Below are 57,671 nucleotides of genomic sequence, written 5' to 3' on the forward strand. Positions count from 1 at the left end.
ACACTGGCGGCGGTGAGCGCTTCCATCTCCACGCCAGTCTGGCCGCTGAGTTTGCAGCGCGCGAGGATATGCACAGCATCCACACCGTCGGCGCGCAGTTCGACCTTGACGCCGGTCAGCATCAGCGGATGGCACAACGGGATCAGGTCGCTGGTTTTTTTCGCCGCCTGGATCCCGGCGATGCGAGCCACGGCAAACACGTCGCCCTTGGGGTGGGCGCCGTCGACAATCATTTTCAGGGTTTCGGGCAGCATGCGCACCCGCGCTTCGGCCACGGCTTCACGGAACGTCACGGCTTTGTCAGTGACGTCGACCATGTGGGCGCGACCTTGGGAATCGAGATGAGTCAGCACAGGGATACTCCTGATCAGGAGCGGCAATTGTAAACCTGTGAGTCAATTTTGCGCAGGGCTGTTTGGCCTTTAAAAAGAACACCGCAACCGTGGCGAGGGAGCTTGCTCCCGCTGGGCTGCGAAGCGGCCCTTGCTCTTTGCTTCAAGAGCATGGGACTGCTTCGCAGTCCAACGGGAGCAAGCTCCCTCGCCACAGGGTATCGGCCGTTAGAACCGGAAAGTAAACCCGGCGTTGATCCCGTTGTTGTTACCCCGGTTGGACAGCAAACCGCTGTAGTTCAACGACACCAGCGTGTCCTTGGTCAGGGCCATTTCCGCACTGGCCTTGATCACCGCGCCATCGCGGGCCACCGGCACACTATTGACCGCAAACGCGTTGTCGCTGCCGGCAAACTTCAGCGAGGCGTCGCGATCGGTATCGCCAAACTGATGCTCCCAGCCCAACTCACCGCGCAACGTCACCGCCGAGGTGGAACTGACCGGCAGTTGGGTATGTGCGCGCAGGCCCAGGGTGGAAAGCGTGGCGTCCTGGCTTTGCTTGCTGGCATGCAAGGCTGCGGCGCCGCCTTTTTCCTTGAACGAATCGCTCTGGTAGTTCAGGTAGGTCAGGTTGGCGAAGGGTTCGAACTGGTTCCATTGGGTGTAACCGATCTCGGCAAACACTTGGTCGGTGCGCGCGTTGTAGTCAGCTTTGTCGTAGTCCGACTGGTTGGCGTACGCCACGCGGCGCGAGCTGTCGATACGATGCCAGGTGGTGGCACCGCCCATGCGCAGGGCGATGGTGTCGAAGCGTTTACCGCCGTAGACCGACAGGTGATAGTTGTCACTGTCCGCCGATGCCGACTCGCCATTGAGATGGCTTTGGGTGTAGCCGGTGGCGGCGCCCACACGCCAGCCGTCGCCGACCTCGGTGTCCAGGCCCAGCAGCACGCCACTGGTAGACGAGGAGTAGCCGCTGGCGTTGTTGTCACCGCTGACGTTATTGCGCCCGCCCAGCAGCTGAACCCAGCCGCCGTTGTCGTGAGTGTCGATCTGCGCGCTGGAGTCCAGCGCCTGAGCCTGTTGCAGACGGCCGTTGACCGCTTCACGAATGTAACGGCTGTCCGCCATTTGCGCTGCGGCCACGTCCGAGTGCAGTTGCCCCGAGAGTTGCTTGAATGCAGCCTGCGCCTGCGCCGCCGAGTCTGAGGCCAGCAGGCTTTCATACACCGGGCTGCCCGCGCCCAAGGCTTCGGCCGCCGTCGCTACGGCGCGTTCGTTGCGGGTTTGCGCGATGCTGGCAAACGTCGTCTGGTTACGCGCCACGGCCAGGCTCAGTTGGTTCGGCTGATAGCTCAACTGCGTGCCGATAAACAGGTAGTTGGGCGTGATCGCTGCAAACTGGCCGTTGATGCCCTGGCTGGCCGTCAGGATGTTGAACTGCTGGCCCTCCAGGCTACGGGCCTCAGTGGCAGACAGCAGGTTCGGGCTGTTTTCCAGGGATACGGTCACCACACCTCCGTTAAGGGTGGCGACGCCGCTGCTTTGGATTTGATCACTTTGCCCGTTCGGGCCGACCTCCACGGCATACACCGAACCAGGGTTGAAGGTCACGTCGCCGGTGTGCAGCGTGCCGATCGAGTGGCCCGGCGCCACGCGCCCGCCTGTGTTCACGGTCAAGGCACCCACCGTGCCGTTACCGGCCAGTGTGCCGCCCAACGTGGTCATCACGCCGTTATCCGCATTGCGGGTGCCCACCGCGCTGCCATCCACGGTCACCGCGGAGGTCAACGAGCCGTCTACCGACAGCTTGCCGCCGCGTACCCAGGTGCTGCCCGAATAGGTGTTCTGGCCCTCGAGCACCAGTTCGCCGTCGCCGGACTTGGCCAGGCTGCCGACGTAGGTCGTGCCGGTGAGCAAATCCTTGCCGCGTGCCAGCGTCGCCTGTTCCCGGGCGTGGCCGATTTCATATTCAAACTGGTCATCGTCAGAGGCATTGGCGGGCAAGCCGTTGACCCAGCCCTTCTGTTGCTTGGTGGCGGCCCAGGTGGCTTGTTCGGCGGTGTCTTCTACACGGCGGGCGCGGATTGCCTCATCGGAAATCGGGTTGGCCCAGATATCGCGCGTACCACCCGGCAAGGCCACCGCCACCGAGCCGAGGAACTGCCCCGGCCCTTGCATGGCTTTTTGCAGGTTGGGCAAGCCCCAACCGCTGACCACGCCCGGCACTTGCGGCGTGCCTGGCGCGGCGTCGTGCACCGGTTGCAGGTTGTCGTAGGTGCGGCCACCGGTCAGGTCGCCCACCGGCGTATCGGGACCGTCCGGCGCTTGCAGGCTGGAGGTAGTCAGCAACACATCCCGCGCCTGGCTGGCGGTCATGTAAGGGAAGCGTTGAATCACCAGCGCAAGCGCCCCGGAGACGCTCGGCGCAGCCGCAGAGGTGCCGTTGGCGTTGGGGATAATTTCCCCTTCGGGTCCGGTGGACGGGATGCCTGAAACGCCCATCACGCACCACCACTTCGACGTGCCGCAGCGGTTGTAGACCTGGGCGCTGGTCTCGTCGTAGCCGGTGATCGAGAGGAATTTGCTCTCGATATCGGGCTTGAAAAACGGCAGGTTGGCGTTGGTGTCCGGGTTGGCACCGTGGCTGTCGTTGCCGGCCGAGATAATCTGGATGAAAGTGTTTTGCCGCGCGGCGTCGGCCATCGCGTCCATCCAGGTTTTTTGCCCGGCGTGGGCCTTGTCCCAGAACGGGCGATAGGCGGCGGTCATGTCGCGCAAATTATCGGCCGCGCTGTCGCCTACGTTGCCGAAGTGGTTTTCCACATCATTGCGTGAATTCTGGCCCCAGCTCTGGTTGACGATCGAGACGTTCTTCGCCGCCAGCGCGTTGTAGCTGGCCATGAACGCGTTGTAGTCCAGGTCATTGGAGCCCTGGAAACGGTTGTCATCGGTGCCGCCGGTATTGGCGACAAAAATATTCGCGTCAAACGCAATGCCATGCATGCCGGTGCCGTTGCGGCTGGCGCCCAGTACGCCGGACATCTCCGTGCCGTGACCGTCATTGATCTTCGGGTCGTACTCGCCGGAAATACTGAAGTGCTCGCCTTTTTGGAACTGGCCGTCCGGCGTGTCATGAATATAACGCGGGTGAGTGGCGTAGTACTCGCCGGTGGAGGTCACTGCCTGCACGCGGTCCTGGCCCTGGGCATTCTTGCCCTGGAACTCAAAGTGTTCAGTGAGGATGCCTGAGTCGAGCACGCCGACGTTCACGCCCTTGCCGGTCATGCCCAGGGCGTAGGCGTAATACGCGTTGGTGCGGTCCAGGCCGGAGTTGACCTGGGCTTCGGGGGTTTTCCAGGTTTGCGCGTTGGCGCTCCAGTCACGGGTGGCGCCCGCCCAGGATTGGCCGGCATTCAGTTGCGCGTTGAGGTTGCTGCTCACGCCAGGCTCTACGTAGGTGTAGGGCTTGGCCGCCGGCAGGTTGGCGATAATGGCCTTGGAGAAGTCGAGAATATTGGTGGTATAGCGCCCGCTGTTGCTGAACAGCCGGCTGCGGTAGTAATCCAGGCGCGAGGCGTAGTCCAGCGGACGCTTGGTATCGCCGAGCATGGCGCCGATGGTGAGGTTTTCCGGTTGCAGTTCGTAGTTTTGCTTGAGGGCCGAATCGAACTTGCCGGACTGTGCTGCAAAGTCCTTGGCGGCCAGGTCGACGATATCGGCGTAGGCGAACCGCAGGTTTTTATACACGTCGGTGTTGGGCCCAAATGAAGCAACGGCTTTCCTGAAGGCCGACTCCAGCACTGGCGACGTGTAGGGGTTGGCGTCATCGGCCCAGGCCATGGAGCCCTGGCCCAGCCATAAGGCCAAGCCGAGTGCGATGGGTGTAAGGGGTATCGATTTGGAGCCTGTAGCGCGCTTGCGTTTTTGCGACAAAGTGAAGCCATTACCTGCTGCGTCCATTTTCCTTTCCCTTTGGATATGTGCTTCGTCAATGAGCGATGTATCGGGCTTTTTGTAATAGGCAGGATCACGCGCAAGACCAACGCCGGGTCTTGAATAAATCGTCGAATCAAAGCGATCGCGTTTCGACGGGGTTACGCTGTTTTCTTATAGTTTTCGGCGATAAAAAATGTAACAAAATAATTACAAAGCCTACAAGCACCCAGGACGCATTAACGAAGACAAATGTCGCCCATAACAAAAACCCCGAACTTCGCGAGAAATTCGGGGTGTTTTGTGGCATTTAGCCACTAACTACAGCATGGGCGATTACAGATGGGATTCGGCGTACTCGGCCAGGATCGAACGAGGTACCCCTTGCAGCGCGATATGCACGCCGTTCGGGAAGTCTTTAAAGCGTTCCGTCAGGTAGGTCAGCCCGGAGCTGGTCGCGGACAGGTAAGGGGTGTCGATCTGTGCCAGGTTGCCCAGGCACACCACTTTGGAACCGGCGCCAGCACGGGTGATGATGGTTTTCATCTGGTGCGGCGTGAGGTTCTGGCATTCATCGATCAAAATCAGGCTCTGCTGGAAGCTGCGACCTCGGATGTAATTGAGGGATTTGAACTGCAACGGCACTTTGCTGAGGATGTAGTCGACGCTGCCATGGGTGTTTTCGTCATCCATGTGCAAGGCTTCGAGGTTGTCGGTGATCGCCCCCAGCCACGGCTCCATTTTTTCCGCTTCGGTGCCGGGCAGAAAGCCGATCTCCTGGTCCAGGCCCTGCACGCTGCGGGTGGCGATGATGCGGCGATAACGCTTGGTCACCATGGTTTGCTCAATGGCGGCCGCCAGGGCGAGGATGGTTTTCCCCGAGCCTGCAGCGCCGGTCAGGTTGACCAGGTGAATGTCCGGGTCGAGCAGCGCATAGAGCGCCAGGCTCTGGTAGATGTCACGCGGTTTCAGGCCCCAGGCTTCCTGATGCAACAGGGGTTCCTGATGCAGGTCGAGGATCAGCAGTTTGTCGACCTGGATCTCTTTGATCCAGCCCACAAAACCCTGTTCGTCGATGATGAATTCATTGATGTGCACGGCCGGCAGGTTGTCGATCAACTGCACCTGGTGCCAGGTACGGCCATGGTCCTGACGGGTTTCGACCTTGCTGACAAGATCCCAGAAAGAGCCGGTCACGGTGTGATAACCCCGCGACAGCATCGACACGTCGTCGACGAGTTGGTCGGTACTGTAGTCCTCGGCAGCGATCCCACACGCTCGTGCCTTGAGGCGCATATTGATGTCTTTGGTCACCAGCACCAGGCGCAGGTCCTTGTCGCGCGCGTGCAGGTCGATCAATTGGTTGATGATTTTGTTGTCGTTGAGGTTTTCCGGCAGCAGGCTGTTGGGCTCGCTGCGCTTGCTCATCAGAATCGACAGCAAGCCCTTCGGCCCGCTTTTGCCGCGCTGGATCGGCACGCCGACTTCAACGTCCTCGGGTGAGGCTTCGCCCAGGGTCTTGTCGATCAGGCGGATCGCCTGGCGGCATTCGGCAGCCACGCTGTGGTGCCCGCTTTTGAGTTTGTCGAGTTCCTCAAGCACGATCATCGGGATGGCGACGTGGTGTTCTTCGAAGTTAAGCAGTGCGTTTGGATCGTGGATCAATACGTTGGTATCAAGCACATAAAGGATTGGCTGGTCGGAAGAAGGGTTACGTCCATGATCATCCATACTCGGTCACCTTTGTGGGAGCCATTCGACGCAATACCTGGGCGGTGCTGCGCCTCGATTCGACCACCGACTGCACCTGAGTGACGTCAAGTGCAGTGCCCACATGAGGAGTCTTGGAAGACGCCACCTGTGTTGCAGGGTTCGGCGATCTGACTTCGTAATACCGCAAAACCCATGACAGGAAAAAGCACTTTGACGCTTTTTTGAAGTTTATTTTTCAGGATGACGAATAGCACTAGCCGAGTGCCAGTGACCCCGTTAAAGTCGGAAGTCCGCCTGCATCGAAATGTCGCACAAAATCACCCCTGAATTCCCCCATCCCTAACAGGGCCGGGCACTTCAGCGAAATGCCTCCCGGCAGTCCTGCCAACCCAAGCCACTTTGCGCCGTTGCCTGCAATAACATCGGCAAAGCCACCCGCGCCTTGTCCTGGGTGTCGTGAAACACAATCACGCCTTTGCGCCACAGCAGCATCAACGTCAGCACCCGTTGCGCCGACTCATCGGCCTTGAGTTTGCCCGGTTCGTCCTGGGAGTCGATGTCCCACAACGCCACCTGCAAACCCTGGGATTGGAAGAAACCCTGGCTGTCGGCACGGCGCTGGCCATAGGGCGGGCGAAACAGCGGAACGTAGTTTTCCGGCATCAGGTTCTGCACCAGCGCAGCGCTGCGCGTAATCGAGCTTTGCCACTCGACCCAATGGCTGTGGGAGCGGTATTGCCAACCCTGGGTGCCCACGCACTGGCCTTGGTACAAGGCCTGCACGTCACTGCTGGAACTGCGCTCCACACGGGTTTGCAAACTGCTGCCAAGGGCAAAGAACATGGCGTTCATCTTCTGCTTGCGCAGGTAGTCGGTGAGCCAGTCGGTATTGCCGCTGACCGGCGCCGGGCCGCCGTCGAAGGTCAGCAGGAACAGACGGTCGTTGAACTCGTCGCCATTGCGTTCGTGGTCACCAAAGCGCAGCACTTCGCTGCTGATCTGCGGGAACAGCGCGGCTTTGCGCAACAGCTCCTCCAGGTAGCGTTCATGGAAGTTATGGCTAGGCCCGGCCCAGCCTATATAGAAGGAGTTATCGCTGACCTGGAACTTGCCGGCCTGCTCGCGCAGATCGTCCATGTTTTCCACCAGGTAGCAGAACGAGGCGTCCTCTTCGCAGCTCTGCTGGGCCGCCGTGTAGTTTTCCAGCAGGCGCTGCCAGAGCTGGCGACGCAGGTCGTCGATGGCGGCGAGGTTGATGTTTTTCAGACCAAGACGCTGCTTGAGGGCGGCCTCATCCTGGTTTTCGCTGGCCAGCAGGCTATGGGCGAACATCAGGATTTCAGCGCGCGAAGCGACATCGAACAGCGCCGGGCTGCTGAGCTTTTCGGGCCAGATGCCACGGTCCAGGCTGGCGACATCCACCGGCGCGGCGCTGGCGTTCAGGCACAGTAAGCAGGCTGACAATAATAGTGCTAGGCGCACGCAGGGTCTCCCTCTCCAGAGTTACCGCCCATCATAGCGGATCGTGCCTATCGCCATCATAGGTGGAGTCAAACCACTCAACCCCCTAGAATCCCTGCCACGATTACAGGAGCCAACTTCATGCTGATGGTGATTTCCCCCGCCAAAACCCTCGACTTCGAGTCAAAGCCGGCAACCCCACGCTTCACTCAACCGCAATACCTCGACCACTCCCAGGAACTGATCGAACAATTGCGCGAATTGAGCCCGGCGCAAATCAGCGAGTTGATGCACGTCTCCGACAAAATCGGCGGCCTCAATGCCGCCCGTTTCGGCAGCTGGACCCCGGCCTTCACACCGGCCAATGCCAAGCAGGCGCTGCTGGCGTTCAAGGGCGACGTCTACACCGGCCTGAATGCCGAAACCTTCAGCGATGCCGACTTCAGCTACGCCCAGGACCACCTGCGCATGCTCTCGGGCCTCTACGGCCTGCTGCGCCCGCTGGACCTGATGATGCCGTACCGCCTGGAGATGGGCACCAAACTGCCCAACGCCCGCGGCAAAGACCTCTACGCATTCTGGGGCACGCGCATCAGCGAATGGCTCAATGAAGCGCTGGCCGAACAAGGCGACGACGTGCTGCTCAACCTGGCCTCCAACGAGTACTTCTCGGCGGTCAAGCGCACGGCTCTGAACGCACGGATCATCAACACCGAGTTCAAGGACCTGAAGAACGGCCAGTACAAGATCATCAGCTTCTACGCCAAAAAGGCGCGGGGCATGATGAGCCGTTTTGTGATTGAAGAACGCATCAATGATCCTGCCAAACTGAAGCAGTTTGATGTGCAGGGTTATCGCTTCAATGCGGAGCAGTCCAAGCCGGATAATTTGGTGTTCCTGCGCGATCACGCACCGGAATAGCGCCCGCTCTCACGCTGTAGTTCAACTGTGGGAGCTGGCTTGCCTGCGATAGCTGTGGGTCAGTCAGTATTTCTTTACCTGACACTCCGCTATCGCAGGCAAGCCAGCTCCCACATTTTTGTCTGCATTCCACGTCGAAAAAGTCATTTGTTTGACGTCAAAAAAACCTCAAGCAGATTCCTAACGAATCTTTCACTCGACATTCGTCATTTTTTTTCGTAGTGGCACCACTTTTTTCAAACACTAGTGGCACAAAACTATCCCCTCTCTTCAACTCCCCATATCCACTCGCCCAAATAGCAAGTGCTATCAATATAGTACCAGTGCCATCTTTTCTAATATTTCAAGAAATTTCCGGAAACAGGATGAGCGGCCAGGAACTTCACCCTCAAGCACCGCTCATACCACCGGTAACGAAATTCTCTGTTGCTGTAAGAGATGACTTACATGACCAACCCACGGAAGTAGCAAAGTTGTCATATTTCAACTTTGACTCAGGAGTCATATTGCCAATTGATTAGTTGATAGCGGCGACAAGGATGAATTGCCACGCACTATAAGACCAAGGCCAAGCTTCCCCTAATGGGTCAGTGATACAACCCAAGGCATTGATATTTAAAGGCTATCAGCCTCTATCAAGGCCCTGAGGCACTGACGCCAGGCCCTTCTCCCAGGAAGGCCGGCTGCATTTCAGGGCAAGCTCCAATAACAAGGCCACGTTGCGCACACCTTGGGTGCACTTATTAGTCACTCGTCATTAAACATGCCTGCACGCGGTAAGTCGGCGTCTATTCGCCCAACTTTCGCGGCATCAGTGACGCTTGCAAACATGAACTCCAGCCATCTAATGGCCTGTATTAAACAAAGAGGTAATTGCGATGCGCATCAGCATATTTGGTTTGGGTTACGTTGGCGCAGTCTGTGCCGGTTGCCTGTCTGCCCGTGGCCATGAAGTGGTCGGCGTAGACATCTCCAAGGATAAGATCGACCTGATCAACGCGGGTAAATCGCCGATCGTTGAACCGGGTCTGGGCGAACTGTTGAGCCAAGGCATCGCAAACGGTCGACTGCGCGGCACTACCAACTTCGCCGACGCCATCCGCGATACCGACCTGTCGATGATTTGCGTGGGCACGCCGAGCAAGAAAAACGGCGACCTGGAACTCAACTACATCGAAGCGGTATGCCGCGAGATCGGTTTTGTCCTGCGTGACAAAACCACCCGTCACACCATCGTGGTGCGCAGCACCGTATTGCCAGGCACCGTAGCCAATGTGGTGATCCCGATTCTGGAAGACTGCTCCGGCAAAAAAGCCGGTGTCGACTTCGGCGTGGCGGTGAACCCTGAGTTCCTGCGTGAATCCACTGCCATCGCCGACTACGACTTGCCGCCGATGACCGTCATCGGCGAATTCGACAAAGCCTCCGGCGATGTCCTGCAGTCGCTGTACGAAGAACTCGATGCACCGATCATCCGCAAGGACATCGCCGTCGCCGAGATGATCAAGTACACCTGCAACGTGTGGCACGCCACCAAGGTCACCTTCGCCAACGAGATCGGCAACATTGCCAAGGCCGTCGGCGTCGATGGTCGCGAAGTGATGGAAGTGGTGTGCCAGGACAAGACGCTCAACCTGTCCCAGTACTACATGCGCCCAGGCTTCGCGTTCGGCGGCTCGTGCCTGCCCAAAGACGTGCGCGCCCTCACCTACCGCGCAGGCTCGCTGGATGTGGAAGCGCCGCTGCTCAACTCGCTGATGCGCAGCAACGAGTCCCAGGTACAGAACGCCTTCGACATCGTCGCCGGCCATGACAAACGCAAAGTCGCCCTGCTGGGCCTGAGCTTCAAGGCCGGCACCGACGACCTGCGCGAAAGCCCGCTGGTGGAACTGGCGGAAATGCTGATCGGCAAGGGTTTTGACCTGAGCATCTACGACAGCAACGTCGAATACGCCCGTGTCCACGGCGCGAACAAGGACTACATCGAAGGCAAGATCCCGCATGTGTCGTCCCTGCTCAATTCCGACTTCGACGACGTGATCAACAACTCCGACGTGATCATCCTCGGCAACCGTGACGAGAAATTCCGTGCCCTGGCGCACAACGCACCTCACGGCAAACAGGTGATCGACTTGGTGGGCTTCATGTCCCAGGCCACCAGTGTCAGCAGCCGTACCGAAGGCATTTGCTGGTAACAGCGACGGCAAGTTTCGGGTTGCACGTGTCTTTATCCCCAGCGCGTGCAGCCTGAAGCCTCCTTCCCTTCCGGATGACGCTTATGTCCAAGTTAAAACATGTATTACTGCAATCGGCCGGCTGGTTGTTCTTCCTCAGCCTGCTGATGGGTCTCGCCCTGCTGTTGCCGGCGAGTACGTTCGACTCGCAGTCGAAGAATTTTATTTTCCTGATTGGCGCCGTCGGCATCTGGCGCTACTCGATGGGTGCTACGCATTTCTTTCGCGGCATGCTGTTCCTGTACGTGGTCTACCCGCACTTGCGCCGCAAGGTGCGCAAGCTGGGCAAGGCGGCCGACCCGTCCCACGTATTCCTGATGGTCACCAGTTTCCGTATCGACGCGCTGACCACCGCGCAGGTCTACAGCTCGGTGATTCGCGAAGCCATCGAGTGCGGCTTCCCAACCACCGTGGTGTGCTCGCTGGTGGAGATGTCCGATGAGCTGCTGGTGAAAAGCCTGTGGGAACGCATGAACCCGCCGGAGCGCGTAAAGCTCGACTTCGTGCGCATCGCCGGCACCGGCAAACGCGACGGCCTGGCCTTCGGTTTCCGCGCTATCTCGCGCCACCTGCCGGATGACCGCGCCGTGGTGGCGGTGATCGATGGCGACACCGTGCTCGCCGAAGGTGTAGTGCGCAAGACCGTGCCGTGGTTCCAGCTGTTCGGCAATGTCGGTGGCCTGACCACCAACGAATTCTGCGAAGTACACGGCGGCTACATCATGAGCGAATGGCACAAGCTGCGCTTCGCCCAGCGCCACATCAACATGTGCTCCATGGCCCTGTCCAAGCGCGTACTGACCATGACCGGTCGTATGTCGGTGTTCCGCGCCAACGTGGTGACCGACCCCGGCTTTATCGCCGACGTGGAAAGCGACTCGTTGCAACACTGGCGCCTGGGCCGCTTCAAGTTTTTGACCGGTGACGACAAGTCGAGCTGGTTCAGCCTGATGCGCCTGGGCTACGACACCTTCTACGTGCCGGACGCCGCGATCCACACCGTGGAACACCCGCCGGAAAAGAGCTTTATCAAGGCCAGCCGCAAGCTGATGTTCCGCTGGTACGGCAACAACCTGCGCCAGAACTCCCGCGCTCTGGGCCTGGGTATGCGTCGGTTGGGCCTGTTCACCAGCATCGTGTTGTTCGACCAGCGCGTATCGATGTGGACCTCCCTGCTCGGCCTGACCGTGGCGATCATCGCCACCTTCAAATACGGCGGCGCGTTCATCCTCGCGTACCTGCTGTGGATCGGTATCACCCGCCTGATCCTGACCCTGCTGCTGTCGTGCTCCGGCCACAAGATCGGCCCGGCCTACCCGGTGATTCTCTATTACAACCAGATCATGGGCGCGCTGGTGAAGATCTACGTGTTCTTCCGCCTTGATCAACAGTCCTGGACCCGCCAGGACACCAAACTGACCCGCGATTTGGCCAGCTTTCAACGTTGGTTCAACACCTGGTCGTCTCGGACCATGACCTTCTCCGCCGGCAGCATTTTCGTCGCCGTGTTGCTGATGATGGTCTGACCCAGCCAAGCCTGAATTAACTAGGAAATCGAACATATGAACAGCCCAGTAAACGCCAACGTTGTCCACGAATCCGAAGCCCAGCGCCAACATGCCCGGGTCAAAATCCCGGCCAAGCTGCGCTTCTTCAACACCGACCGTACCCAGACCGAAGCACGGGTGATCGACCTGTCCGCCGGTGGCCTGGCGTTCACCGCCACCCAGCCGCTGACCGTCGGTGAAGTGCACAAGGGCCGCCTGCAGTTCGTGATCGATAACCTCGGTTTGGCGATGGATGTAGAGCTGCAGATTCGCTCCTACGACCGCCAGAGCGGCCGCACCGGTTGCCAGTTCCAGAACCTCGACGCCCAGGATATTTCCACCCTGCGCCACCTGATCACTTCGCACCTGTCCGGCGACATCGTGACCATGGGCGACGTGCTGGCCACCCTGCAACGCGACAACTTCACCAAGGCGCGCAAGGTCAAGGACGGCGGCAGCGGCATGACCGCGTTCGGCCGCCTGCGCGCGGTGGTGTTCAGCGCCGGGATCTTCATTGTCGGCCTCGCCGCGTTCGGTTTTGTGTTCAAGTCGGTGTACGGCATGTACTTCGTCAGCCACGCCCAGGCCGGCCTCGTCAGCGTGCCCGGCATGAACGTGACCATGCCGCGCGACGGCACCGTGCAGAGCCTGCTCAAAGGCGACGCGGTTGCAGCCAAAGGTGCGCCACTGGCAACGTTCAGCACCAGCATGCTCGATGTGCTCAAGGGCCATCTGGACGAAGACCAGCTGCAACCGGCCAAGGTTGAAGAGCTGTTCGGCAAGCAAATGACCGGCACCCTGACCTCGCCGTGCGATTGCGTGGTCGCCCAGCAATTGGTCGCCGACGGCCAGTACGCCAGCAAGGGCGATGTGATCTTCCAATTGGTGCCACGCGGCAGCCAGGCCAATGTGGAAGCGCGCTTTACCTATCGCCAGTTCGCTGACGTGCGCCCAGGTACACAGGTGAACTTCCAGGTCGCCGACGAAGAACAGATCCGTACCGGCACCATCGTCAGCAGCACCAGCCTGAACAGCGCCGACTTGTCTTCCGACATTCGCGTGCAGATCAAGCCGGACGCGCCGCTGGACAGCACCTATGCCGGGCGCCCAGTGGAAGTCACCAGCGACCGCGGCCCTTCGCTGAACTGGCTGATCGATAAAGCCATGGCTCACGGTCTGTAAGCGGAGGACATGCCTGTGAACCCTATTTCAAGCACAACACAGAGCACTGTGGGAGTCGGGCTTGCCCGCGATGGGATCGACTCGGTGCACCTGAAAGACCGAGTTGCCCGCATCGCAGGCAAGCCAGCTCCCACACAGAGCGGGTCGCACTTCGCCTCTGCATTCTGCACATTGGCACTGGCGGTCAGCCTCGCCGGTTGCGCCGGCCTGCCCGACCAGCGCCTGGCCAACGAAGCCCTCAAACGTGGCGACACGGTCACCGCCCAACAGAACTACCAGCAGTTGGCAGACCTGGGCTACAGCGAAGCCCAAGTCGGCCTCGCTGACATCCAGGTCACCACCCGCGATCCCGAGCAAATCCGCCAGGCCGAGGCCACTTACCGCGCGGCCGCCGATACGTCGCCGCGTGCCCAGGCACGTCTGGGCCGCCTGCTGGTGGCCAAACCCGGCGCTACCGAAGCCGAACAGCACGAAGCCGAAGGCCTGCTGAAAAAAGCCTTTGCCAATGGCGAAGGCAACACCCTGATCCCGCTGGCGATGCTGTACCTGCAATACCCGCACAGCTTCCCCAACGTGAACGCCCAACAGCAAATCAGCAAATGGCAGGCGGCGGGTTACCCGGAAGCAGGTTTGGCCCAGGTGCTGCTGTATCGCACCCAGGGCACCTACGACCAGCACCTGGATGATGTGGAGCGCATCTGCAAGGCGGCGCTGAACACCACCGATATCTGCTACGTCGAGCTGGCCACGGTTTATCAGAAGAAAGCCGAGCCGGAAAAACAGGCCGAACTGCTCAAGCAGCTCGAAGCCGGCTACGCCCGTGGCACCGTCACCGCCCAGCGCGTCGACAGCGTAGCCCGCGTATTGGGTGATGCGACACTCGGCCAGCCGGATGAAAAAACCGCCCAGGCGCTGCTGGAAAAAATCGCCCCTGGCTATCCGGCCTCCTGGGTCAGCCTGGCGCAACTGCTCTACGACTTCCCCGAACTGGGCGACGTCGACCAGATGATGAAGTACCTGGACAACGGCCGCGCCGCCGACCAGCCGCGCGCCGAGCTGTTGCTGGGCAAGCTCTACTACGAAGGCAAATGGGTACCGGCAGACGCCAAGGCTGCCGAAGCGCATTTCGAGAAAGCCGTGGGCCGTGAAGTCGCCGCCGATTACTACCTCGGCCAGATCTACCGCCGTGGCTACCTGGGCAAGGTCTACTCGCAAAAAGCCCTCGACCACCTGCTGACCGCTGCACGCAACGGCCAGAACAGCGCCGACTTCGCCATCGCGCAATTGTTCTCCCAGGGCAAGGGCACCAAGCCCGACCCATTGAACGCCTATGTCTTCAGCCAATTGGCCAAAGCCCAGGACACGCCAGAGGCCAATGACCTGGCCACGCAGCTCGAAGCCCCGCTCACGCCTGAGCAACGCGCCGAAGGCCAACGCCTGGTGCAACAGGAACTGGCCACGCGCGGCACCCTGGCCCAGAGCACGCTGCAACTGCACGCCCTGCAAGAAGAAGACGGCGAGGAATCCCTATGAAGCTCAACCCATTCGTCAAGGCCGGTATCGGCCTGACCTTCGCCCTGCTGTGGTCGTGCCCGACCCTGGCCGCGCTGACCGAAGCCAAGAACTTCGGCCTGGAAGTCAAAGCCACCGCACAATCCGAAGATGACCGCGACCTCGGTACGCAAAAAGGCGGCGACGTCAACGGCATCGGCCTCGACCTGCGCCCGTGGGTCTACGGCGAAAGCGGCGCGTGGAGCGCCTACGCCATGGGCCAGGCGGTCGTGTCGAGTGACATCATCGAGACCGACCCCCTGCAACAATCGGCCGATGACGAAAATCAGCAAACCACCAACAACGACCGCAAGTCCAAGAAAAACTACCTGGCCATGCGCGAGTTCTGGGTCGGCTACAGCGGTTTCACGCCTTACCCGGGCGAGCTGCTCAAGCTGGGTCGCCAACGCCTGCGCAATGACGACGGCCAATGGCGCGACACCAATATCGAAGCGCTGAACTGGACCTTCGATACCACCCTGCTCAAGGCCAATGTCGGCGTTGCCGAACGCTTCAGCGAATACCGCACCGACCTCAAGGAGCTGTCGCCCAAGGACAAGGACCGCCAGCACCTCTACGCCGACGCCGCCTACCAGTGGACCCCAGGCCAGTGGATCGGCTTGCGCGCCCACCACACCCATGACAACGGTAAGCTCGACTACCCGGAACCGGGCGTGGCGACCGACTCGTTGGACAAGCGCGAAAACGGCGACCTGACCTGGCTCGGCATCGAAGCCAACAGCGACGCCTACAACTGGCGCAACACCAACACCGTCAACTACTGGGCCAGCGTCACCGGCATGAAAGGCAACCGCGACACGGTCAATGCCCTCAACGCCGACGGCACCCGCCCAACCCAGGCCAAACGCAGCGACGACGTGAATGGCTGGGCCACTGACATCGGCGTGCGCCTGCGCCTCGACCCGCAGTGGCAAGTCGGTGCGGCTTATTCCCGTGCCAGCGCCGAGTACGAGCAGAACGGCCTGCAAAGCAACCGTTCGAACTGGACCGGCACCCAGTCCCGCGTGCATCGCTTTGGCGAAGCGTTTCGCGGCGAGATGAACAACATGCAGTCCATGAGCCTGTTCGGTTCCTGGCAGCTGCGCGAGGACTACGACGCCAGCCTGGTCTATCACAAGTTCTGGCGCGTCGACGGCAACAAGCCGGTGGGCAGCAACGGCATCGATGCGGTGCAGAACAACACCGACGACGTGACCGGCGCGATCCTGTCCAGCACCTCGTTACCGCTGGAAGACGGCAAAAAAGATCTGGGTCAGGAGATGGACCTGGTGGTCACCAAGTACTTCAAAAAGGGCCTGTTGCCGGCCGCCCTCAGCCAGTCGATCGACGAGCCGTCGGCACTGGTGCGCTTTCGTGCAGGCGTGTTCAAGCCGGGCGATGCCTATGGCAGCCAGGTCGACTCGTACATGCACCGCGCGTTTGTCGACGTGATCTGGAAATTCTGATGGGAGCCTGCGCAATGAATGCTCAAAGCCTACTCGTCGCGGCAATGCTGATGGCCAGCGCCACAGCGTTTGCCGATACGGCGGCCAAGGCGCCGACCATCGCCAAGGAACTGCAACAGGCCAAGACCTACACCATTTCCAGCCCGCCCACCGCGCCGCTGGAACTGCCCAAGCCTGCGCTGCCCGACCTGACTGGCTACACCGCAGCGGCGATGGAAAAGAAGATCGTGCGCAGCAAACCGGGCAAAGTCAGCATCCGCCGCATGATGCAGGAAGACGCGCTCAAGGACTTTATCGGCGGCGATAACAAGATGGCCGAATGGGTGGTACGCCAGCACGGCATTCCCCAGGCAATCTTTGTCGACGACGGCTACCTGAACCTCAAGGACCTGCTCGGTAAAGTGCCCAAGCAGTACCTCAGTGAAACCTCGCCGGGCGTGTTTCTGGCCAAGCTGCCGATTGTGGTCGGGCGCAAAGGCATCCTCGACATCGACAAGAAGACCCAGGAGCTGCGCCTGTCCCAGCAAGCCGGTTCGTTCCTGATCAACGACGGCCAGCTGTTTGTGCGTGACACCAAAATCACCGGCTGGGACGAAAAGACCAACGGCCCGGCGCTGTTCAAGTCGCCCAAGGAGTTCCGCCCGTTCCTGCTGGCCTGGGGCGGCACCGAAACCTACATCTCCAAGACCAAGATGGCCAGCTTTGGCTACGCCAACAGTAAGTCTTACGGCGTGAGTATTTCCCAGTACACGCCGAACATGGCCAAGGTGCTCAAGCGTGCGGAACCGACCGGCTGGATCATCGATTCCGAGTTCTCCGACATGTGGTACGGCTTCTATTGCTACGAGACCACCGGCTTTGTGATCAAGGGCAACACCTACAAAGACAACATCGTCTACGGCATCGACCCGCACGACCGTTCCCACGGCCTGATCATTGCTGACAACACCGTCTACGGCACCAAGAAGAAGCACGGGATCATCATTTCCCGTGAGGTCAACGACAGCTTCATCTTCAACAACCGCAGCTACGACAACAAGCTCTCGGGCCTGGTGATCGACCGTAACAGCGTCAACAACCTGATCGCCGACAACGAGATCTACCGCAACCACACCGACGGCATCACCCTCTATGAGAGCGGCGACAACCTGTTGTGGGGCAACAAGGTCATCGCCAACCGTCGCCACGGCATCCGCGTGCGTAACAGCGTGAACATTCGCCTGTACGAGAACTCCGCCATGGCCAACGGGCTGACCGGCGTGTACGGGCACATCAAGGATTTGACCGACACCGACCGCGACATCGCCCTCGACCCGTTTGACGCGAAAGTCTCGCTGATCGTGGTCGGCGGCGAGCTGGCCGGCAACGGCAGCGGGCCGCTGTCGATTGATTCGCCGTTGAGCATCGAGCTGTACCGCGTGTCGATGCTGGCGCCGACCAAATCCAGCGGCATCAGCTTTGCCGGCGTGCTGGGCGATCGCCAGGAAGAGATTCTCGACCTGCTGGTGCGCCAGCAGAAAGCCGTGCTGATCGACCCTGTCGAACGCCAGACCCAAATGCAGGACTGAGGATGACCCTTATGCACCCACACATGATCAAACTGCTGAGCCTCTCGGGTCTGACCCTCGGCCTGCTGGCGGCCAGCCAGGGCGTGCGCGCCGATGAAATCAAGGCACCGACCTTCACCGCCGAGCCGTGCTGCAGCCTGTGCCCGGCCGCCCATGACGCGAAGAACTACACCACGCGCTACCAGCAGAACTTCACCACCCTGGTGCAAGCCCAGGGCGACTGGCTGTTCCGTACCCAGGAAGATTTGCGCACCGAATTCGACACCAGCCCCGCCGGCTACAAACGCATGCAGCAGCTGCACGATGCGTTCAAGGCCAAGGGCGTGGAACTGGTGGTGGTGTACCAGCCGACCCGTGGCCTGGTGAATCGCAACAAGCTCAACCCTGAGGAAAAAGCCGCGTTCAATTTTGACAAGGCGCTGGGCAACTACAAAAGCATGCTCGGCCGTTTCGCCAAGATGGGTTATGTGGTGCCGGACCTGTCGCCGTTGACCAACGAGCAACTGCCGGATGAACTGCCGGCCCACGACTTCTACTTCCGTGGTGACCAGCACTGGACGCCATACGGCGCCCAACGCACGGCAAAAATCGTCGGCGCCAAAGTGCGGGCCATGCCCGAGTTTGCCGATATTCCCAAGCGCGAATTCGAAACCAAACGCTCCGGGCGCATGGGCAAGACCGGCACCCTGCACAACATGGCCGGGCAACTGTGCGGCACCAGCTACGCGATCCAGTACATGGACCAATTCACCACCGAGCCCAAAGGCGAAGCCGGTGATGGCGACCTGTTCGGCGATTCGGGCAACCCGCAGATCACCCTGGTGGGCACCAGCCACAGTGGCAAGAACTACAACTTTGCCGGCTTCCTGGAACAGGAAATCGGTGCCGACATCCTTAACGTCGCCTTCCCCGGCGGCGGCCTGGAAGGTTCGATGATCCAGTACCTGGGCAGCGACGAGTTCCAGAAGACCCCGCCGAAAATCCTTATCTGGGAGTTCTCGCCGCTGTACCGCCTCGACCAGGAAACCATCTACCGCCAGATGATGGCTCTGCTCGACAACGGCTGCGAAGGCAAGCCTGCGCAAATGAGCGCCAGCACCACGCTCAAACCCGGCAAGAACGAGTTGATGGTCAACAGCTCGAACAAAGACCTGCGCAACGCCAACCATCAGGTCGATATCCGCTTCGCCGACCCGTCGGTGAAAACCCTGCAAGCCACCCTCTGGTACATGAACGGGCGCCACGAGGACATCAAGATCGAGAAACCCGAAACATCCGATACAGACGGGCGTTTCGCCTTTGAACTGCGCACCGATGAAGACTGGGCCTCGCAGAACTTGCTGGCCGTGGAAGTGCAAGGCCCCGAAGCGGGCACTGCCGCGCAGAAAGTCGAAGCGAAAATTTGCACACGCAACGTGTTCCCGGCGGGTGGTCAACAGACCGCCCAGCTTGGGAAGTGAGGTTACTTATGCAGAAATTATTGATTCCAACGCTGCTGGGCCTGGCGATGTTCGCAGGTGTAGTCAACGCCGCCGCGCCACTGCGTCCACCTCAAGGCTATTTCGCCCCGGTGGAAGCGTTCAAGACCGGCGACTTCAAGAATGACTGCGACGCCATGCCGGCGCCGTACACCGGCTCGCTGCAATTTCGCAGCAAGTACGAAGGCTCGGACAAGGCCCGCGCCACCCTGAATGTGCAATCGGAAAAAGCCTTTCGCGACAGCACCGCCGACATCACCAAGCTGGAAAAAGACACCAGCAAGCGCGTGATGCAGTTCATGCGCGACGGCCGCCCGGAGCAGTTGGAGTGCACCCTCAACTGGCTTACGAGCTGGGCCAAGGCCGATGCCTTGATGTCCAAGGACTTCAACCACACCGGCAAGTCCATGCGCAAATGGGCGTTGGGCAGCATGGCCTCGGCCTATGTACGCCTGAAGTTCTCCGACTCGCACCCGCTGGCTAATCATCAGCAGGAATCGCAATTGATCGAGGCCTGGTTCAACAAACTCGCCGATCAAGTGGTCAGCGACTGGGACAACCTGCCCCTGGATAAAACCAACAACCACTCCTACTGGGCCGCTTGGTCGGTGATGGCCACGTCCATCGCCACCAACCGTCGCGACCTGTTTGATTGGGCGGTGAAGGAATACAAGGTCGGCGCCAATCAGGTGGACGCCCAAGGGTTCTTGCCCAACGAACTGAAGCGCCAGCAACGCGCCTTGGCGTACCACAACTACGCGCTGCCGCCGCTGTCGATGATCGCCAGCTTTGCGCTGGTCAACGGTGTAGACCTGCGCCAGGAAAATAACGGCGCGCTCAAACGCCTGGGCGACAAGGTGCTGGCCGGGGTTAAAGACCCGGACATCTTCGAGCAGAAGAACGGCAAAGAGCAGGACATGAAGGACCTCAAGGAGGACATGAAATTTGCCTGGCTTGAACCCTTCTGCACCCTCTACACCTGCGCGCCGGAGGTGATCGAGCGCAAGCACGGCATGCAGCCGTTCAAGACTTTCCGCCTCGGCGGTGACCTGACCAAGGTCTACGACCCGACGCACGAAAAAGGCAACAAAGGCAGCTGATACACAGCTCCCACACCTGGACTCGGTCCAAATGTGGGAGCTGGCTTGCCTGCGATGACGGTATGACATTCAGCATTGATGTCGACTGACACACCGTCATCGCAGGCAAGCCAGCTCCCACACTGAACGCGTACACCCTCCCAGATTCGTGGGGGGTTTGGGGGGGCCGTTGGCCCTTGACTGTTGGTTAAACATGGAGAGATCGGGATGGTTTTCTCGTCCAATGTGTTCCTGTTTCTGTTCTTGCCGATCTTTCTCGGCTTGTACTACTTGAGCGGGCAACGCTATCGCAATCTGCTGCTGCTGATTGCCAGCTACGTGTTCTACGCCTGGTGGCGAGTGGACTTCCTGGCGCTGTTCGCCGCCGTGACGCTGTGGAATTACTGGATCGGCCTCAAGGTCGGTGCCGCCGGCGTGCGCACCAAACCAGCGCAGCGCTGGCTGTTGCTCGGCGTGGCTGTCGACCTGTGCATCCTCGGCTACTTCAAGTACGCCAACTTCGGCGTCGACAGCATCAATGTGATGATGAAGTCGGCGGGCCTGGAGCCGTTTATCCTCACCCACGTGCTGTTGCCGATTGGCATCTCGTTCTACATCTTCGAGTCCATCAGCTACATCATCGACGTGTACCGTGGCGATACCCCGGCAACCCGCAACCTGATCGACTTCGCGGCGTTCGTGGCGATCTTCCCGCACCTGATTGCAGGTCCCGTGTTGCGCTTCCGTGACCTGGCCGACCAGTTCAACAACCGCACCCACACCCTCGACAAGTTCTCCGAGGGCTGCACGCGGTTCATGCAAGGTTTCATCAAGAAAGTCTTCATCGCCGACACCCTGGCGGTGGTGGCCGACCATTGCTTCGCCCTGCAAAACCCGACCACGGGCGATGCCTGGCTCGGCGCGCTGGCTTACACCGCGCAGCTGTACTTCGACTTCTCCGGCTACAGCGACATGGCCATCGGCCTGGGCTTGATGATGGGTTTCCGCTTCATGGAAAACTTCAAGCAGCCGTACATCAGCCAGTCGATCACCGAGTTCTGGCGGCGCTGGCACATCAGCCTGTCCACTTGGCTGCGTGACTACCTGTACATCACCCTGGGCGGCAACCGTAAAGGCACGCTGATCACCTATCGCAACCTGTTCCTGACCATGCTGCTCGGTGGCCTGTGGCATGGCGCAAACATCACCTACATCGTGTGGGGCGCGTGGCACGGTATGTGGTTGGCGATTGAAAAAGCCATCGGCCTGAATACCGCGCCACGCAGTTTCAATCTGCTGCGCTGGGCCTTCACCTTCCTGCTGGTGGTGATGGGCTGGGTGATCTTCCGCGCCGAAAACCTGCACGTCGCCGGGCGTATGTACGGCGCGATGTTCAGCTTTGGTGAGTGGTCGTTGTCAGAACTCAACCGCGCCAGCCTCACTGGCCTGCAAGTGGCAACCCTGGTGGTGGCCTACGCAACACTGGCGTTCTTTGGCCTGCGCGATTTCTACAACAATCGCCCTGCCGAAAAAGCCAAACCCGCCGACCCGAGCCTGATCAAGGCAGTACCGGGCGACAACCCAGGCAGCATCCACCAGCCCGGTTTCAGCGTGGGCCAGGACGCCGCCGTGCAACCGGCCTACTGGACCGCTGACTGGCCACGCTACGCCATGCGCGCCACCGTACTGCTGCTGTTCGTGGCCTCGATTCTGAAACTGTCGGCGCAGAGTTTCTCGCCGTTCCTTTACTTCCAATTTTGAGGGAGCCGACCATGACCCGTTCATTTCGCGTCCTCTATATCACGCTGTTCCTGCTGGTGCTGCTGGCCCTGGGCGCCTGGTCGCTGCGCAGCTTCTTCGGCTTCAGCACCAACGCCGACGCCACCGTGCTCAACGGCCGCTGGACCAAGGCCGTCGAGACCCACTACGACGATGAGTTCCCGATCAAGCGCCTGGGCACCAACCTCTGGGCGGCGCTGGACTACAAGCTGTTCAATGAAGGCCGCCCCGGCGTGGTGCTGGGCCGCGACCACTGGTTGTACAGCGACGAGGAATTCAACCCCATCGTCAACGAAGACCAGAACCTGCAAGGCAACTACGCGCTGGTCGAAGGCGTGCGCCAAAAACTCAAGGCCCAGGGCATCCAACTGGTGATGGCGATCGTGCCGGCCAAGGTGCGCTTGTACCCGGAACACCTGGGTAAAGTGAAACCGGCGAGCATCCACGCCAACCTGTACGAGGACTTCCACGCCCGTGTCGCGGCCGACAAGATCATTGCCCCTGACCTGCTTGGCCCGCTGCAACAGGCCAAGCTGGGCGGCACGCAAGTGTTCCTGCGCACCGATACCCACTGGACCCCGGACGGTGCGGAAATCGCTGCCAAACAGTTGGCCAAGACCATTGCCGACAAGACGCCGCTGAGCGGTGAGCCACAGCGCTTTGTCACCGAAGCCGAAAAAACCGAACCGCACAAAGGTGACCTGCGCCTGTTCCTGCCGCTGGACCCGCTGTTCGAAAACCTGATGCCGCCTAAAGAGCCGCTGCAAAAACGCGTCACGCACCTGGCGGAAAACAAAGGCGACGACGCCCTGTTTGCCGACAGTGAAACGCCGGTAGCACTGGTGGGCACCAGCTACAGTGCCAACCCCAACTGGAACTTCGTCGGCGCGCTCAAGCAAGCCTTGCACAGCGACGTCATCAACTACTCCGAAGACGGCCACGGCCCGATCCTGCCGATGCTCAGCTACCTGAAAAGCGATGACTTCAAGAACAGCCCGCCCCAAGTGCTGATCTGGGAGTTTCCGGAACGTTATCTGCCCGTCAACAACGAAATCGGTGATGCCGACCCGCAGTGGGTTGCGCAGCTTAAACAAGCCGGTTCGCGCCAACAGAACATGGCTTTGAACACTCAAAAATCCGAGACGCCCGACCGGGCGCAAAACTGAAAGAGAGGTAACTCACATGACTTTCACTACTACTCCGCGTCGTCTCGCCAAGACCCTGGCCATCGCTGCCGGCTTGAGCTTCGTATCGATGTCCGCCTTCGCCGGGGGCGACGCCGCGCTCTACGGCCCGACTGCACCGAAAGGCTCAAGCTTTGTGCGGATCTACAACGCATCGAACCAGGAAGTCAGCGCTACCGTCGGCGCGACCAATTTGAGCGATGTGGCGCCGCTGGCCAGCAGTGACTTCAGCTTCATGCCCGGCGGCGACTACAGCGCCAAGGTCGGCAGCCAGACCGTGCCGGTCAAACTTGCCGCTGACCACTACTACACCCTGGTTAACAGCGGCAGCGGCCAGCCACAGCTGATCGAAGAGCCGCCGTTCAAGAACAAGCAGAAATCCCTGGTGCGTGTGCAGAACCTCAGCGACAAGGCCCTGACCCTGAAAACCGCCGACGGCAAGACCGACGTGGTCAAGTCGGTGGCCGCCAAGGGCCGTGGCGAGCGCGAGATAAACCCGGTGAAAGTCAGCCTGGCGTTGTATGACGGTGACAAGAAAGTCGGCGATGTGAAGCCGGTGGCTTTGGAACGCGGTGAAGCGGCGGTGCTGTATGTGACCGGCTCGGGTTCGAGCATTTCGCCAGTGTGGGTCAAGCGCCCCGTGTCGACCCGCTGATGATTTCCCTGAGTTGACACGCCCCTTGTGGGAGCTGGCTTGCCTGCGATGGCAGTCTTGAAGGCGCCATCGCAGGCAAGCCAGCTCCCACACTGTGCGCGTTTCGACTCAGGACCGAGACAAAAACAAGAGTGAAACGACAAACCTTCGTAGCTCTGACCCAAATCGATTCAAGGAGAAACACCCATGATCCCAGTAATCCTTTCCGGTGGTAGCGGCTCACGTCTTTGGCCGCTTTCCCGCAAACAGTTCCCCAAGCAATTCCTGGCCTTGACCGGCGAACACACACTGTTCCAGCAAACCCTGGAGCGCCTGATGTTCGAAGGCATGGACGCCCCGATCGTGGTCTGCAACAAGGACCACCGCTTCATCGTCAACGAGCAACTGAGCACGCGTAAGCTCGAATGCCAACGCATCCTGATGGAGCCGTTCGGCCGCAACACCGCGCCGGCCGTGGCCCTGACTGCGATGATGCTGGTCAACGAAGGCCGCGACGAACTGATGCTGGTGCTGCCCGCCGACCACGTGATCGACGACCAGAAAGCCCTGCAACGCGCCCTGGCCCTGGCCACCGTGGCGGCCGAGCGTGGCGAGATGGTGCTGTTCGGCGTCCCGGCAACCCGCCCGGAAACCGGTTACGGTTACATCAAGTCCAGCAACGATTCGCTGCTGCCCGAAGGCGTCAGCCGCGTGCAACAGTTCGTGGAAAAACCCGATGAAAAACGCGCCGTCGAGTTCGTCAAAAGCGGTGGCTACTTCTGGAACAGCGGCATGTTCCTGTTCCGCGCCAGCCGTTTTCTTGAAGAGCTGAAAAAACACGACCCGGACATCTACGACACCTGCGTGCTGACCCTGGAGCGCAGCGAGCAGGATGCCGACACCGTGACCTTCGACGAATCTACCTTCGCCTGCTGCCCGGACAACTCCATCGACTACGCCGTGATGGAAAAAACCCAGCGCGCCTGCGTGGTGCCGTTGAGTGCCGGCTGGAGCGACGTGGGTTGCTGGGCCTCGTTGTGGGCGGTCAATGACAAAGACGTCAATGGCAACGTCAGCAAAGGCGACGTGGTGATCCAGGACAGCCGCAACTGCATGATCCACGGCAACGGCAAGCTGGTGTCGGTGATCGGCCTGGACAATATCGTGGTGGTGGAAACCAAGGACGCGATGATGATTGCCCACAAGGACAAGGTCCAGGGCGTCAAGCAGATGGTCTCCACCCTCAACGACCAGGGCCGCTGCGAAACCCAGAACCACTGCGAAGTCTACCGCCCGTGGGGTTCCTACGACTCGGTGGACATGGGTGGGCGCTTCCAGGTCAAGCACATCTCGGTCAAGCCGGGCGCGTGCCTGTCGCTGCAGATGCACCACCACCGCGCCGAACACTGGATCGTGGTCAGCGGCACGGCCGAAGTCACCTGTGACGACAACGTGTTCCTGCTCTGCGAGAACCAGTCCACCTACATCCCGATCGCCTCGGTGCACCGCCTGCGTAACCCGGGCAAGATCCCGTTGGAGATCATCGAAGTGCAATCGGGCAGCTACCTGGGCGAAGACGATATCGAGCGCTTTGAAGATATCTACGGTCGCTCGACGCCGGTTGAACGTGGCGTTTCGGTGAAAACTATCGCGCAGTAACACGGTCGTACAAGAAGCCCTCATCCAGCCCGTTGCGTCCCCTATCCGCAGTGGGCTGGGTGGGGGCTTTTTCTTGGGTTTTGCATTGACCGTAAGGGCCTCATCGCAGGCAAGCCAGCTCCCACAGTTGGACCGGGTATGCCCTTGGAATGCAGTCGAATGTGGGAGCTGGCTTGCCTGCGATGGCGTCCGAAAGCATCCCGCCAGCATTGACCCTTGGCTCCATCCTGCCTATCCTCGCGCCTGTCACGACTCATTCGTGATGAGGTTTGACGGCCTCGCGAACTCATAGGATCCCATTTTCATCAGGAGATCCACCATGTCCAAACAAACCACCCGCCCCACCCCCTTCGGCCCCAGCGACCGCAGTGAAGAACCTCTTTTTTGCGTACAACCCGGCATTCCCATCGAACATGCACTGGAACATGCCAGCTATGTTTTAGGCACCGCGCGCGTGCTCACCTTGGCAGCTCAAGACTTGTGCACCGAACACCAGAGCTACCTGAATTGGGCCAGCCTGCAGTTAGCCGAAACCGGTTTGGCATTGGTTGAGGCTTCCATCGAAGGCTTGCAGGCGGATTCTTCTGCTCAGTAAGCAATTCATCGGGAGCAAGCCCCCTCCCGCCGTTGGCCGTATTTCAAAGCAGGGACGCGGTTAAATGCGGGAGGGGCCGTAGAGGCTACGCAGTGAATGGCGTTTGCCCGTGGGTAATGATTCGACTCACCGGCTCACCATCGACTCTGTACTTCAAGGGCAGGGCGTATGTCGTCTCCACATAAAAAATATGTGGGTTATCGGTTTTCATGACCGTCAGCCCCGAGGTATTGACCTCGTAGTAATGCGTCATCTTATCCAATTGGTTGCCATGTCGCCGGCGCCCAAAAATAGTCGTGGAAATCTCTTTGGTTGCCGCATCATCAGGCGCCAGATCCGTAAAGTAATGCCTGGCTCGCCCGCCCGGTAACGGCTTGCCATCCACGTTAAGCACCGAGGACTGCAGATGCCAATCGCTGTTGATTGCGGCATGAGACTTTGCCCCGGTGTAATGGTAGAAACGGTTCTCGCCTGTGACGGGAGGGTCCATCAGCGCTTTTTCACCCGGGAAAGCTTCAGGCACCTTGGGTCGTTTAAAGGCCGGCTGACTGCCGGTTACCCCCACGCCTGCGGATGAACCAGAGCCGGCTTGCCCGGCAGGACGTTTTTGCGGCTGAGGCCTGATTCCACCTGGGCCATGCAGTGTTTCGGGCTTGACGCCTCCCAGCATGCTGTTCAGTCGCCATTCGCCGGTGCCTGTTGGCTGGAGGAACATCACCGTTTTCTGGTTGACATCAACGACCCGAACATGCCCGCCCGCGACTTTGTAGACGTCGCTGATTTCAAATACTCGGTTGACGCCGGTGCCATCGGTGTAGCGGACATAAAACTTTTTCCCGACTTGAAACGTGCCGTCGCCCCTTTTCTTAACGCCCTCAAGCAGGCTATCAGGCAGTGAGTGAGCACTGTAGTCGGGCAGTTGGCGACCGGTGCCGGCGATGTCGGATACCGTGTTCGCTACCTTCCCAGAGACGCCAACATTGACAGACTGCTCCTGCAATATTTGCTTCAGCTCCCCGAAACTACTTTTCAACACTGTCTTCCCGCCCCTTGCCAGCCCCACTGCCAGGTCTCCCAGACCGTCGGTGGGGTTCAAGCCACTGGCAACTGAGCGCAAAACCGTATCGGACACCTTGAACGCCCGTGTTCCGAGCTTTTCACTCAACTTGCCCAACGCTTTGCTCGCCTGCCCCAGCCCTTTGCCGAATGGCAGGATGAAACCAAAGATATCCAGCGCAAAGTCCTTGATGGCCGCGCCGGTATTGCCCTTGACTGCGTTTTCGATGGCATTTTTAAACGGAATCAATCCGGTCACAAAATCATGCGCGGCCTTGATGCCGGCCTCTTCCTTTTCCACCTCGGTCACGCCTTTGGCGCCTGCCTTTATGGCATCGCGATCATGTAACAGGTGGTCGGCGATCACCTTGGCGATCGTGTCGAACCGAGCATTCACGGAAACCGCGGAACTGGCGTCCTGCCCTTGCCTGGGCTCAGGCAAATAAGGCGCGTTGAGCTGCTGAGTCAACAGCCCCGTCGAAACCTTGCCGGCCTGTGGCGGGGTGCCGTTTTCATAGGCCTCATAATCGACCGGAACACTGACCCCTTTAGCCTGAGTCGTGGCGTAGGTTTGAGCGTTGGCCACTCGTGGAGGGGGGTTAGGCAGATACCGGGGCAGGTCGTCGCGACGGCGGATGACGCCTTGCAGGGGGAACACTTCGTAGTACACATGGCGCAGGTTTTTAACGTCCCGGTCACTGCCGTTTTTGTCGACTTTGGTCAGCACCCGCATCAACAGTCCGTAACGCGCCTTGGCCGCTTGTGCCTGTTCCGGGCTCTCCGTCTCCTCAGCCTGCGCAACACCGGCTTTGCGTAGAGAAAAAAACTCGACCTTACCCGACGCGATGGTGTGTCTGTCTTGCGCAGACAGCTGCAATAGTTGGTGTCTGGAGGTGGTTGTCACGCCCTCCTTCAAGTTGTTGAAGTAGCTATCGAACTGGCTGTCGAATGCCTGGTTGACATCAGGAAGCGGCTTGACCCGGGTGAAACGGTTACCTAACTGAAAATCGTACCGCTGCCCTCTTGGGATACGGTCCATCTTTCCTGACATGTAGATATCCAGTAACGAGTGGTACTGGCTTTCACTGGCATCGATGTTGGCAATGCTGATATTACGCACATCAAATGAGTGATCGGCCCCATAGGCCTCTTTCAGGTTTTCAACTGCGATGTTCTCGCGGGTGGGCATGGCGGCGCTTATCTGCTCATGGGCTTTTTTCAATGAGGAGAGTTCCTCATTGAAGGCGTCGCGTAACCCGACCACGTCTTGCGACGTATAGTCTTCATCGTCCTTACCTGCCATTTCATCCTGGGCAACGCCCCACTGAATCAACGCATTGGACTGAGCCTTGGCCTCGACAACCCCCTCGGCCTCCGAGACAGGACTGTGATTGGCCAGCCTCATGAACGTTTGAAAATCGGTGTATGTCGCAATGCCCGGCGTCCAAAACTCTTGCGCCTGCACAACCGCCGACAGCTTGGCAAAGGCCGCAGACTTAACCACCAGGTTGCTGGGCATATCTTCGGCAATGAAGGCAGGGTCAGCGCCTGCAAGCAATAAGCGCGCGGCGGCCGGTGCCAGCTCGACAGGCACCTTGCCCTGGTCCACCAGATGTTTCTCCAGGCGCGAGACGACCACCGAAGGATGGACATCTCGATTGGCTGGCTGGTAAAGGTCATACCCGGCCACGACGCCACGCTTGCTGCCGGCCTGCGGATCCAGCTCCAGCACCATTGCCGCCAACGCCCAACTTGCATCTTTGCTGGTCAGTGACGCGTCACTGTTGAGGGCCATTTCCAGCGTTTGGCCCAAGTTTCTGATCTGAGCACTGCCCAGCATGCTTTCAAGCAGCTGCGCGGCGCTCATGCCTTGAAGCGAAACCCCATGCTTCTCATAAAAAGCAGCGAAGATGCCTTTGCCAGGCGACAGCGTGGCCATTTCGGCGGCGGCCATTTCGCTTAGCCGGGTGCGCTGACCACTGTCCAATGTGGCGGGCTGGGATAACAGCCCCCAGTAATTGCCGTGCTCAACCGGCTCAGGCAACGGCTCCTTGCACACGGCGATGAGGTTGGCCAGTTGCCCAAGATCCTTGGGGACCAGCCATTGATTTTCCCGCAGGAACCACGCCAGCGGCACATCCTCGCCCGGCGCGATTTTATAGGCGCGCCCAAAAGTAGAAACGTGATGAGCGGAAAATTTCTTCACTTCGAGCAACGCTGCAACATCCAGACTCGGATCCTCGGCGATGGCCGCCTGGATCTCTTCCAACGCCACCGTCAGGCAATAATTGGTATGAATATTCCCTGCCAATTCTTGGCGCTGACTGAGCGTCAGCGCCGAAGGCTTAGAGGTGTCGCGGGCCGGAGCGTTTTCCAGTGTGGCTCTGCGCAACCGAGGCACCCTGGGCGTTTGGGGAGCCGAAGGCGCTTGCAACGGTTCATTGCCCACCGCCGCAGGAGGTGGTTCAACCGGCAATGAAGAGGGTGGCGTTATAGCCAAAAACGGTTGCTGATTGCCTGGACTGAGGGGGCGGTAAATCATCGACTCTTTCTCACATAAAAGGACTTGAAGTAGGACCTGTCGAGGCGCTCTGTTCCGACAGGCTTCGGTACTTCCTGAGTGTCGATTCGTATAAAAACCGCTAAAAAAACTTGTTTGATCATGTGTTCAATGCAGCGCACAGACCCTGTCTCTGCCCGTAGATAGTCAACCCGGCCCAGCCACAGGTACGATGGTCTATCCCTTCGCGAGGTCATCATCATGTTCTTCGGCGTTCTACTGATCATCACCTGGCTGATCCTGCTGCTGCGCTACCCCGCCAAAGCCTTGCCGGTATCGCTGGCCGCCGCCGTCGGCCTGGGTTTTGTCGCCATCTGGGTGGTGTGGCTGGACAGCCGCGAAGCCTCGCAACTGGCACGCCTGGAACTGCGCATCAGCTACGCGCCACAGGAATGCCCAGCCGACCGACCGTTGAAACTGGTGCTGATCAACGGCAACGACGTGCCGCTCACTGAATTGCGCTGGCGCCTCGCAGCGTATGCACCGGGGGACACGGTGAACCTGGCCGATAACGTTTATGCTGCGCCGCGCTACCGCGGCCCTGGCGAATTACAGGCCGGCGCCACCTGGGACGACTGTTTACCCACGCCGCCGCTGCGCCCCGGCTACCGCCCGCAAACCCTGGAATTTCGCGCCGAGCACCTGCAAGGCAGTTTCTCGGACTGACAAAGGATTGATCCATGCCCAACGTACTCATCACCGGTTGCTCCAGTGGCATTGGCCGCGCCCTCGCTGACGCATTTAAATCCGCCGGCTTCGACGTGTGGGCCAGCGCCCGCCGCGAAGCGGACGTCGCCGCCCTCGCTGCTGCCGGCTTCAATGCCGTGCTACTGGACGTCAACGACAGTGCGGCGCTGCAGCGCCTGGCCGAACAGCTCGGCGAACTGGACGTGTTGATCAACAATGCCGGCTACGGCGCCATGGGGCCGCTGCTCGACGGCGGCACCAAAGCCATGCAGCGCCAGTTCGAGACCAATGTGTTTTCCATCGTCGGCGTCACCCAGGCACTCTTTCCCGCGCTGCGGCGCAGCAAAGGGCTGGTGGTGAATATCGGCAGCGTTTCGGGTGTGCTGGTCACGCCGTTTGCCGGTGCGTACTGCGCCTCGAAAGCGGCGGTGCATGCCTTGAGCGATGCATTGCGTATGGAACTGGCGCCGTTTGGCGTGCGCGTGCTGGAAGTACAGCCGGGAGCAATCAATACAAGCTTCGCGAAAAACGCCGGCGCCCAGGCTGAGCTGCTGATCAACGAACAATCGCCCTGGTGGCCGTTGCGTGAAGGTATTCGTGCGCGCTCCCAGGCTTCGCAGGGCAACCCGACTTCGGCCGAGCAGTTTGCAGCTCAAGTGCTTAAGGCTGTGCAACACCCAACACCGCCACGGATGTTGCGTGCGGGCAATGGCAGCCGAGCGTTGCCGTTGATGGCGGCGCTGTTGCCAAAAGGGTTGCTGGAGAAAGTCCTGAAGAAGCGGTTCGGACTCTCTGGCTCACTCTAGCCCTTCATAAAATCAATAAACGCCCGCACCTTCAGCGGCAAATGCCGTGTATCCGGGTACATCGCGTAAATCCCTTGCGGCGCGAAGCGATGGTCCGCCAGTAAGCGCACCAACCGCCCCGCGTCCAGATCACCCTGCACCAGCCATTGCGGCAGCACCGCCACACCATGCCCACGCACGGCAAAAGCCTGGAGCACAGACGCACTGTCGGCCACCAGTGCCGCAGGGCCGGAACGGTATTGATGCTCGCCGCCGGCCGGGTCGGTCAGGCTCAGTTCCGTCAAACGGCCATGGCCTAACTTGGGCACGCGCTCCAACGCATCCAGGGTTTGCACCAGGGCAAACTCAGGCGCGGCGACAGCAAACACCTCAAAGGTCGACAGCTGCACCGCCCGGTGATTGGAGTCGAGCAGTCGCCCCAACCGAATCGCCACGTCAAAGCGTTCGGAGATCAAATCGGCATGGGTGGAGGATGTGGATAAGTGAATGTTCAAGTCCGGGTGCAGGCGCCGAAAAGCCTCCACCGCAGGAGCAACGACTGCCAACGCGTATTCCACCGTGGTGGTGATGCGTAAGGTGCCTTTGAGCTGGGCATGTTCAGAACGGGCTTCTTCCACCGCCAGCCGGGCTTCTTCCAGCATGCGCGTGCAACGCAGGTAAAAGCGCTCACCGGCATCTGTCAGCGCCAACTGGCGGGTGCTGCGAGTTAACAGGGTCACGCCCAGTTCTGCCTCAAGGCGCTTGAGGTTGAAGCTGACCACGGCGCGGGTCTGGCCCAGCCGATCGGCGGCGGCGGTGAGCGAGCCGGCCTCGACCACGGCCTTGAAGGTGTCGAATCGGTCCAGGCTGACCATTGGCCGCGCCCTCCTTTGTCAAAATATTTTTGACAAACTAACAGTCAAATCACCGTATCCCAAACGCTGCTTGCGACCTACCCTGCCCGCTTCACTCGCAGGATCGCGTTTATGACCTACCGCTCGAAAGTCGCCTGGATCTTTTTACTCGGCTTTGCCCTGGACCTGGTGAACATGTTTGTCGCCACCGTTGCCTACCCGGACATCGCCCGCGAACTGCACGCCTCGGTCACGCAATTGGCGTGGATCAGCAACGCCTACGTACTCGGGCTGACCGTGATCATTCCGTTGAGTGTGTGGCTGGCGGCGATCATGGGCGAACGAACGCTGATCGCGGCGAGCCTGCTGTTGTTCGCGGGCGCCTCGGTGATGGTTGGCCAGGCGGGTTCCATCGAAACGCTGATTGGCTGGCGGGCGCTGCAAGGTTTGGGCGGTGGTTTGCTGATCCCCGTGGGCCAGGCCATGGCTTACCGGCACTATCCAGCGGCAGAACGCAGCCAATTGACAGCCAGCGTGATGTCGGTGGCGCTGCTGGTACCGGCATTGTCGCCGGCTTTGGGCGGGCTGATCGTCGACAGTGTGTCATGGCGCTGGATCTTCTACGCCAACCTGCCGCTGGCGTTGCTCACGTTGCTGCTGGCACTGCTGTGGATAAAACCTGATGCACCTGTAACAGTGCGCCCGGCCCTGGATGTGGGCAGTATTTTCAAACAGATCCGCAGCCCGATGCTGCGCGTGGCGATGTTGGTCTATCTGTTCATCCCCGGCATATTTATCGGCACCAGCCTGATCGCTATTCTCTACCTGCGAGGCCTGGGCTACGACGCGACACACACCGGCGCGCTGATGTTGCCGTGGGCGCTGGCGTCGGCACTGGCGATTTTCCTGAGCAAAAAACGCTTCAACCGCTACGGCCCAAAACCCTTGCTGCTGGCGGGCATGGCCCTGCAATGCATCGGCATCCTGCTGCTGACAAAACCCGAACCGGCCGTAATTATTCTAGCCTACGCGTTGATGGGCCTGGGCGGCAGCCTGTGCAGCAGCACGGCGCAGACCTTGGCGTTTCTCGACATACCCGCCGAGCGCATGGGCCACGCCAGTGCGCTGTGGAACATCAATCGACAAGTCAGCTTCTGCCTCGGCGCTGCCGCCCTCAGTGCGTTGTTGTCGGCCTTGGATTCCTTCGTCATAACCTTCACGATAGCCGCAGCCCTGACACTGCTGCCCCTTTTTGCCGTGTTGCGCCTGGATACATCCAGAGTCCGCACGCTGCTTCACCCTGCCAGCGAGCCCAGCCATGATTGATTACAACGATTTTTTTGAAGAAGTGATCCAGACCCACGTCGAGATCGAGCAATGGTTTGCCGGGGTTGCGCCTGAAGGCACCCTGGAAACCTTGCTTGCGCGCTTTTCACCCGATTTCAGCATGGTCGCACCCGCCACCGGCACGAGAGTGAATACAGCCGGGGTTAAAGCGTTGTTCACGCGCCTGGGCGGTATGCGCCCGGGGTTGAAGATCACCTTGAGCGAAATGGCCGGGATCGACCGGCACGCGCGCGGTGCCACGGTGACTTACCGCGAACACCAGATTGATGACAGCGGCACCCAGACTGACCGCCGCGCCACCGTGGTATTCGAAAAACAGGCCAGCGGCGCGCTGCTGTGGCGCCATCTGCATGAAACCTTCATCAAGGCATAACACAGCCAAAACTGTGGGAGCTGGCTTGCCTGCGATGGCGGTGGGTCAGCTGAAAACAGGTCAACTGACAGTGCGCTATCGCAGGCAAGCCAGCTCCCACAGTTTAATGTTGCGTTGGGTTGACGATCACCGTGCAGGTGATCCCCGCCGCCAGCAGCACGCCGTCGGGCACTTCATCAATGTGTATCCGCACCGGCACCCGCTGGGCCAGGCGCACCCAGTTGAAGGTCGGGTTCACATCGGCGATCAGCTCACGGCTCTCGGGGTTGTCGCGGTCATAGATACCCCGCGAGATGCTTTCCACGTGGCCCTTGAGCGTCTCGCCGCTCATCAGTTGCATATCGGCTTTGTCGCCCACCTTCACATGGGGCAGCTTGGTCTCTTCGAAGAAGCCGTAGACCCAGAACGAGTTCATGTCCACCACGGCCATTTTTGCCTCGCCAATGCGCGCGTAGTCGCCGCGATGCACATTGAGGTTGGTGACATAACCGTCCACTGCCGCCACCACCTGCGTACGTTTCAAGTTAAGTTCAGCGGCTTCCAGTTGCGCCAACGCATGCTGGTAATCGGCCAACGCCGAGTCGGCGATGTTGCTGGCGTCGTCGCGGTTTTCCCTGGAGATCACCAGCGCGTCGAGGTCGGCACGGCGGTGGGCGTTGACCTTGCGCATCTCCCAGGTAGCTTTGCGCGAAGCCACCAGCGACTGCGCCTGTTTGACGGCAATGCGGTAGTGCTCGGGGTCGATCTGCATCAGCAGGTCGCCCTTCTTCACCAACTGGTTGTCACGCACCGGTACATCCACCACTTCGCCCGTAACGTCGGCCGCCACATTGATGATGTCGGCGCGCACGCGGCCATCGCGGGTCCACGGCGTTTGCATGTAGTGCACCCACAACGTGCGGCCAATCCAGATCGCCAATGCCAATACCAGCAAGGTCGCGAGCAGGCTGAAAAACTTTTTCATCGGGGCATTCTCAACGGTAGACGGTCAGCGCGAGCGCGCCGAACAAGCAAACGAACAGGCTCAGGCGCAGCAGCGCCGGGTGCCAGAAAAAACGGTAGAGGTCGAACCCGGCCAGGAAGCGGTCCAACGCCCAGGCCAACCCTGCGGCGATAAAAAACAACAGGGTCATGGTCGGCATGTACAGGCCATGGAAGGCGATTTCACGGGGCATGCGGGGCTCCTTTGAGAGCAGCCAATGGCGATTGCGGGTCTAGCAGCGAGGTGCGGATAAAGTGCAGGTAGCTTTTCACCCGGCGCAGCGCCGAGGTATCAAAATGCGGGGCGAAGGGTTCGTCGGTGGCCTGCACACGGCTGATCGCATGGTCGACAGCCACCAGTCCACGCTCCAGATTGTTCGCGCTCGGTTGCAAAAACAGCCGCACCAGCGAGCGCCCCATCACGCGGATCGCCTGGCGCCACGGCTGGGATTGGGCATACGCCGGGTGCACCGGCAAAATCGCCTGTTCCTTGCGCAGTTCGATGATCGCATGGCCGACTTCCAGCACCACGAACATCCAGCGCAGCAAATCACGCTGCACCTGCGGCTGGCCAACGGCGAGGCCGTAGGCCTGGTGCAGCAGGTCGCGGGTGCGGCTTTCAAAACTCGACGCCAGGCCCTTGAGCTTGCCGCTGATCGCATACACAACCTGCTCGCGCAGGTCCTGCTCCAAACGGCGCCACAACCAACGGCTGTTGGGCGGCAGAATGATCGCCCCCGCCGCCGCGCACACCAGCATGCCGATGATCATGGCGATGTAGTCGTTGATAAAGGTGTAGGGGTTGTAGACCGTGAGGTTGTCCGGCACCGAACCGGTGCTGAAAAAGATCAACAGGCCCACGCCTACCCCGGCGTATTGCGGGCGTGAGGCCAGGAACGAGCCGAAGATGATCACCGGCGCGAGCATCAGGCACAGCAGCGGGAAGCCGTCGATCCAGGGGAACACGAAGAACATTTCGACAAAGCCAACCAGTGCGCCGATCAAGGTGCCGCAGGCCATTTGAAAGGCCATGCGCTTGGGGTTGGGCGTGGCGGCGGACAGGCCGACGGTGGCGGCGGCAATCAGCGTCATGGTTGCGCCGCTGGGCCAGGCGGTGGCCACCCAGTAGCTGCCGAGCACAATAAGGATGAACGACGCACGAATACCCGAAGCCGCGCAGGCCAGCCAGTTGGTCTTGGGGATAAAGGTCTCGTTCCACTGCTCGCGCTCATGGCTGTGGTCGGCCAGGGAAGCGTGGGTCAGCGCGTAGTTGTGCAAGTCATCGACAAAGCGATAAAGCAGCTCGTAGGCGGTATGAAAATCCAGCTGTTCAGCTTCGCTTGGGTTGGCTTCCTGAAAGCTTGCACGCAGGGCACGCACCGTGGCGGGAAGCTCGTCTTTGTAGGCGCTGAGTTGGTTGACCAGCCGTGCGGCGTCGGGGCTGGTGAGCGCCCGACCGGAGAAGCCGTCGAGCACTTCGGCAAGGCCTTGCAGGCCGGGCTTGATCGCAGCCACCACATGATCAGCCGCGTGCGCACGTAACCGTTCGAGCAACTGGTGCAGGGCGTTGAAGCGCGTGGTGATGCTCATGAATTCGCTGTTGAGGCGGCTGAGTCGACCATTGCGCAGACGCATGTGCGGGTCTTCAAACACGGTGACGCTGCGCAGCCCTTCCAGGCCCACGGCTTCGGCGATAAAACGCACGTTGCTGGCCTCGAAACCTTCGCGCTGGCTGCGCCCACGCAGGCCGTCGGTGACGAACAGCGCGAACACGCCAAAGCGCTGATACAAGGCGTTGCGCATCGCCGCGCTGGAGGTTTGCGGCAGGATCGCGGCGCTGACCACTGTGGAGCATAAAATCCCCAGGGAAATTTCCAGCACGCGCCATACCGCCGCCATAAACGCGCCGTCGGGGTTTGCCAGCGCCGGCAAACCAACCATCGCCGCCGTATAGCCGGCCAGTACAAACCCGTAGGCGCGAAAGTTGCGATTACGCGTGGCGCCAGCGGTGCAGATGCCCACCCAGATCGCCAACGCGCCCAGGAACAATTCGGTGTTCTGCGCAAACAAGGCAATCAACAAGACCATCACCGCCGAGCCCGCCAAGGTGCCGAGGAAGCGATAGAAACTCTTGGCAAACACCTGGCCGCTCTGCGGTTGCATCACGATAAATACGGTGATCATCGCCGTGCGCGGTTGCGGCAACTCCAGGCGCATGGCCAGCCACAACGTCAGGAACGCAGCGATCAGCACCTTGAAGATATACACCCAGGTCACGCCGTCGCTGCGGGCCCAGTCGAAAAAACCACGGCGCCACTCAAGGGAGTGCAACCAGCGCAGCGGTGCAGGCAAGGGAGTCATTACAATTTACTCAGTGATCAAACACGGCGAGCGCCGCCGGGGTTTTGCTCGGCAGTGTCTTGGCGTCCGGTGGTACGTCGTTACCGGCGCCGAGCCCGCCACCCAGGGCCGTGACCAGTTCGGCATGCGCACTCAGGCGCGCGGCCTGCACCTGTTGTTCGATCTGTTGCTGGCGAAACAACAAGGTCTGAGCGTTGAGCACATTGAGGTAATCGGTGAGGCCGCGCTGGTAGGCGATCATGGCGATGTCGTAGGTTTTCTGCGCCGAGGCCACCGACTGCGCGGCAAAGGTAGCTTGCTTGTCCATGGATTCGCGGCGGATCAACTGGTCGCTGATGCCCTTGAGCGCGTTGACCAGCGTCTGGTTGTACTTGGCCACGGCGATGTCATAACCGGCGCTGGCTTCGCCCAACTGCCCACGCAAACGACCGCCGTCGAAGATCGGCAGGCTGATCGCCGGGCCGACGGTGTAGTTGAATTTCTGCCCGCTGAGAAACCCCAGCATCGTGCCGCCGGTGGCCATATAGCCGAGGCTTCCGACCAGATCGACGTTGGGGTAGAAACCGGCGTGCGCCACATCAATACCGCGCGCCTGGGCGGCGACCTGCCAGCGGCTGGCAACCACATCCGGGCGTTGGCCGAGCAATTGCGCGGGCAGGCTTGAGGGCAGCTTCAGCGGCGCGGCCAAGGACAAACTCGGGCGTTGCAGTTGCGCGCCTGCGCCTGGGCCTTTACCGGCCAATGCCGCGAGCTGGTTGCGGCTCAGGGCGATTTCTTCGTCGAGTGCGTCGAGCTGGCGATGGGTTTCGGGCAAGGGCGTTTCGGCCTGGCTCACATCGAAATGCGTGCCGATGCCGGCATTCAGGCGCTTATTGGCCAGGTCGAGGATCTGCTGTTGCTGGGCCAGGGTGGCGGCGACGATATCGCGGTTGGCGAAGTGCAACGACAGCTGGATATAGGCGCGCACCACATTGTTCTGCAATTCGAGCTGGGCCTGACGCGCTTCGGCAGCGCTCATATGCGCCAGGTCGACGGCGCGTTCGCTGGCATTGCTTTCGCGGCCCCACAGGTCGAGGGCGTAGCTCAAGCCCAGGGACGCGGTGTTGTCCCAGGTATTGGCACCGCTCAATTCGCCCGGCCCGTAGAACTGATCTTTCGGCCAGTTGTGGCGTTTGAGCGTGGTGTCACTGTTGATCTGCAACGACTCAGCCGACTCGGCGATCCCGGCCAGGGCCCGCGCTTCCCGCACCCGCGCGGCGGCCATGGCCATGTTCGGGCTGTTTTGCGTGGCGAGGTCGACCCAGCGGTTGAGTTGCATGTCGCCATAGGCTTGCCACCATTGTGTGGTGGGCCAGTGGGCGTCCTGCGCGGCGCTCTGGATGGCGGCGTCGGTGGCCAGGGTATTGGCGTTGAAGGCTTGGCCTTGGGGGGCGATTCCTCCGGTTCCGATGCAGCCGCTGATTGCTAACGATAAGGCCAAAACACTGAGAGCCTTCAGCTCTCTGCTGATGCGACGCGGCACGGCGAACGAATTCCTGAGGTGGTGAGGCGGGGAAGGTGGCGCAATTCTAGGGGGCGCCATGGGGAACGATAAGCTGGCATTCCTGTGAATCTTTGTTACCGTTCAGGCGATAATCCGTTGGTAGGGATCACTGGACGGCGTAACTTTCTGTCACAATTTGCTATCTCCCTTGAGAACACTCCATGGACACTTTGCAAAATATGCGCGCCTTCAGTTGCGTGGCCGAGGCCGGCAGCTTCACCGCCGCCGCCGTGCAACTGGACACCACCACCGCCAACGTCTCGCGCGCGGTCTCCAACCTTGAGGCCCATCTGCAAACCCGCTTGCTCAACCGCACCACTCGCCGCATCGCGCTGACCGAGGCCGGCAAGCGCTATTTGCTGCGTTGTGAGCAGATCCTGGCTTATGTCGAGGAAGCCGAGGCCGAAGCCAGCGACGCCCACGCACGCCCCGCCGGGCAGCTGAAAGTGCATACCATGACCGGCATCGGCCAGCATTTCGTGATTGACGCAATTGCCCGTTACCGTCGCACCCACCCCGACGTGACCTTCGACCTGACCCTGGCCAACCGCGTGCCGGACCTGCTCGACGAGGGTTACGATGTGTCCATCGTGCTGGCCAGCGAGCTGCCGGATTCGGGTTTTGTGTCCCAGCGCCTGGGCATCACCTACAGCATCGCGTGTGCCTCGCCGGATTACGTCAAGGCCAAAGGTTGCGCACAGCGGCCCCAGGATTTGCTCAACCACGCCTGCCTGCGCCTGGTCAGCCCGGTGATCCAGCTGGACAAATGGACCTTCAACGGCCCCGAAGGCCAGGAAAGCGTGGCGATCAACACTTCGCCGTTCCTGGTCAACTCGGCTGATGCGATGAAAACCGCGATCACCAGCGGCATGGGCGTCGGCCTGCTGCCGGTGTATGCGGCTATTGAGGGTTTGCGTAACGGCACGCTGGTGCGGGTGATGCCCAACTACCGCTCGCAGGAGCTGAACCTGTATGCCATCTACCCCTCGCGCCAGTACCTGGATGCGAAGATCAAGACCTGGGTGGAATACCTGAGAGGGTCGTTGCCGGAGATTCTGGCGGCGCATCAGGCGGAGTTGGTGGCGTACGAGTTGAGTGGCAGCCTGGGCGGCACACGCCTGGCGAACTGACGTTGGAATACGGCCCCACAAACACCATCCATTTACTGTGGGAGCTGGCTTGCCTGCGATAGCATCGCCTCGGTACTGCTGATACACCGAGGCGCCAGCATCGCAGGCAAGCCAGCTCCCACATTTTGAGCGGAGTTCTGCAATGAAAAAGACTGTCCTCGCCTTCAGCCGTGTCACCCCGCAAATGATCGAACGCCTGCAACAGGACTTCGAGGTCATCGCGCCGAACCCCAAGCTGGGTGACATCAATGCTCAATTCAACGAAGCCCTGCCCCACGCCCATGGCCTGATCGGCGTAGGCCGCAAGCTGGGCCGTGCGCAGCTGGAAGGCGCGAGCAAGCTGGAGGTGGTGTCCAGCGTGTCGGTGGGTTACGACAACTACGACGTGCCGTACTTCAACGAGCGCGGGATCATGCTCACCAACACCCCGGACGTACTCACCGAAAGCACCGCCGACCTGGCCTTCGCCCTGCTGATGAGCGGCGCGCGCCGCGTGGCCGAACTGGATGCCTGGACCAAGGCCGGCCAGTGGAAAGCCAGCGTTGGCGCGCCGCTGTTCGGCTGCGATGTACACGGCAAGACCCTCGGCATAGTGGGCATGGGCAATATCGGCGCAGCAGTGGCCCGGCGCGGGCGCCTGGGCTTCAATATGCCGATTCTGTACAGCGGCAACAGCCGCAAGACCCAGCTGGAGCAGGAGCTGGGCGCGCAGTTGCGCAGCCTGGACCAGTTGCTGGCCGAGGCGGATTTTGTCTGCCTGGTGGTGCCGTTGAGCGACAAGACCCGCCACTTGATCAGCACCCGCGAATTGGGGCTGATGAAGTCCAGTGCGATCCTGATCAATATTTCCCGTGGGCCGGTGGTGGATGAACCGGCGCTGATTGAGGCGCTGCAAACCCAGAAAATCCGTGGCGCCGGGCTGGATGTGTATGAGCAAGAGCCGCTGGCCGAATCGCCGCTGTTCCAACTGAGCAATGCGGTGACCCTGCCGCATATCGGCTCGGCTACGCATGAAACTCGTGAAGCCATGGCCAATCGCGCCCTGGACAACCTGCGCAGCGCCTTGCTGGGGCAACGTCCGCAGGATCTGGTGAACCCGCAGGTCTGGAAGGGCTGACGCCGATCTCATATGGGATGGGTTTTGTGTGAGAGCTGGCTTGCCTGCGATGGCATCACCTCAGTGCAACTGGTAGACCGAGGTGCCTGCATCGCAGGCAAGCCAGCTCCCACACAAGCCCAGCCCGACACAAAATCCGGTTAAAGCCTGGCTCCCCCGAGTCGATAACCTTCCATAGATCGTCATCCCTGATCCACAGAAGGTTTTTATGTCCACCACCAAAGCCCGCGCAGATTCACTCTCGCTTCTGCTCTTTACCTTGCGCAGCGGCAAGCTGATGGCCATCAACCTGCTCAAAGTCAGTGAAATCATCCCCTGCCCACCGCTGACCAAGCTGCCGGAGTCGCACCCGCACGTCAAAGGCATCGCCACCCTGCGCGGTGCCTCGCTGTCGGTGATCGACCTGAGCCGCGCCCTCGGTGAGATGCCGCTGCAAGACCCGAACGGCGGCTGCCTGATCGTCACCGATGTCAGCCGTTCCAAGCAGGGCCTGCATGTGCAGGCGGTGAGCAAGATTGTGCATTGCCTGACCACCGACATCCGCCCGCCGCCCTATGGCTCCGGCGGCAATCGCTCGTTTATCACCGGCGTGACTCAGGTCGAAGGCGGCCTGGTGCAGGTGCTGGATATCGAAAAGGTCATCCACGGCATTGCCCCGGCCCCCGTTGAAGCGGCGCCGACCGACTTGACCATGGAAGAAGCCGAAGTGCTCGGCAATGCGCGAATCCTGGTGGTGGACGACAGCCAGGTGGCTCTGCAGCAATCGGTACACACCCTGCGCAACCTCGGCCTGACGTGCCACACCGCGCGCAGTGCCAAGGAAGCCATTGATGTGCTGCTGGAGCTGCAAGGCACGGTCGAGCAGATCAACGTGGTGGTGTCGGACATCGAGATGTCCGAAATGGACGGTTACGCCCTCACCCGCACCCTGCGCGAAACCCCGGACTTCCAGGAGCTTTACGTGCTGCTGCACACCTCCCTGGACAGCGCGATGAACAGCGAGAAGGCCCGCCTGGCCGGTGCCGACGCGGTGCTCACCAAGTTCTCGTCGCCCGAGCTGACCAAATGCCTGGTGGTTGCCGCGCAAACTGTGGCGCAAAAAGGCCTGTAAGCGGTGGCGGAGTATTTCCAACTGCTGCGCCGCGACCTTACTACCAGCCTGCCAGCACCGCAGTGGCCGGCCAATACCCGGCTGGATCATTACCGCGATGAGCTGGCCCCGGCCATCCATGCCGTATTGCGCATGACCCAGGAACAGCGCGGCGGCCGTGTCCCCAGCCTGGCAGAATGGCGCCGGCAGTTCGTCACCGACGCCGAGTTCGACCCCACGCTATGCCTGGTGGCCAGTAACGCAGACGGCATTCTTGGCGTGGCCCAGTGCTGGACCAGCGCGTTTATCAAGAACCTCTCGGTCCATCCGTGCGCCCAAGGCCAGGGGCTGGGGCGTGCCTTGTTGCTGCATACCTTCCACGTGTTCAAGCAACGCGGCGAGCCCTGTGTGGACCTGAAGGTGCTGGAAACCAACCAACGCGCCCGACAGTTGTATGAAAGTGCCGGCATGGTGTTTGTGCTGCGCGACCAGGTACCCGAGGACTGACCGGCACTGGCGCATAACTTGCTTCCACTGAGCCTGAACAGTGAATAGAGGCAAAAACCCGTCACCGTTCAAGAGTGCCCTCTGACCTTGCCTGGTGACAGATCCTCCATGAATACTCACTTTTCCTGCGTGGGTTGCGGCAAATGCTGCAGCGACCATCACGTTCCCCTGACCCTCGAAGAAGCCCGCAGTTGGGCGGCTGACGGCGGTAACGTCATCGTGCTGGTGGAGGGCTTTCTTGGCACCGGCCTGGGCTTGCCGGTGCAACAACGCGAGCATGCCGAACGCCGTTCAGTGGTAGTGCCGAGCGGCAATACCGAGGCGTTTGTGGCAATCACCTTTGCCGCCTACAACGCCGGGCGTTGCCGCAATCTTGACGAAGACAACCGTTGTGGCATCTATGAGCGTCGCCCACTGGTGTGTCGCATCTACCCGATGGAAATCAACCCGCATATCCCATTGAACCCCGCCGCCAAGGATTGCCCGCCAGAATCCTGGGAACAGGGGCCGGCGCTGATCGTCGGCGGTGAGTTGATGGATGCAGAACTGGCTGAGCTGATCCGCCGCTCACGCCAGGCCGACCGTGACGATGTGCAGACCAAGGAGGCCGTGTGCGCCTTGCTGGGTATTCGTACCACGGCGCTCAAGGGCGATGGGTTTACCGCGTATTTGCCGGATATGGCTGCCTTTGCGCAGGCGATTGAGTTGGCGATTGAGCAACCATCGGTGGCTAATGAGTGGGTGTTTCACGTCTCCGGCATGGACATCGCCGAGCAGGTGCTGGATGCGGGGGCGCAGATTGCCACTGAGGTGCCGGCCAACTATGCGTTTATCTCGTTGAGGGCGGCTTAGGCTCGATGCGGCCAGTGTGGATGTGGGAGCTGGCTTGCCTGCGATGCGGGCAACTCGGCACACCAGGTACACCGAAGTGATGCCATCGCAGGCAAGCCAGCTCCCACAGTTGAACGGGTATGGCTGCCTGTTGGCCATGGCTTGCAAAACACGGGGCCTGCTCACGTGCCGCAATTAATTGGCCATCATTGAGTGGAGGGCGGCTCATCCAAGTGATAAGGCGCCAGAATCCGCTGGTATTCACCGTTGTGCATCAGTTGCTCAAGCGCGTGATTGAGGTCGTTGCGCAAAGTGGAGTCAAACTTGCGCACAGCAATGGCAATGCCGTTGCCTAAGAGTTCACCGGACAAGGGCGGCCCCATGAAGTCGAAATCCTGGCCAACCGGGGTGTCGAGCAGTGCACTGCGAATTTCCACAGTGCCTTGCAGCGTCGCATCAATCTTGCCGGCTACCAGACTGCGGGCCAGTTCGTCATTGAGCCAGAAACTTTTGATGATGACGCCCGCCGGTGCCCACTGCGACCGCGCAAAGGCTTCGCGATTGCTGCCCAGCAGCACACCGACACGCTTACCCTTGAGCGAGCGTGTGTCGGGTAACAGGCCGGACGCCTTACGGGCCACCAAACGCGTGGTAAAAGGGTAGAGATTATCGGTGAACCCCACCCACCGCCGCCGCCCCGAGGTGGCGGCAATGCCCATGATCGCATCGAACTGCCGGGCTTCGAGGGCCGGGAAGTCTTCGACAAACACCTGGTCGACCCAGGTGCAGCGCACATTCAACTGTGTACACAGGGCATTGCCCAAGTCGATGTTCAAGCCCACCAATTGACCTTGCGGGCTACGACTCTGAAAGGGCGGAAACTGCGCGGCAACAGCGAAGCGGATTTCGCGCCGGGGTTGATCATCGTCGGCCACGGCGTCGATCGACAGCAATAGGGCAAGTGCTGCACACAGGGGTATCAGAGCCACGGGAAACATCCTTTTCCAGAAAGACCAGCCTTGGCCACCCGCCCGATCTGAACGGTCGGGATGGAATCAAGGCTGTGCAAGCTTTCTAGAAACGGTCGCGGGTCTTCAATCGGAAATGTCAGCAGGTGTTGTAGTCCGCACCTGATAAAACGCTGGTCGTTCTATTCTCAGCGTTTACCCATCGAGCGGCGAGTGCCCGGCGGCGCCATGCCTGGCGACTTGGTGTGGCCGTTCTTGGCGCCATTCTTGTACCAAGGCTGGGCGGCGTTTTTGGCCCCAGCCAGTTCACCCGGCTTGAACGGAAACTTGAACGCCGGGATCTCGGCTTTTTCAACGCTTTGAGCGTCGGCCGGATCGACGAGGTCGGCCGCGTCAACAGGGGGTTGTGTCGGGGAAGTCATGGAAGCTCCGGGGCGTGCAGAAAATGAGGCGGTGGCCGGCTTGCGGGCCACGCTGGCGCGCAGTATACCTGCGCGCCTTGGATCTTTAACCACCTCCGGTACGAATGGTCGGACTTTACTGACAGCGCTGTCAGTTAGCAGTCACCGTGCTGACCGGGTTGGCGGGCTATAAAGAACGATCACTCTCCCAACCCTTTGCCCCGGCGCCCCACCCCATGCACATTCAACGAAAAACCGCCCTGATCGTGGCTGCCCTGGTGGTCGTGGCAGTTGCAGCCTGGGCCTTCAACCGACCGGCGAAAACCAAACTGGCGGTGTCCACCGCTATCCCGGTGCGAGTGGTGAGCGTCACACAGCAGGACATTCCTCGATTTGTCAGCGGTATCGGCTCGGTGCTGTCGCTGCACAGCGTGGTGATCCGCCCGCAAATCGACGGCATCCTCACCAAGCTGCTGGTCAAGGAGGGCCAATTGGTCAAGGCCGGTGACCTGCTGGCGACCATCGATGACCGCTCGATCCGCGCGAGCCTTGATCAGGCCAAGGCGCAGTTGGGCGAAAGCCAGGCGCAGTTGCAAGTGGCGTTGGTAAACCTCAAGCGCTACAAAGAGCTGAGCGTCGACGACGGCGTATCCAAGCAGACCTATGACCAGCAGCAAGCCCTGGTCAACCAGCTCAAGGCCACGGCGCAAGGTAATCAGGCCGCCATTGATTCGGCCCTGGTACAGCTGTCCTACACCCAGATTCGCTCGCCGGTGACTGGCCGTGTCGGCATTCGCACCGTGGATGAAGGCAACTTCCTGCGCATGAGTGATACCCAAGGCTTGTTCTCGGTGACGCAAATCGATCCGATCGCCGTGGAGTTCTCGTTGCCGCAACAAATGTTGCCGACCCTGCAAGGCTTGATCGCCGCGCCCACCCAAGCCAGCGTCGATGCCTACATGGGCGCCGACACCGACGGCCAGACCGGCGACCTGCTCGGCGAAGGGCACCTGAGCCTGATCGACAACCAGATCAGCTCCACCACCGGCACCCTGCGCGCCAAGGCTGAATTCAACAACGCTTCGCAGCGTCTGTGGCCGGGGCAACTGGTGACTATCAAGATCCAGACCGCCCTGGACAAGAACGCGCTGGTGGTGCCACCGACCGTGGTGCAACGTGGGCTCGACGCGCATTTTGTGTACCGCGTCAACGGTGACAAGGTTGAGGTTGTGCCGGTGCAGGTGGCGTATCAGGACAGCGACGTGACCATCATCAAGGGCGTGCAAGCCGGTGATGTGCTGGTCAGCGACGGCCAGTCGCGGCTCAAGGCCGGTGCGCAAATCGAGGTGCTCAAAGAGCCACCACAAGTGATCCAGACCGCCCAGACCAAGGTGCAACCATGAGCGGCAGCCGTTCCCCGTCCGCCTGGTGCGTCGACCATCCGGTTGCCACCCTGTTGCTGACCTTTGCGCTGGTGTTGCTGGGGCTGATTGCCTTCCCGCGCCTGGCTGTGGCGCCGCTGCCGGAAGCGGAGTTCCCGACCATCCAGGTCACCGCCACCTTGCCCGGCGCCAGCCCGGACACCATGGCCTCATCCGTGGCCACGCCCTTGGAGGTGCAATTCAGCGCCATCCCTGGCATGACCCAGATGACCTCCAGCAGCGCCTTGGGTTCAAGCCTGCTGACCCTGCAATTCACCCTGAACAAAAGCATCGACACCGCCGCGCAGGAAGTGCAGGCGGCGATCAACACCGCCTCCGGCAAGCTGCCCAGCGACATGCCGAGCCTGCCGACCTGGAAGAAGGTCAACCCGGCCGACAGCCCGGTGCTGATCCTCAGCGTCAGCTCCGACAGCATGCCCAGCACCGAGCTGAGCGACTATGTAGAAACCTTGCTGGCGCGGCAGATCAGCCAGATTGACGGCGTTGGCCAGATCAATATCACCGGGCAGCAACGCCCGGCGATTCGCGTACAGGCTTCACCGGACAAACTCGCGGCCATCGGCCTGACCCTCGCCGATGTGCGCCTGGCCATCCAGCAGTCCAGCCTGAACCTGGCCAAAGGTGCGATTTACGGCAAGAACAGCGTGTCGACGATATCGACCAACGACCAGCTGTTTCACCCCGAGGAATACGGCCAACTGATCGTTTCCTACAAGAACGGCGCGCCGGTGCAACTGCGTGATGTCGCCAAAGTCATCAACGGTTCGGAAAACGCCTACGTACAGGCCTGGTCCGGTGACACGCCCGGCGTCAACCTGGTGATTTCGCGCCAGCCCGGCGCCAACATTGTCGAGACCGTGGACCGCATTCAAGCCGAACTGCCGCGCCTGGAAGGCATGCTGCCCGCCTCGGTGCAGGTCAGCGTGTTGACCGACCGCACCAAGACCATCCGCGCGTCCTTGCATGAAGTGGAAGTGACCCTGCTGATCGCCATCCTGCTGGTGGTGGCGGTGATGGCGCTGTTCCTGCGCCAATTGTCGGCGACGCTGATTGTGTCCAGCGTACTCGGCGTGTCGCTGATCGCCAGTTTCGCGCTGATGTATGTGCTGGGCTTCAGCTTGAATAACCTGACGCTGGTGGCGATCGTGATCGCCGTGGGCTTTGTGGTCGACGATGCCATCGTGGTGGTGGAGAACATTCACCGTCACCTGGAGGCGGGCCTGGATAAACGCGAGGCGGCAATCAAGGGCTCGGGCGAGATCGGCTTTACCGTGGTGTCCATCAGCTTCTCGCTGGTGGCGGCGTTTATTCCGCTGTTGTTCATGGGCGGTGTGGTCGGGCGGCTGTTCAAGGAGTTTGCGCTGACGGCCACCTCGACCATCCTGATTTCGGTGGTGGTTTCGCTGACTTTGGCGCCGACCCTGGCCGCGCTGTTCATGCGCGCGCCGACCCATCATGCCCATGACAAACCGGGCTTCAGCGAGCGCCTGCTCGCTGGCTACGCGCGCAACCTGCGCCGTGCGCTGGCGCATCAACGCAGCATGGCAGCGATCTTTATGCTGACCCTGGCGTTGGCCGTGGTCGGCTACGTGTTTATCCCCAAGGGTTTCTTCCCGGTGCAGGACACCGGCTTTGTACTCGGCACCAGCGAAGCGGCGGCCGACGTGTCGTACCCGGACATGGTCGCCAAGCACAAGGCGCTGGCCGAGATCGTCAAGGACGACCCGGCAGTGGCCGCGTTTTCCCACTCGGTGGGCGTGACCGGCAGCAACCAGACCATCGCCAACGGCCGTTTCTGGATCGCCTTGAAAGACCGCGGTGATCGCGATGTATCCGCCAGCCAGTTCATTGACCGCATCCGCCCCAAACTGGCCAAGGTGCCGGGCATCGTCTTGTACCTGCGCGCCGGCCAGGACATCAACTTGAGTTCCGGCCCAAGCCGCGCCCAGTATCAATATGTGCTCAAGAGCAACGACGGCGCGACGCTCAATACCTGGACCCAACGCCTGACCGAAAAACTGCGCGCCAACCCGGCCTTTCGCGACCTGTCCAACGACTTGCAACTGGGCGGCAGCATCACTCACATCAGCATCGACCGCCAGGCGGCGGCGCGCTTTGGCCTCACCGCTACCGATGTCGACCAGGCGCTGTATGACGCGTTCGGCCAGCGCCAGATCAACGAGTTCCAGACCGAGATCAACCAGTACCAGGTGGTGCTGGAACTCGACACTCAACAGCGCGGCAAGGCCGAAAGCCTGAACTACTTTTACCTGCGCTCACCGTTGACCAACGAGATGGTGCCGCTGTCGGCACTGGCCAAGGTCGACCCACCCAGCGTGGGGCCGTTGTCCATCAGCCATGACGGCATGTTCCCGGCGGCCAACCTGTCGTTCAACCTGGCACCCGGCGTGGCATTGGGTGATGCGGTGATCATGCTCAACCAGGCCAAAAACGAAATCGGCATGCCGACCACCCTGATCGGCACCTTCCAGGGTGCGGCCCAGGCGTTCCAAAGCTCTTTGGCCAGCCAACCGTGGCTGATCCTGGCGGCGCTGGTGGCGGTCTATATTATTTTGGGCGTGCTCTATGAGAGCTTCGTGCACCCGCTGACGATCATCTCCACCTTGCCCTCGGCGGGCTTGGGCGCGTTGATCATGCTGTGGTTGCTGGGCCAGGACTTTTCGATCATGGCCTTGATCGGTCTGGTGCTGCTGATCGGTATCGTCAAGAAAAACGGCATCCTGATGATCGACTTTGCCCTGGAGGCCCAGCGCGTGCGCGGGCTGCCACCTGAGGAGGCGATTTATGAAGCCTGCGTCACCCGGTTCCGGCCGATCATCATGACCACCCTCGCCGCCCTGCTCGGCGCCGTGCCGTTGATGCTGGGCTCCGGGCCAGGCGCCGAACTGCGCCAGCCGCTGGGGATCGCGGTGGTCGGCGGCCTGTTGGTGAGCCAGGCGCTGACGCTGTTCACCACACCGGTCATATACTTGTACCTTGAGAAGTTTTTCCACAGGCCCAAACCAGCGCTGGCGCTGGCGACCACACACTAAAGGCGGGGTCATGCGCGTCCTGATTATTGAAGATGAAGAGAAAACCGCGGACTACCTGCACCGCGGCCTGACGGAGCAAGGCTACACCGTCGATGTGGCGCGCGAAGGCGTCGAGGGCTTGCACCTGGCGCTGGAGAACGATTACGCGGTGATCGTACTCGATGTGATGCTGCCCGGCCTCGACGGCTTTGGGGTGTTGCGCGCACTGCGGGCACGCAAGCAGACGCCGGTGATCATGCTCACTGCTCGCGAGCGTGTGGAAGACCGCATCCGTGGCTTGCGTGAAGGCGCCGATGATTATTTGGGCAAACCGTTTTCGTTCCTCGAACTGGTGGCGCGCCTGCAAGCGCTGACCCGCCGCAGTGGCGGGCATGAGCCGGTGCAAGTCACCGTGGCCGACCTGTGGATCGACCTGATCAGCCGCAAGGCCAGCCGCAACGGCCTGCGCCTGGACCTGACCGCCAAAGAGTTCTCGCTGCTCAGCGTATTGGCACGGCGCCAGGGTGAAATCCTGTCCAAGACCGCGATTGCGGAAATGGTCTGGGACATCAATTTCGACAGCGACGCCAATGTGGTGGAAGTGGCGATCAAGCGCCTGCGCGCCAAGCTCGACGGGCCGTTCGAACACAAGTTGCTGCACACCATTCGTGGCATGGGTTATGTGCTGGAGAGCAGAAGTGTCGGCTAACTCCATCGCCCTGCGCCTGAGCGGCATGTTCACGCTGGTGGCGCTGCTGATTTTCGTGTTGATCGGCGGCGCGCTGTACCAGCAAGTGGATCGCGGCCTGGGCTTGTTGCCGGGCGCCGAACTGGATGCGCGCTACAGCGTGCTGGAATCCTCGGTGAACCGCTTCGGCACACCGGACCACTGGGCAAAAATCACCGCCAAGTTGAAGTTGCTCGGCGAAGAAGACCCGCGCATCCGCTTCTGGGTGGTGAGCAGCGACCCGAGCTACGAATACGGCACCCCCGACGCGCAGATCCGCGCATTCGCCCAAGGGCCGACCGGCAAACGCGACTTGCGCCTGCCTGGGCATGAATACCCGTTCAAGGTGTTGCTCAGCCAGTTCGCGGCCAAGGATCAACGCCCGCCGCTGCGCTTTATGATCGCCATCGACACCGAGAACTTCCGCGCCACTCAGCACCATCTGTTGATGGCCTTGATCGGCCTGGCCTGTGTCGGTGTGGCGCTGGCGGCACTGTTGGGCTTTTGGGTCTCGCGTATCGGCCTCAAGCCGCTGGGCAAACTTTCGGATGAAGCGCAAAAACTCGCACCGCCCAAACTCTCCGGGCGCCTGCAGTTATCGCCCTTGCCGCCGGAGCTGAGCCAGTTCGTCAACTCATTCAACTCCACCCTGGATCGGGTCGAACAGGCGTATTCACGCCTGGAGTCGTTCAATGCCGATGTGGCCCACGAACTGCGCTCGCCGCTGACCAACCTGATCGGCCAGACCCAAGTGGCGCTCACCCGTGGTCGTTCGGCCGAGCATTACTTCGAGGTGCTGCAATCGAACCTCGAAGAGCTGGAACGCCTGCGCTCGATCATCAATGACATGCTGTTCCTGGCCAGCGCCGACCAGGGCAGCAAGGCCACCAAACTGATCGAAAGCTCCCTGGCCGATGAAGTCGCCACCACCCTCGACTACCTGGACTTCATCCTCGAGGACGCCCAAGTCAAAGTGCGCGTACACGGAGATGCCTTGGTGCACATCGAAAAAGCCCACCTGCGCCGCGCGCTGATCAACCTGCTGAGCAATGCGGTGCAGCACACTGCGCCGGGGCAGATCATCGAAGTGAGCATTGAAGTGCAGGAGCAGTGGGTGGCGATCGGGGTGACCAACCCCGGCGATGAGATCGCCCGTGAGCATTTGCCGCGCTTGTTTGAACGCTTCTACCGGGTGGACGCGTCGCGCAGTAACAGCGGCGCAAATCATGGGCTGGGGCTGGCGATCGTCAAAGCGATTGCATTGATGCACGGCGGTGATGTGTTTGTGCGCAGTGAGGGCGGTGGCAATACTTTTGGCATTACCTTGCCGGTCTGACTCACCAGAACACATCGATCCAGTGTGGGCCAGCTCCCACACAAGCCAGATCCCACAAAGCCAGCTTCCCCACTGGATCTCAAAGGTCTGACTGTTGCGGTTTGGGCAACAGTCATTATCTTGTTACACTCTATATCGCACCGCTCACCTGCGTTACTTTGACGCACCGATGAGCGCGACGGCAAGGCAGCTTCCCGCTCACCCGAATTTCCCTCGACTTATTTCCAGGGCTCTACACTGGGAATCTGTTTAAAGCCGCTGACTTCAGCGGCTTTTTTTTGCCGTAAAAAAAGGCCAGGCACACCCCCACGACATTGGCCGTTTTCGATTGACCAAAGGAGCTAAACCGGTGAAGAACTCGCTGACGTTCACCCCGTTATTCCTCGCGATTGCAGCAACGATCGTCCCCCTTGCCCACGCGGCAGACTCGCCCCCCGCTGACGGTTTCGTCGAAGGCTCAAGCCTGAAGATCAACACCCGCAACTACTACATGAACCGCGACCGCCGCGACACTCACACCGATGACAGCAAAGAATGGGGCCAGGGTTTCATCGGCACATTCGAATCCGGCTACACCCAAGGCACCGTCGGCTTTGGCCTGGACCTCAATGCCATGCTCGGCCTCAAGCTCGACGGCGGCGGTGGCACTGACGGTTCCAGCATCCTGCCTTACGGCAGCGGCAACGGCAAAGCGCCTGGCTCGTTCTCCACCGCGGGCGGCACTTTGAAAATGCGTGCCTTCGACACCGAACTCAAAGCCGGCGACCTGTTCCTCAACAACCCGGTGATCGCCGGCGGCATGACCCGCATGTTGCCGCAGACGTTCCGGGGTGTGAGCCTGGCCAACCACAGCTTCGACGGCTGGATGTTCGAAGGCGGCCAGGCCAGCTTTACCAAACTCTACAACCAGAGCGGCCACCGACGCATCGGCACCAGCTACGGCACCCTGCCCGCCAACGCCGACAGCCAACACCTGAACTGGGCCGGTGTGTCCTTCAGCGGCGTCCCGGGCCTGACCAGCAACCTGTACGCCTCCGAACTCAAGGATGTATGGCACCAGTACTACTACGACCTGGACTACACCTACGCGCTGAACGATCTTGTCAGCCTCAACCCAGGCCTGCACTACTACCACACCCAGGACACCGGCCAGTCGTTGCTCGGCAGCATCGACAACAACACTTACAGCCTGCATTTCACCGTAGGTGTTGGTCACCACAGCGTCACCGCCGCGTACCAGCGGGTCAACGGCAACACGCCGTTCGACTACATCACCCAGGGCGACAGCGTGTACCTGGACAATTCCCAGCAATACTCGGACTTCAACGGCCCCAACGAGCGCTCGTGGAAGCTCAAGTACGCCTACGACTTTGCAGGCCTCGGCATGCCCGGGCTGACGTCCGCAGTGTCGTATATCAGCGGCAAGACCGACCTGACCAAGGTCGACCCCAACAGCCGCGGCTACAGCGCCTGGTACAGCGCCGACGGCAAAGACGCCAAGCACTGGGAACGCGACATCGACGTGAAGTACGTGGTGCAAGGCGGCAAAGCCAAGGACCTGGCCGTGCGCCTGCAATGGGCAACCAATCGCGGTGGCAATGGCTACTCGGCGGTGGACCGGGATGTGGATGAATACCGCGTGATTGTGGATTACCCGATCAACGTGTTTTAGGCATAAATCTGCCAGACGATGAATAGCTGATGTGGGAGCTGGCTTGTGTGGGAGCTGGCTTGCCTGCGATAGCATCGCTGCGGTGTTATAGATGTACCGAGGTGTCTGCATCGCAGGCAAGCCAGCTCCCACCAAACCTGCGATTGCCTACTACGCTATTGGCATCCTCGAAGCAGAAGTACGCCCGATGAGCCCAAGTCTCTACCGACCCACCCCTCGCCCGGAACGCTTGCTGATCCTGGGCAGTTGCCTCACGGTCTTTGTGATCGTGGCGATCGTCACCGCGCTGCTGATTCGCGAACATGCCAACACCTTGCAGACCGCCAAGCGCACCGCCAATAACATCACCCAACTGATCGACGCCGATGTGCTGCGTAACGTCGAACTCTATGACATGGCCCTCAAGGGCCTGATCGCCGCCACCGAACGCAGCGACCTGCAGGGTGTGTCCGCCAGTATCCGCCATCTGGTGCTGTTCGATCGCTCTGCCGCTGCACCCTTCAAGGGCGACATTCTGTTGCTGGACCCCAGTGGTGAAGTGATAGCCGACTCCTCGCTGCTCACACCCAAGACCGGCAACTTCGCTGATCGCGATTATTTTCAGGCACACCGCAAAAACCCCGACCTGGGGCTGTATATCAGCCGCCCATTCCTGGCCCGTTGCGTGTGTGATGACCAGTGGCGCATCGCATTCAGCCGCCGCGTGTCATCGCCGGACGGGCGCTTCCTGGGCGTGGCGGTGGCCTCGATGCGCCTGTCGTACTTCCAACAGTTGTTCAGCGGCCTGAACATCGGAAGCAACGGCACCATCAACCTGATCAACCACCAAGGCATCCTGCTGGCGCAACAACCGCTGCTGGAAGTGGACATGATCGACAAGGACTTAAGCCAGCGGCCCAATGTCGCGCGCATGCTGCGTGAACGCGACGGCAGCTTTCGGGGCGTCTCCAGCGTCGACAACCAGCCACGGCTCTATAGTTTCTCGAATGTGGGCAGCTTGCCCTTAATTGTCGCGGTGGCGTTGTCCAGCGATGAAATCTTTGCCCCATGGCGGCGTGCCGCGTGGCTGGTCAGCATGGCCACAGGCGTGTTGTGCATCGGCCTGCTGTGGCTGACCTGGATGCTGAGCAAGGAACTGCGCCGCCGCCATCGTGCCGAACAAGTGCTGTCAGAACTGGCAGCCACCGACGCCCTCACCGGCCTTGCCAACCGCCGTACCCTGGACCAGCGCCTGCGCCTGGAATGGGACCGCGCACAACGCTCAACCGAGCCGCTGAGCCTGCTGATGATCGACGTGGATCACTTCAAGGCCTTCAACGACCTGCATGGCCATCACGGCGGCGATGAAGCATTGCGCGCGGTTGCCCAAGTGATCGAAGACAACATCCGCCGCCCGGCTGACCTGGCAGCGCGCTACGGTGGCGAAGAGTTTGCAGTGGTGCTGCCACATACCGACGCCAAGGGTGCCTGGTTGATTGCCGAACATATCCGCAGCAGCGTCGAGCATTTGCCACGGGTGGCCGGTGCCGACGGGCCTATTACAGTGAGTATCGGCATGAGCACCTGGCAAAAGCGCAGCCGCATGGCACTTGAGGACTTGCTGCTCAATGCTGATCAGGCGCTGTATGAGGCCAAGCACACCGGGCGCAACCGCATTGTGGAGGCTGCGGCCCGCTAGGTGATCGTTCCCACGCTCCGCGTGGGAATGCCTCTTCTGACGCTCTGCGTCAGGCTTCGGGACGCGGAGCGTCCAGGGCTGCATTCTCACGCGCGTGGGAACGATCGGCATAAAAAAAAGGCCACCCGAAGGTGGCCTTTCAAAACTAAAGAAAGAGAGTTGTTACTTACACCGCCGCAACGGGACGCATGTAAGAGATCGGTGCGGTGCTGGCATCTTCGAAGGTCACGACTTCCCAAGCGTCTGTCTGCTCAATCAACTTGCGCAGCAGCTGGTTGTTAAGGGCGTGGCCCGACTTGAAGCCTTTGAACTCGCCTATCAGGCTATTGCCCAGCAGGTAGAGGTCACCGATTGCATCGAGGATCTTGTGCTTCACGAATTCGTCTTCATAGCGAAGGCCGTCTTCGTTCAGTACACCATCCGCGTCGACCACAATGGCGTTTTCAACGCTGCCGCCGAGTGCGAGGTTGTGCTTGCGCAGGTACTCGATGTCACTCATGAAACCAAAGGTACGGGCGCGGCTGACTTCTTTTACGAACGAAGTGCTGGAAAAATCCACGCTTGCACTTTGGGTGCGGTCACGGAATACCGGGTGATCGAAATCGATCTCAAAGCTCACTTTAAAGCCTTCGAACGGGACGAAGGTGGCGCGCTTGTCGCCGTCTTCTACTGTCACTTCCCGCAGAATGCGAATGAACTTCTTGGCTGCGTCCTGTTCTTCCAGGCCGGCAGATTGAATCAAGAATACGAAGGGTCCAGCGCTGCCATCCATGATGGGGACTTCGGACGCGGAGAGCTCGACGTAGGCGTTATCGATGCCCAGGCCAGCCATGGCCGAGAGCAAGTGCTCCACCGTGTCCACTTTGACGTCACCGTTGACCAACGTGGTCGACATCGTGGTTTCGCCAACATTTTCCGCGCGAGCAGGAATCTGCACCACAGGGTCCAGGTCGGCACGAACAAACACGATGCCGGTGTCGACAGGTGCGGGCTTGAGGGTCAGGTATACCTTCTCCCCGGAGTGCAGACCTACACCTGTGGCACGGATAATATTCTTCAGGGTGCGTTGTTTAATCATGGCTTGGACCGCTTCAGCGCAAATTGCGAACTGGTATCAACAAAGGCTGGCGATAATAACAGACCAGACCTTTGCTGAACACCAATCACCTTCATAGCCCTGATACATTCCATTAATCGGCCTGACGACGCAAGAATGCCGGGATGTCCAGGTAGTCCAGGTCATCTTGCGGATTCGGGCTACGGGACGCCGCAGCACCGGCCTGAGCCTGGTTGCGCATCACGGTCGGACGGTCCAGGTCACGATAGTTCACAGACGGCAGTTCCTGGCGCGCAGGCGCTGGAGCGGCAGCTTGCTGGCTGGCGTGGCTGTTGTGGCCGGTGTGAACGGTATTGTCGATGACCTTTACAGGCTTCTCGATTTTTGCGCCCAGGCCGGTGGCAACCACGGTCACGTGCAGTTCGTCGCGCATGTCCGGGTCGATAACGGTACCGACTTTGACCATCGCGTGCTCGGAAGCGAAGGCTTCGATGATGCTACCCACGTCGGAGTACTCACCCAGGGACAGGTCAGGGCCGGCGGTGATGTTCACCAGGATGCCGCGTGCACCTTGCAGGTTCACGTCTTCGAGCAACGGGTTGCGGATCGCCGCTTCAGTGGCTTCACGTGCACGGTTCGGACCGCTGGCGCAGCCAGTGCCCATCATCGCCATGCCCATTTCGCTCATCACGGTACGCACGTCGGCAAAGTCGACGTTGATCATGCCTGGGCGCTTGATGATGTCGGAGATACCGCGAACGGCACCGGCCAGTACATCGTCAGCCTTGGCGAATGCGGACAGCAGGCTTGCGTCCTTGCCCAGGATGGTCAGCAGCTTCTCGTTGGGGATGGTGATCAACGAGTCGACGCTTTCAGACAGCAGACGGATACCTTCGTCGGCGATCTGCATGCGCTTGCGACCTTCGAACGGGAACGGACGCGTCACGACAGCAACGGTCAGAATCCCCATTTCCTTGGCCACTTCGGCAATGATCGGAGCAGCACCGGTACCGGTACCGCCGCCCATGCCGGTGGTGATGAACACCATGTTGGTGCCTTGCAGCACTTCAGCAATACGCTCGCGGTCTTCCAGCGCGGCTTGACGGCCGACTTCCGGGTTGGCGCCAGCGCCGAGGCCCTTGGTCACGGCTGTGCCCAATTGCAGGATGGTCCGCGCGCCGATGCTTTTCAGCGCTTGGGCATCAGTGTTGGCGCAGATGAATTCAACGCCTTCAATGTTGCTCTTGACCATGTGATTGACAGCGTTGCCGCCGCCACCGCCAACACCGATTACTTTGATAACCGGGCTTGCGGGGATGTTGTCTACGAGTTCGAACATGTTCCCTCTCCTTTCGTTTTCTCTAGTTTTTTCGCCTACTACTTACTGCGGTGTTGCGGTAAATCTTTAGAAATTGCCTTTTACCCAAGCCTGCAACCGCTCGAACAACGGCGCTTTGGCTTCATCGTCGCCGCCACGGTAGCTGTCACGGATGCTCGGGCCCGACAGGGAAATGCCGTCGGTCTGCTTTTGCAGCCCGTACAACAGCAAGCCCACGCCGGTGGAATAAATCGGGTTGCGCACTACGTCGCCCAGGCCTTTGACGCCATGGGGCACGCCCAGGCGCACTGGCATATGGAAGATTTCCTCGGCCAGTTCGACCGCGCCTTCCATCTTCGAGGTGCCACCGGTCAGCACGATGCCGGCCGGGATCAAATCTTCGTAGCCGCTGCGGCGCAGTTCAGCCTGGATCAGGGTGAACAGCTCGTCGTAGCGTGGTTCGACCACTTCGGCCAGGGCCTGGCGCGACAGTTCGCGC

44 protein-coding genes (2 of these 44 running past the window's edge) are annotated in these 57,671 nt (G+C 60.5%); 29 read left to right on the plus strand and 15 right to left on the minus strand.

What is annotated here, in order from left to right; translation table 11 throughout:
* The 4 genes from moaC to HX790_RS05775 form a co-directional block, all read right to left on the minus strand.
* Window positions 1–353 carry the 5' portion of a cyclic pyranopterin monophosphate synthase MoaC gene (gene moaC, locus HX790_RS05760; RefSeq protein WP_017135207.1) on the minus strand. The gene continues 121 nt to the left of window position 1, outside the view, so the window shows 353 of its 474 coding nt (coding positions 1–353); it begins with the start codon at window positions 351–353; its stop codon lies beyond the left edge, outside the window.
* 207 nt (window positions 354–560) lie between these two features.
* The gene (locus HX790_RS05765; protein ID WP_176991336.1) at window positions 561–4,295 is read right to left on the minus strand and encodes an autotransporter domain-containing protein; all 3,735 of its coding nucleotides are present in this window, start codon (window positions 4,293–4,295) and stop codon (window positions 561–563) included.
* Between the two features lie 309 nt (window positions 4,296–4,604).
* Entirely contained in the window at window positions 4,605–5,999 is a 1,395-nt protein-coding gene (locus tag HX790_RS05770; protein ID WP_012722339.1) for a PhoH family protein, read from the minus strand.
* 339 nt (window positions 6,000–6,338) lie between these two features.
* Entirely contained in the window at window positions 6,339–7,463 is a 1,125-nt protein-coding gene (locus HX790_RS05775) for a polysaccharide deacetylase family protein (RefSeq protein ID WP_099548425.1), read from the minus strand.
* Between the two features lie 120 nt (window positions 7,464–7,583).
* On the opposite strand from HX790_RS05775, the gene yaaA reads away from it, so the two are divergent.
* The 14 genes from yaaA to HX790_RS05845 all read left to right on the plus strand — a co-directional run bounded on the left by yaaA (window position 7,584) and on the right by HX790_RS05845 (window position 26,319).
* Complete coding sequence (gene yaaA / locus HX790_RS05780) at window positions 7,584–8,363, plus strand: peroxide stress protein YaaA (RefSeq protein ID WP_099548424.1); 780 nt, start codon at window positions 7,584–7,586, stop codon at window positions 8,361–8,363.
* A gap of 878 nt (window positions 8,364–9,241) precedes the next feature.
* Window positions 9,242–10,558 carry a nucleotide sugar dehydrogenase gene (locus tag HX790_RS05785; RefSeq protein WP_176991337.1) on the plus strand — a complete coding sequence of 439 codons (1,317 nt, stop codon included), beginning with the start codon at window positions 9,242–9,244 and terminating at the stop codon, window positions 10,556–10,558.
* Window positions 10,559–10,641: 83 nt separating this feature from the next.
* The gene (gene alg8 / locus HX790_RS05790; RefSeq protein ID WP_176991338.1) at window positions 10,642–12,123 is read left to right on the plus strand and encodes a mannuronan synthase; all 1,482 of its coding nucleotides are present in this window, start codon (window positions 10,642–10,644) and stop codon (window positions 12,121–12,123) included.
* Window positions 12,124–12,159: 36 nt separating this feature from the next.
* Complete coding sequence (locus tag HX790_RS05795; protein WP_017135214.1) at window positions 12,160–13,326, plus strand: alginate biosynthesis protein Alg44; 1,167 nt, start codon at window positions 12,160–12,162, stop codon at window positions 13,324–13,326.
* A 9-nt stretch (window positions 13,327–13,335) separates the two neighbouring features.
* Window positions 13,336–14,859, plus strand: a complete 1,524-nt coding sequence (gene algK / locus HX790_RS05800; RefSeq protein WP_225933030.1) for an alginate biosynthesis TPR repeat lipoprotein AlgK — start codon at window positions 13,336–13,338, stop codon at window positions 14,857–14,859.
* Window positions 14,856–16,343: an alginate export family protein gene (locus HX790_RS05805; RefSeq protein WP_017135216.1), complete on the plus strand. Its 1,488-nt coding sequence runs from the start codon at window positions 14,856–14,858 to the stop codon at window positions 16,341–16,343. The genes algK and HX790_RS05805 overlap by 4 nt, the downstream gene beginning before the upstream one ends.
* Window positions 16,343–17,911, plus strand: a complete 1,569-nt coding sequence (gene algG / locus HX790_RS05810) for a mannuronan 5-epimerase AlgG (protein ID WP_017135217.1) — start codon at window positions 16,343–16,345, stop codon at window positions 17,909–17,911. The genes HX790_RS05805 and algG overlap by 1 nt, the downstream gene beginning before the upstream one ends.
* 11 nt (window positions 17,912–17,922) lie before the next feature.
* The gene (locus HX790_RS05815; protein ID WP_017135218.1) at window positions 17,923–19,371 is read left to right on the plus strand and encodes an alginate O-acetyltransferase; all 1,449 of its coding nucleotides are present in this window, start codon (window positions 17,923–17,925) and stop codon (window positions 19,369–19,371) included.
* 8 nt (window positions 19,372–19,379) lie between these two features.
* Window positions 19,380–20,489, plus strand: coding sequence for a mannuronate-specific alginate lyase (locus HX790_RS05820; RefSeq protein ID WP_017135219.1), 1,110 nt, complete (start codon window positions 19,380–19,382; stop codon window positions 20,487–20,489).
* A gap of 207 nt (window positions 20,490–20,696) precedes the next feature.
* On the plus strand, window positions 20,697–22,229 hold the full coding sequence (locus tag HX790_RS05825) for an MBOAT family protein (protein ID WP_017135220.1): 1,533 nt from the start codon (window positions 20,697–20,699) through the stop codon (window positions 22,227–22,229).
* Between the two features lie 11 nt (window positions 22,230–22,240).
* Window positions 22,241–23,413 carry an alginate O-acetyltransferase gene (locus tag HX790_RS05830; RefSeq protein ID WP_138452514.1) on the plus strand — a complete coding sequence of 391 codons (1,173 nt, stop codon included), beginning with the start codon at window positions 22,241–22,243 and terminating at the stop codon, window positions 23,411–23,413.
* 16 nt (window positions 23,414–23,429) lie between these two features.
* Complete coding sequence (locus HX790_RS05835; protein ID WP_017135222.1) at window positions 23,430–24,086, plus strand: alginate O-acetyltransferase AlgF; 657 nt, start codon at window positions 23,430–23,432, stop codon at window positions 24,084–24,086.
* Between the two features lie 186 nt (window positions 24,087–24,272).
* Window positions 24,273–25,724 carry a mannose-1-phosphate guanylyltransferase/mannose-6-phosphate isomerase gene (locus HX790_RS05840; RefSeq protein WP_176991339.1) on the plus strand — a complete coding sequence of 484 codons (1,452 nt, stop codon included), beginning with the start codon at window positions 24,273–24,275 and terminating at the stop codon, window positions 25,722–25,724.
* A 319-nt stretch (window positions 25,725–26,043) separates the two neighbouring features.
* Window positions 26,044–26,319, plus strand: a complete 276-nt coding sequence (locus tag HX790_RS05845; RefSeq protein WP_017138156.1) for a DUF3077 domain-containing protein — start codon at window positions 26,044–26,046, stop codon at window positions 26,317–26,319.
* 85 nt (window positions 26,320–26,404) lie between these two features.
* Here HX790_RS05845 and HX790_RS05850 read toward each other — a convergent pair whose 3' ends face one another.
* Window positions 26,405–29,776: a hypothetical protein gene (locus tag HX790_RS05850; RefSeq protein WP_369683568.1), complete on the minus strand. Its 3,372-nt coding sequence runs from the start codon at window positions 29,774–29,776 to the stop codon at window positions 26,405–26,407.
* 360 nt (window positions 29,777–30,136) lie between these two features.
* Here HX790_RS05850 and HX790_RS05855 point away from each other — a divergent pair, with 360 nt between their 5' ends.
* A complete protein-coding gene (locus tag HX790_RS05855; protein ID WP_069786112.1) occupies window positions 30,137–30,601 on the plus strand; it encodes a multidrug transporter in 465 nt (154 codons plus the stop codon).
* A 14-nt stretch (window positions 30,602–30,615) separates the two neighbouring features.
* Window positions 30,616–31,428: an SDR family oxidoreductase gene (locus HX790_RS05860; protein WP_099548418.1), complete on the plus strand. Its 813-nt coding sequence runs from the start codon at window positions 30,616–30,618 to the stop codon at window positions 31,426–31,428.
* Here HX790_RS05860 and HX790_RS05865 read toward each other — a convergent pair.
* Window positions 31,425–32,282 (minus strand): LysR family transcriptional regulator, encoded by an 858-nt coding sequence (locus HX790_RS05865; RefSeq protein WP_099548417.1) that lies wholly within the window; start codon window positions 32,280–32,282, stop codon window positions 31,425–31,427. The genes HX790_RS05860 and HX790_RS05865 overlap by 4 nt on opposite strands.
* Before the next feature lie 111 nt (window positions 32,283–32,393).
* Between HX790_RS05865 and HX790_RS05870 the strand changes: the two genes are divergently transcribed.
* Entirely contained in the window at window positions 32,394–33,587 is a 1,194-nt protein-coding gene (locus HX790_RS05870; RefSeq protein ID WP_017138161.1) for an MFS transporter, read from the plus strand.
* The gene (locus HX790_RS05875; RefSeq protein WP_017138162.1) at window positions 33,580–33,981 is read left to right on the plus strand and encodes a nuclear transport factor 2 family protein; all 402 of its coding nucleotides are present in this window, start codon (window positions 33,580–33,582) and stop codon (window positions 33,979–33,981) included. The genes HX790_RS05870 and HX790_RS05875 overlap by 8 nt, the downstream gene beginning before the upstream one ends.
* Before the next feature lie 103 nt (window positions 33,982–34,084).
* On the opposite strand, the gene HX790_RS05880 is transcribed toward HX790_RS05875, so the two are convergent.
* Genes HX790_RS05880 through HX790_RS05895 form a run of 4 tightly spaced genes read right to left on the minus strand, consistent with a single transcriptional unit; the run spans window position 34,085 to window position 38,845 of the window.
* On the minus strand, window positions 34,085–34,945 hold the full coding sequence (locus HX790_RS05880; RefSeq protein ID WP_017138163.1) for an HlyD family secretion protein: 861 nt from the start codon (window positions 34,943–34,945) through the stop codon (window positions 34,085–34,087).
* Window positions 34,946–34,955: 10 nt separating this feature from the next.
* Window positions 34,956–35,156 (minus strand): DUF1656 domain-containing protein, encoded by a 201-nt coding sequence (locus HX790_RS05885; RefSeq protein ID WP_017138164.1) that lies wholly within the window; start codon window positions 35,154–35,156, stop codon window positions 34,956–34,958.
* Window positions 35,146–37,323 carry an FUSC family protein gene (locus tag HX790_RS05890; protein ID WP_176991340.1) on the minus strand — a complete coding sequence of 726 codons (2,178 nt, stop codon included), beginning with the start codon at window positions 37,321–37,323 and terminating at the stop codon, window positions 35,146–35,148. The genes HX790_RS05885 and HX790_RS05890 overlap by 11 nt, the downstream gene beginning before the upstream one ends.
* Before the next feature lie 10 nt (window positions 37,324–37,333).
* Window positions 37,334–38,845, minus strand: a complete 1,512-nt coding sequence (locus HX790_RS05895) for an efflux transporter outer membrane subunit (protein WP_169986928.1) — start codon at window positions 38,843–38,845, stop codon at window positions 37,334–37,336.
* A 182-nt stretch (window positions 38,846–39,027) separates the two neighbouring features.
* On the opposite strand from HX790_RS05895, the gene HX790_RS05900 reads away from it, so the two are divergent.
* The 5 genes from HX790_RS05900 to HX790_RS05920 all read left to right on the plus strand — a co-directional run bounded on the left by HX790_RS05900 (window position 39,028) and on the right by HX790_RS05920 (window position 43,562).
* Window positions 39,028–39,996, plus strand: coding sequence for a LysR family transcriptional regulator (locus tag HX790_RS05900; protein WP_017138167.1), 969 nt, complete (start codon window positions 39,028–39,030; stop codon window positions 39,994–39,996).
* 142 nt (window positions 39,997–40,138) lie between these two features.
* Complete coding sequence (locus tag HX790_RS05905; protein ID WP_176991341.1) at window positions 40,139–41,113, plus strand: D-glycerate dehydrogenase; 975 nt, start codon at window positions 40,139–40,141, stop codon at window positions 41,111–41,113.
* Window positions 41,114–41,321: 208 nt separating this feature from the next.
* On the plus strand, window positions 41,322–42,224 hold the full coding sequence (locus tag HX790_RS05910) for a chemotaxis protein CheV (RefSeq protein ID WP_017138169.1): 903 nt from the start codon (window positions 41,322–41,324) through the stop codon (window positions 42,222–42,224).
* Between the two features lie 3 nt (window positions 42,225–42,227).
* On the plus strand, window positions 42,228–42,710 hold the full coding sequence (locus HX790_RS05915) for an N-acetyltransferase (protein WP_176991342.1): 483 nt from the start codon (window positions 42,228–42,230) through the stop codon (window positions 42,708–42,710).
* Window positions 42,711–42,818: 108 nt separating this feature from the next.
* On the plus strand, window positions 42,819–43,562 hold the full coding sequence (locus tag HX790_RS05920; RefSeq protein WP_017138171.1) for a YkgJ family cysteine cluster protein: 744 nt from the start codon (window positions 42,819–42,821) through the stop codon (window positions 43,560–43,562).
* A 185-nt stretch (window positions 43,563–43,747) separates the two neighbouring features.
* Here the strand turns inward: HX790_RS05920 and HX790_RS05925 are convergent, their stop codons facing one another.
* A complete protein-coding gene (locus HX790_RS05925) occupies window positions 43,748–44,530 on the minus strand; it encodes a transporter substrate-binding domain-containing protein (RefSeq protein ID WP_026013782.1) in 783 nt (260 codons plus the stop codon).
* A gap of 167 nt (window positions 44,531–44,697) precedes the next feature.
* Window positions 44,698–44,931, minus strand: coding sequence for a hypothetical protein (locus HX790_RS05930; RefSeq protein ID WP_017138173.1), 234 nt, complete (start codon window positions 44,929–44,931; stop codon window positions 44,698–44,700).
* 215 nt (window positions 44,932–45,146) lie between these two features.
* Here HX790_RS05930 and HX790_RS05935 point away from each other — a divergent pair, with 215 nt between their 5' ends.
* The 6 genes from HX790_RS05935 (at window position 45,147) to HX790_RS05960 (ending at window position 54,797) form a co-directional block, all read left to right on the plus strand.
* Window positions 45,147–46,313, plus strand: a complete 1,167-nt coding sequence (locus HX790_RS05935; protein WP_017138174.1) for an efflux RND transporter periplasmic adaptor subunit — start codon at window positions 45,147–45,149, stop codon at window positions 46,311–46,313.
* Window positions 46,310–49,405 (plus strand): multidrug efflux RND transporter permease subunit, encoded by a 3,096-nt coding sequence (locus HX790_RS05940; RefSeq protein ID WP_017138175.1) that lies wholly within the window; start codon window positions 46,310–46,312, stop codon window positions 49,403–49,405. Before HX790_RS05935 ends, HX790_RS05940 begins: the two co-directional genes overlap by 4 nt.
* Window positions 49,406–49,415: 10 nt before the next feature.
* A complete protein-coding gene (locus HX790_RS05945; protein ID WP_017138176.1) occupies window positions 49,416–50,093 on the plus strand; it encodes a heavy metal response regulator transcription factor in 678 nt (225 codons plus the stop codon).
* Entirely contained in the window at window positions 50,083–51,447 is a 1,365-nt protein-coding gene (locus tag HX790_RS05950; protein WP_017138177.1) for a heavy metal sensor histidine kinase, read from the plus strand. The genes HX790_RS05945 and HX790_RS05950 overlap by 11 nt, the downstream gene beginning before the upstream one ends.
* A gap of 349 nt (window positions 51,448–51,796) precedes the next feature.
* Entirely contained in the window at window positions 51,797–53,119 is a 1,323-nt protein-coding gene (locus tag HX790_RS05955) for an OprD family porin (RefSeq protein ID WP_176991343.1), read from the plus strand.
* A 187-nt stretch (window positions 53,120–53,306) separates the two neighbouring features.
* Complete coding sequence (locus HX790_RS05960) at window positions 53,307–54,797, plus strand: diguanylate cyclase (protein ID WP_138454130.1); 1,491 nt, start codon at window positions 53,307–53,309, stop codon at window positions 54,795–54,797.
* Window positions 54,798–54,963: 166 nt separating this feature from the next.
* Here HX790_RS05960 and lpxC read toward each other — a convergent pair whose 3' ends face one another.
* The 3 genes from lpxC to ftsA all read right to left on the minus strand — a co-directional run.
* On the minus strand, window positions 54,964–55,875 hold the full coding sequence (lpxC, locus tag HX790_RS05965; protein WP_003171886.1) for a UDP-3-O-acyl-N-acetylglucosamine deacetylase: 912 nt from the start codon (window positions 55,873–55,875) through the stop codon (window positions 54,964–54,966).
* Between the two features lie 112 nt (window positions 55,876–55,987).
* Window positions 55,988–57,193, minus strand: a complete 1,206-nt coding sequence (gene ftsZ, locus HX790_RS05970; protein WP_017138180.1) for a cell division protein FtsZ — start codon at window positions 57,191–57,193, stop codon at window positions 55,988–55,990.
* 66 nt (window positions 57,194–57,259) lie between these two features.
* On the minus strand, window positions 57,260–57,671 hold the end of the coding sequence (gene ftsA, locus HX790_RS05975) for a cell division protein FtsA (RefSeq protein ID WP_017138181.1). The gene runs 854 nt beyond the window's last position; the window shows 412 of its 1,266 coding nt (coding positions 855–1,266); the start codon falls outside the window, past its right edge; the stop codon is at window positions 57,260–57,262.

Origin of the sequence: Pseudomonas sp. IPO3747 (assembly GCF_013385245.1) — a bacterium.
Taxonomy (GTDB): domain Bacteria; phylum Pseudomonadota; class Gammaproteobacteria; order Pseudomonadales; family Pseudomonadaceae; genus Aquipseudomonas; species Aquipseudomonas edaphica.

Excerpts from the sequence above, each read along its gene's own strand:
- HX790_RS05765 (WP_176991336.1), bottom strand. The coding sequence starts at position 4,295 with ATGGACGCAGCAGGTAATGGCTTCACTTTGTCGCAAAAACGCAAGCGC.
- HX790_RS05770 (WP_012722339.1), bottom strand. The coding sequence starts at position 5,999 with ATGGATGATCATGGACGTAACCCTTCTTCCGACCAGCCAATCCTTTAT.
- yaaA (WP_099548424.1), top strand. The coding sequence starts at position 7,584 with ATGCTGATGGTGATTTCCCCCGCCAAAACCCTCGACTTCGAGTCAAAG.
- HX790_RS05785 (WP_176991337.1), top strand. The coding sequence starts at position 9,242 with ATGCGCATCAGCATATTTGGTTTGGGTTACGTTGGCGCAGTCTGTGCC.
- alg8 (WP_176991338.1), top strand. The coding sequence starts at position 10,642 with ATGTCCAAGTTAAAACATGTATTACTGCAATCGGCCGGCTGGTTGTTC.
- HX790_RS05795 (WP_017135214.1), top strand. The coding sequence starts at position 12,160 with ATGAACAGCCCAGTAAACGCCAACGTTGTCCACGAATCCGAAGCCCAG.
- algK (WP_225933030.1), top strand. The coding sequence starts at position 13,336 with ATGCCTGTGAACCCTATTTCAAGCACAACACAGAGCACTGTGGGAGTC.
- HX790_RS05805 (WP_017135216.1), top strand. The coding sequence starts at position 14,856 with ATGAAGCTCAACCCATTCGTCAAGGCCGGTATCGGCCTGACCTTCGCC.
- algG (WP_017135217.1), top strand. The coding sequence starts at position 16,343 with ATGGGAGCCTGCGCAATGAATGCTCAAAGCCTACTCGTCGCGGCAATG.
- HX790_RS05815 (WP_017135218.1), top strand. The coding sequence starts at position 17,923 with ATGCACCCACACATGATCAAACTGCTGAGCCTCTCGGGTCTGACCCTC.
- HX790_RS05820 (WP_017135219.1), top strand. The coding sequence starts at position 19,380 with ATGCAGAAATTATTGATTCCAACGCTGCTGGGCCTGGCGATGTTCGCA.
- HX790_RS05825 (WP_017135220.1), top strand. The coding sequence starts at position 20,697 with ATGGTTTTCTCGTCCAATGTGTTCCTGTTTCTGTTCTTGCCGATCTTT.
- HX790_RS05830 (WP_138452514.1), top strand. The coding sequence starts at position 22,241 with ATGACCCGTTCATTTCGCGTCCTCTATATCACGCTGTTCCTGCTGGTG.
- HX790_RS05835 (WP_017135222.1), top strand. The coding sequence starts at position 23,430 with ATGACTTTCACTACTACTCCGCGTCGTCTCGCCAAGACCCTGGCCATC.
- HX790_RS05840 (WP_176991339.1), top strand. The coding sequence starts at position 24,273 with ATGATCCCAGTAATCCTTTCCGGTGGTAGCGGCTCACGTCTTTGGCCG.
- HX790_RS05845 (WP_017138156.1), top strand. The coding sequence starts at position 26,044 with ATGTCCAAACAAACCACCCGCCCCACCCCCTTCGGCCCCAGCGACCGC.
- HX790_RS05855 (WP_069786112.1), top strand. The coding sequence starts at position 30,137 with ATGTTCTTCGGCGTTCTACTGATCATCACCTGGCTGATCCTGCTGCTG.
- HX790_RS05860 (WP_099548418.1), top strand. The coding sequence starts at position 30,616 with ATGCCCAACGTACTCATCACCGGTTGCTCCAGTGGCATTGGCCGCGCC.
- HX790_RS05865 (WP_099548417.1), bottom strand. The coding sequence starts at position 32,282 with ATGGTCAGCCTGGACCGATTCGACACCTTCAAGGCCGTGGTCGAGGCC.
- HX790_RS05870 (WP_017138161.1), top strand. The coding sequence starts at position 32,394 with ATGACCTACCGCTCGAAAGTCGCCTGGATCTTTTTACTCGGCTTTGCC.
- HX790_RS05875 (WP_017138162.1), top strand. The coding sequence starts at position 33,580 with ATGATTGATTACAACGATTTTTTTGAAGAAGTGATCCAGACCCACGTC.
- HX790_RS05880 (WP_017138163.1), bottom strand. The coding sequence starts at position 34,945 with ATGAAAAAGTTTTTCAGCCTGCTCGCGACCTTGCTGGTATTGGCATTG.
- HX790_RS05885 (WP_017138164.1), bottom strand. The coding sequence starts at position 35,156 with ATGCCCCGTGAAATCGCCTTCCATGGCCTGTACATGCCGACCATGACC.
- HX790_RS05890 (WP_176991340.1), bottom strand. The coding sequence starts at position 37,323 with ATGACTCCCTTGCCTGCACCGCTGCGCTGGTTGCACTCCCTTGAGTGG.
- HX790_RS05900 (WP_017138167.1), top strand. The coding sequence starts at position 39,028 with ATGGACACTTTGCAAAATATGCGCGCCTTCAGTTGCGTGGCCGAGGCC.
- HX790_RS05905 (WP_176991341.1), top strand. The coding sequence starts at position 40,139 with ATGAAAAAGACTGTCCTCGCCTTCAGCCGTGTCACCCCGCAAATGATC.
- HX790_RS05910 (WP_017138169.1), top strand. The coding sequence starts at position 41,322 with ATGTCCACCACCAAAGCCCGCGCAGATTCACTCTCGCTTCTGCTCTTT.
- HX790_RS05920 (WP_017138171.1), top strand. The coding sequence starts at position 42,819 with ATGAATACTCACTTTTCCTGCGTGGGTTGCGGCAAATGCTGCAGCGAC.
- HX790_RS05930 (WP_017138173.1), bottom strand. The coding sequence starts at position 44,931 with ATGACTTCCCCGACACAACCCCCTGTTGACGCGGCCGACCTCGTCGAT.
- HX790_RS05935 (WP_017138174.1), top strand. The coding sequence starts at position 45,147 with ATGCACATTCAACGAAAAACCGCCCTGATCGTGGCTGCCCTGGTGGTC.
- HX790_RS05940 (WP_017138175.1), top strand. The coding sequence starts at position 46,310 with ATGAGCGGCAGCCGTTCCCCGTCCGCCTGGTGCGTCGACCATCCGGTT.
- HX790_RS05945 (WP_017138176.1), top strand. The coding sequence starts at position 49,416 with ATGCGCGTCCTGATTATTGAAGATGAAGAGAAAACCGCGGACTACCTG.
- HX790_RS05960 (WP_138454130.1), top strand. The coding sequence starts at position 53,307 with ATGAGCCCAAGTCTCTACCGACCCACCCCTCGCCCGGAACGCTTGCTG.
- lpxC (WP_003171886.1), bottom strand. The coding sequence starts at position 55,875 with ATGATTAAACAACGCACCCTGAAGAATATTATCCGTGCCACAGGTGTA.
- ftsZ (WP_017138180.1), bottom strand. The coding sequence starts at position 57,193 with ATGTTCGAACTCGTAGACAACATCCCCGCAAGCCCGGTTATCAAAGTA.